This is a genomic window from Actinophytocola sediminis (assembly GCF_054779715.1).
The window spans coordinates 1-54948 of sequence record NZ_BAAGXS010000069.1 but is presented as its reverse complement, the minus strand read 5'-3'; the positions used below and the strand labels follow the sequence as shown (position 1 = coordinate 54948).

Annotated in this window: 57 protein-coding genes and 2 pseudogenes (1 of these 59 only partly in view); 33 read left to right on the top strand and 26 right to left on the bottom strand. The window is 69.8% G+C overall.

Translation table 11 applies throughout. The features are described from left to right. Positions 1-915, top strand: the 3' portion of a protein-coding gene (locus ACYVIP_RS32525) for a LacI family DNA-binding transcriptional regulator (RefSeq protein ID WP_460403350.1). It extends 105 nt beyond the left edge of the window; only the last 915 of its 1020 coding nucleotides appear in the window; its start codon lies beyond the left edge, outside the window; the stop codon is at positions 913-915. A 3-nt stretch (positions 916-918) separates the two neighbouring features. Here ACYVIP_RS32525 and ACYVIP_RS32520 read toward each other — a convergent pair whose 3' ends face one another. Then, positions 919-1779, bottom strand: a complete 861-nt coding sequence (locus ACYVIP_RS32520) for an N-acetylmuramoyl-L-alanine amidase (RefSeq protein ID WP_460403348.1) — start codon at positions 1777-1779, stop codon at positions 919-921. Positions 1780-2125: 346 nt separating this feature from the next. On the opposite strand from ACYVIP_RS32520, the gene ACYVIP_RS32515 reads away from it, so the two are divergent. The 5 genes from ACYVIP_RS32515 (at position 2126) to ACYVIP_RS32495 (ending at position 5466) form a co-directional block, all read left to right on the top strand. After that, positions 2126-3343: a Fic family protein gene (locus tag ACYVIP_RS32515; RefSeq protein ID WP_460403346.1), complete on the top strand. Its 1218-nt coding sequence runs from the start codon at positions 2126-2128 to the stop codon at positions 3341-3343. A gap of 150 nt (positions 3344-3493) precedes the next feature. Next, positions 3494-3898, top strand: a complete 405-nt coding sequence (locus ACYVIP_RS32510) for a hypothetical protein (protein ID WP_460403344.1) — start codon at positions 3494-3496, stop codon at positions 3896-3898. A 303-nt stretch (positions 3899-4201) separates the two neighbouring features. Next, positions 4202-4546, top strand: coding sequence for a type II toxin-antitoxin system RelE/ParE family toxin (locus tag ACYVIP_RS32505; RefSeq protein WP_460403342.1), 345 nt, complete (start codon positions 4202-4204; stop codon positions 4544-4546). Between the two features lie 69 nt (positions 4547-4615). Further along, positions 4616-5029 carry a helix-turn-helix domain-containing protein gene (locus ACYVIP_RS32500; protein ID WP_460403340.1) on the top strand — a complete coding sequence of 138 codons (414 nt, stop codon included), beginning with the start codon at positions 4616-4618 and terminating at the stop codon, positions 5027-5029. Further along, positions 5026-5466, top strand: coding sequence for a DUF6941 family protein (locus ACYVIP_RS32495; protein ID WP_460403338.1), 441 nt, complete (start codon positions 5026-5028; stop codon positions 5464-5466). The genes ACYVIP_RS32500 and ACYVIP_RS32495 overlap by 4 nt, the downstream gene beginning before the upstream one ends. Before the next feature lie 27 nt (positions 5467-5493). Here the strand turns inward: ACYVIP_RS32495 and ACYVIP_RS32490 are convergent, their stop codons facing one another. Genes ACYVIP_RS32490 through ACYVIP_RS32480 form a run of 3 tightly spaced genes read right to left on the bottom strand, consistent with a single transcriptional unit; the run spans position 5494 to position 8626 of the window. Further along, positions 5494-6753 (bottom strand): aldehyde dehydrogenase family protein, encoded by a 1260-nt coding sequence (locus ACYVIP_RS32490; RefSeq protein WP_460403336.1) that lies wholly within the window; start codon positions 6751-6753, stop codon positions 5494-5496. A gap of 15 nt (positions 6754-6768) precedes the next feature. Beyond that, positions 6769-7410 (bottom strand): M50 family metallopeptidase, encoded by a 642-nt coding sequence (locus ACYVIP_RS32485; protein WP_460403378.1) that lies wholly within the window; start codon positions 7408-7410, stop codon positions 6769-6771. Between the two features lie 49 nt (positions 7411-7459). Continuing rightward, positions 7460-8626, bottom strand: coding sequence for an FAD-dependent monooxygenase (locus tag ACYVIP_RS32480; RefSeq protein WP_460403334.1), 1167 nt, complete (start codon positions 8624-8626; stop codon positions 7460-7462). A gap of 51 nt (positions 8627-8677) precedes the next feature. Here ACYVIP_RS32480 and ACYVIP_RS32475 point away from each other — a divergent pair, with 51 nt between their 5' ends. Both ACYVIP_RS32475 and ACYVIP_RS32470 read left to right on the top strand, forming a co-directional pair. Then, positions 8678-9253, top strand: coding sequence for a TetR/AcrR family transcriptional regulator (locus ACYVIP_RS32475; RefSeq protein ID WP_460403332.1), 576 nt, complete (start codon positions 8678-8680; stop codon positions 9251-9253). Positions 9254-9263: 10 nt separating this feature from the next. Further along, positions 9264-10100 (top strand): enoyl-CoA hydratase-related protein, encoded by an 837-nt coding sequence (locus tag ACYVIP_RS32470; protein ID WP_460403330.1) that lies wholly within the window; start codon positions 9264-9266, stop codon positions 10098-10100. A gap of 10 nt (positions 10101-10110) precedes the next feature. Here ACYVIP_RS32470 and ACYVIP_RS32465 read toward each other — a convergent pair whose 3' ends face one another. The 4 genes from ACYVIP_RS32465 to ACYVIP_RS32450 form a co-directional block, all read right to left on the bottom strand. Continuing rightward, positions 10111-11922: an AMP-dependent synthetase/ligase gene (locus ACYVIP_RS32465; protein WP_460403328.1), complete on the bottom strand. Its 1812-nt coding sequence runs from the start codon at positions 11920-11922 to the stop codon at positions 10111-10113. Positions 11923-12044: 122 nt separating this feature from the next. Then, the gene (locus tag ACYVIP_RS32460) at positions 12045-12557 is read right to left on the bottom strand and encodes a flavin reductase family protein (RefSeq protein WP_460403326.1); all 513 of its coding nucleotides are present in this window, start codon (positions 12555-12557) and stop codon (positions 12045-12047) included. Beyond that, on the bottom strand, positions 12554-13327 hold the full coding sequence (locus tag ACYVIP_RS32455; RefSeq protein ID WP_460403324.1) for an AMP-binding protein: 774 nt from the start codon (positions 13325-13327) through the stop codon (positions 12554-12556). The genes ACYVIP_RS32460 and ACYVIP_RS32455 overlap by 4 nt, the downstream gene beginning before the upstream one ends. A gap of 1 nt (position 13328) precedes the next feature. Continuing rightward, the gene (locus ACYVIP_RS32450; RefSeq protein ID WP_460403322.1) at positions 13329-13832 is read right to left on the bottom strand and encodes an aromatase/cyclase; all 504 of its coding nucleotides are present in this window, start codon (positions 13830-13832) and stop codon (positions 13329-13331) included. Positions 13833-14004: 172 nt separating this feature from the next. On the opposite strand from ACYVIP_RS32450, the gene ACYVIP_RS32445 reads away from it, so the two are divergent. Beyond that, entirely contained in the window at positions 14005-14175 is a 171-nt protein-coding gene (locus ACYVIP_RS32445) for a hypothetical protein (protein ID WP_460403320.1), read from the top strand. Here the strand turns inward: ACYVIP_RS32445 and ACYVIP_RS32440 are convergent. The 5 genes from ACYVIP_RS32440 to ACYVIP_RS32420 form a co-directional block, all read right to left on the bottom strand. Beyond that, positions 14168-15217, bottom strand: coding sequence for a 2-oxoacid:ferredoxin oxidoreductase subunit beta (locus ACYVIP_RS32440; protein WP_460403318.1), 1050 nt, complete (start codon positions 15215-15217; stop codon positions 14168-14170). The two genes, ACYVIP_RS32445 and ACYVIP_RS32440, sit on opposite strands and share 8 nt — an antisense overlap. Then, positions 15214-17124 carry a 2-oxoacid:acceptor oxidoreductase subunit alpha gene (locus ACYVIP_RS32435; protein WP_460403316.1) on the bottom strand — a complete coding sequence of 637 codons (1911 nt, stop codon included), beginning with the start codon at positions 17122-17124 and terminating at the stop codon, positions 15214-15216. The genes ACYVIP_RS32440 and ACYVIP_RS32435 overlap by 4 nt, the downstream gene beginning before the upstream one ends. A 56-nt stretch (positions 17125-17180) precedes the next feature. Next, positions 17181-19412, bottom strand: a complete 2232-nt coding sequence (locus ACYVIP_RS32430; RefSeq protein ID WP_460403314.1) for a heterodisulfide reductase-related iron-sulfur binding cluster — start codon at positions 19410-19412, stop codon at positions 17181-17183. Between the two features lie 108 nt (positions 19413-19520). After that, positions 19521-20414 carry a bile acid:sodium symporter family protein gene (locus ACYVIP_RS32425; RefSeq protein WP_460403312.1) on the bottom strand — a complete coding sequence of 298 codons (894 nt, stop codon included), beginning with the start codon at positions 20412-20414 and terminating at the stop codon, positions 19521-19523. A gap of 132 nt (positions 20415-20546) precedes the next feature. After that, positions 20547-21332 carry a TetR/AcrR family transcriptional regulator gene (locus tag ACYVIP_RS32420; protein WP_460403310.1) on the bottom strand — a complete coding sequence of 262 codons (786 nt, stop codon included), beginning with the start codon at positions 21330-21332 and terminating at the stop codon, positions 20547-20549. Positions 21333-21412: 80 nt separating this feature from the next. Here ACYVIP_RS32420 and ACYVIP_RS32415 point away from each other — a divergent pair, with 80 nt between their 5' ends. The 5 genes from ACYVIP_RS32415 to ACYVIP_RS32395 all read left to right on the top strand — a co-directional run bounded on the left by ACYVIP_RS32415 (position 21413) and on the right by ACYVIP_RS32395 (position 27026). Then, positions 21413-22372 (top strand): ATP-binding cassette domain-containing protein, encoded by a 960-nt coding sequence (locus ACYVIP_RS32415; protein ID WP_460403308.1) that lies wholly within the window; start codon positions 21413-21415, stop codon positions 22370-22372. Next, on the top strand, positions 22369-23184 hold the full coding sequence (locus tag ACYVIP_RS32410; protein ID WP_460403306.1) for an ABC transporter permease: 816 nt from the start codon (positions 22369-22371) through the stop codon (positions 23182-23184). Before ACYVIP_RS32415 ends, ACYVIP_RS32410 begins: the two co-directional genes overlap by 4 nt. Positions 23185-23274: 90 nt before the next feature. After that, the gene (locus tag ACYVIP_RS32405; protein ID WP_460403376.1) at positions 23275-25728 is read left to right on the top strand and encodes a DEAD/DEAH box helicase; all 2454 of its coding nucleotides are present in this window, start codon (positions 23275-23277) and stop codon (positions 25726-25728) included. Next, positions 25725-26519, top strand: coding sequence for an SWIM zinc finger family protein (locus ACYVIP_RS32400; protein WP_460403304.1), 795 nt, complete (start codon positions 25725-25727; stop codon positions 26517-26519). The genes ACYVIP_RS32405 and ACYVIP_RS32400 overlap by 4 nt, the downstream gene beginning before the upstream one ends. 297 nt (positions 26520-26816) lie before the next feature. After that, positions 26817-27026 carry a hypothetical protein gene (locus ACYVIP_RS32395; protein ID WP_460403302.1) on the top strand — a complete coding sequence of 70 codons (210 nt, stop codon included), beginning with the start codon at positions 26817-26819 and terminating at the stop codon, positions 27024-27026. On the opposite strand, the gene ACYVIP_RS32390 is transcribed toward ACYVIP_RS32395, so the two are convergent. The 3 genes and pseudogenes from ACYVIP_RS32390 to ACYVIP_RS32380 form a co-directional block, all read right to left on the bottom strand. Then, positions 27023-27835 (bottom strand): MBL fold metallo-hydrolase, encoded by an 813-nt coding sequence (locus ACYVIP_RS32390; RefSeq protein ID WP_460403300.1) that lies wholly within the window; start codon positions 27833-27835, stop codon positions 27023-27025. The genes ACYVIP_RS32395 and ACYVIP_RS32390 overlap by 4 nt on opposite strands. Beyond that, positions 27792-28049: pseudogene (locus tag ACYVIP_RS32385) on the bottom strand (MBL fold metallo-hydrolase); the annotation flags it as partial. The pseudogene ACYVIP_RS32385 and the gene ACYVIP_RS32390, both read right to left, overlap by 44 nt. 83 nt (positions 28050-28132) lie before the next feature. After that, on the bottom strand, positions 28133-29080 hold the full coding sequence (locus ACYVIP_RS32380; RefSeq protein ID WP_460403298.1) for a methionyl-tRNA formyltransferase: 948 nt from the start codon (positions 29078-29080) through the stop codon (positions 28133-28135). A 114-nt stretch (positions 29081-29194) separates the two neighbouring features. Here ACYVIP_RS32380 and ACYVIP_RS32375 point away from each other — a divergent pair, with 114 nt between their 5' ends. The 8 genes from ACYVIP_RS32375 to ACYVIP_RS32340 all read left to right on the top strand — a co-directional run bounded on the left by ACYVIP_RS32375 (position 29195) and on the right by ACYVIP_RS32340 (position 35824). After that, on the top strand, positions 29195-30514 hold the full coding sequence (locus ACYVIP_RS32375) for a lysine N(6)-hydroxylase/L-ornithine N(5)-oxygenase family protein (RefSeq protein WP_460403296.1): 1320 nt from the start codon (positions 29195-29197) through the stop codon (positions 30512-30514). Next, a complete protein-coding gene (locus tag ACYVIP_RS32370; RefSeq protein WP_460403294.1) occupies positions 30511-31311 on the top strand; it encodes a siderophore-interacting protein in 801 nt (266 codons plus the stop codon). The genes ACYVIP_RS32375 and ACYVIP_RS32370 overlap by 4 nt, the downstream gene beginning before the upstream one ends. A 10-nt stretch (positions 31312-31321) precedes the next feature. Continuing rightward, positions 31322-32131: an enoyl-CoA hydratase/isomerase family protein gene (locus ACYVIP_RS32365; RefSeq protein ID WP_460403292.1), complete on the top strand. Its 810-nt coding sequence runs from the start codon at positions 31322-31324 to the stop codon at positions 32129-32131. 154 nt (positions 32132-32285) lie between these two features. After that, complete coding sequence (locus tag ACYVIP_RS32360; protein ID WP_460403374.1) at positions 32286-33167, top strand: ABC transporter ATP-binding protein; 882 nt, start codon at positions 32286-32288, stop codon at positions 33165-33167. After that, positions 33164-34015: an ABC transporter permease gene (locus ACYVIP_RS32355; protein ID WP_460403290.1), complete on the top strand. Its 852-nt coding sequence runs from the start codon at positions 33164-33166 to the stop codon at positions 34013-34015. The genes ACYVIP_RS32360 and ACYVIP_RS32355 overlap by 4 nt, the downstream gene beginning before the upstream one ends. Further along, entirely contained in the window at positions 34012-34254 is a 243-nt protein-coding gene (locus tag ACYVIP_RS32350) for a helix-turn-helix transcriptional regulator (RefSeq protein ID WP_460403288.1), read from the top strand. Before ACYVIP_RS32355 ends, ACYVIP_RS32350 begins: the two co-directional genes overlap by 4 nt. A gap of 59 nt (positions 34255-34313) precedes the next feature. After that, complete coding sequence (locus ACYVIP_RS32345) at positions 34314-34841, top strand: methylated-DNA--[protein]-cysteine S-methyltransferase (protein WP_460403286.1); 528 nt, start codon at positions 34314-34316, stop codon at positions 34839-34841. A gap of 134 nt (positions 34842-34975) precedes the next feature. After that, positions 34976-35824 carry a PaaX family transcriptional regulator gene (locus ACYVIP_RS32340; RefSeq protein ID WP_460403284.1) on the top strand — a complete coding sequence of 283 codons (849 nt, stop codon included), beginning with the start codon at positions 34976-34978 and terminating at the stop codon, positions 35822-35824. Between the two features lie 143 nt (positions 35825-35967). Here the strand turns inward: ACYVIP_RS32340 and ACYVIP_RS32335 are convergent, their stop codons facing one another. Further along, positions 35968-36210 (bottom strand): hypothetical protein, encoded by a 243-nt coding sequence (locus ACYVIP_RS32335; RefSeq protein ID WP_460403282.1) that lies wholly within the window; start codon positions 36208-36210, stop codon positions 35968-35970. Between the two features lie 291 nt (positions 36211-36501). Between ACYVIP_RS32335 and ACYVIP_RS32330 the strand changes: the two genes are divergently transcribed. Next, a complete protein-coding gene (locus tag ACYVIP_RS32330; protein WP_460403280.1) occupies positions 36502-37410 on the top strand; it encodes a GNAT family N-acetyltransferase in 909 nt (302 codons plus the stop codon). After that, positions 37407-38123 (top strand): SAM-dependent methyltransferase, encoded by a 717-nt coding sequence (locus ACYVIP_RS32325; RefSeq protein ID WP_460403278.1) that lies wholly within the window; start codon positions 37407-37409, stop codon positions 38121-38123. Before ACYVIP_RS32330 ends, ACYVIP_RS32325 begins: the two co-directional genes overlap by 4 nt. A 2-nt stretch (positions 38124-38125) precedes the next feature. Here ACYVIP_RS32325 and ACYVIP_RS32320 read toward each other — a convergent pair whose 3' ends face one another. Continuing rightward, the gene (locus ACYVIP_RS32320; protein WP_460403276.1) at positions 38126-38644 is read right to left on the bottom strand and encodes a GNAT family N-acetyltransferase; all 519 of its coding nucleotides are present in this window, start codon (positions 38642-38644) and stop codon (positions 38126-38128) included. A 39-nt stretch (positions 38645-38683) separates the two neighbouring features. Here ACYVIP_RS32320 and ACYVIP_RS32315 point away from each other — a divergent pair, with 39 nt between their 5' ends. Beyond that, positions 38684-39256, top strand: a complete 573-nt coding sequence (locus tag ACYVIP_RS32315; protein WP_460403274.1) for a helix-turn-helix domain-containing protein — start codon at positions 38684-38686, stop codon at positions 39254-39256. Positions 39257-39261: 5 nt separating this feature from the next. Here ACYVIP_RS32315 and ACYVIP_RS32310 read toward each other — a convergent pair whose 3' ends face one another. From ACYVIP_RS32310 to boxC, 4 genes are read right to left on the bottom strand one after another with little or no spacing between them, the layout of a single operon-like run. Next, positions 39262-40119 (bottom strand): amidohydrolase family protein, encoded by an 858-nt coding sequence (locus ACYVIP_RS32310; RefSeq protein WP_460403273.1) that lies wholly within the window; start codon positions 40117-40119, stop codon positions 39262-39264. Further along, complete coding sequence (locus ACYVIP_RS32305; protein ID WP_460403271.1) at positions 40119-41705, bottom strand: benzoate-CoA ligase family protein; 1587 nt, start codon at positions 41703-41705, stop codon at positions 40119-40121. Before ACYVIP_RS32305 ends, ACYVIP_RS32310 begins: the two co-directional genes overlap by 1 nt. A 32-nt stretch (positions 41706-41737) precedes the next feature. After that, a complete protein-coding gene (gene boxB / locus ACYVIP_RS32300; protein ID WP_460403269.1) occupies positions 41738-43162 on the bottom strand; it encodes a benzoyl-CoA 2,3-epoxidase subunit BoxB in 1425 nt (474 codons plus the stop codon). A 1-nt stretch (position 43163) separates the two neighbouring features. Continuing rightward, positions 43164-44780, bottom strand: coding sequence for a 2,3-epoxybenzoyl-CoA dihydrolase (gene boxC, locus ACYVIP_RS32295; protein WP_460403267.1), 1617 nt, complete (start codon positions 44778-44780; stop codon positions 43164-43166). A 140-nt stretch (positions 44781-44920) separates the two neighbouring features. On the opposite strand from boxC, the gene ACYVIP_RS32290 reads away from it, so the two are divergent. After that, positions 44921-45370 (top strand): FxsA family protein, encoded by a 450-nt coding sequence (locus ACYVIP_RS32290; RefSeq protein WP_460403265.1) that lies wholly within the window; start codon positions 44921-44923, stop codon positions 45368-45370. A gap of 154 nt (positions 45371-45524) precedes the next feature. On the opposite strand, the gene ACYVIP_RS32285 is transcribed toward ACYVIP_RS32290, so the two are convergent. Both ACYVIP_RS32285 and ACYVIP_RS32280 read right to left on the bottom strand, forming a co-directional pair. Beyond that, positions 45525-45806, bottom strand: coding sequence for a mycothiol-dependent nitroreductase Rv2466c family protein (locus ACYVIP_RS32285; RefSeq protein ID WP_460403263.1), 282 nt, complete (start codon positions 45804-45806; stop codon positions 45525-45527). Positions 45807-45885: 79 nt separating this feature from the next. Continuing rightward, positions 45886-45966, bottom strand: a pseudogene (locus tag ACYVIP_RS32280) (disulfide bond formation protein DsbA); the annotation flags it as partial. Positions 45967-46031: 65 nt separating this feature from the next. On the opposite strand from ACYVIP_RS32280, the gene ACYVIP_RS32275 reads away from it, so the two are divergent. The 3 genes from ACYVIP_RS32275 (at position 46032) to ACYVIP_RS32265 (ending at position 49043) form a co-directional block, all read left to right on the top strand. Beyond that, positions 46032-46853 carry a metalloregulator ArsR/SmtB family transcription factor gene (locus ACYVIP_RS32275; RefSeq protein ID WP_460403261.1) on the top strand — a complete coding sequence of 274 codons (822 nt, stop codon included), beginning with the start codon at positions 46032-46034 and terminating at the stop codon, positions 46851-46853. After that, the gene (locus tag ACYVIP_RS32270) at positions 46850-47440 is read left to right on the top strand and encodes a dihydrofolate reductase family protein (protein WP_460403259.1); all 591 of its coding nucleotides are present in this window, start codon (positions 46850-46852) and stop codon (positions 47438-47440) included. Before ACYVIP_RS32275 ends, ACYVIP_RS32270 begins: the two co-directional genes overlap by 4 nt. Before the next feature lie 76 nt (positions 47441-47516). Further along, on the top strand, positions 47517-49043 hold the full coding sequence (locus tag ACYVIP_RS32265; protein WP_460403257.1) for an Nramp family divalent metal transporter: 1527 nt from the start codon (positions 47517-47519) through the stop codon (positions 49041-49043). Here ACYVIP_RS32265 and ACYVIP_RS32260 read toward each other — a convergent pair. Then, entirely contained in the window at positions 49040-50446 is a 1407-nt protein-coding gene (locus ACYVIP_RS32260; RefSeq protein ID WP_460403255.1) for a M20/M25/M40 family metallo-hydrolase, read from the bottom strand. The two genes, ACYVIP_RS32265 and ACYVIP_RS32260, sit on opposite strands and share 4 nt — an antisense overlap. 39 nt (positions 50447-50485) lie before the next feature. Further along, entirely contained in the window at positions 50486-51424 is a 939-nt protein-coding gene (locus ACYVIP_RS32255) for a sugar phosphate isomerase/epimerase family protein (protein ID WP_460403253.1), read from the bottom strand. A 145-nt stretch (positions 51425-51569) separates the two neighbouring features. Here ACYVIP_RS32255 and ACYVIP_RS32250 point away from each other — a divergent pair, with 145 nt between their 5' ends. Genes ACYVIP_RS32250 through ACYVIP_RS32235 form a run of 4 tightly spaced genes read left to right on the top strand, consistent with a single transcriptional unit; the run spans position 51570 to position 54571 of the window. Further along, a complete protein-coding gene (locus tag ACYVIP_RS32250; protein ID WP_460403251.1) occupies positions 51570-51938 on the top strand; it encodes a GntR family transcriptional regulator in 369 nt (122 codons plus the stop codon). 2 nt (positions 51939-51940) lie between these two features. Next, positions 51941-52843 carry an ATP-binding cassette domain-containing protein gene (locus ACYVIP_RS32245; RefSeq protein WP_460403372.1) on the top strand — a complete coding sequence of 301 codons (903 nt, stop codon included), beginning with the start codon at positions 51941-51943 and terminating at the stop codon, positions 52841-52843. Then, complete coding sequence (locus ACYVIP_RS32240) at positions 52840-53559, top strand: hypothetical protein (RefSeq protein ID WP_460403249.1); 720 nt, start codon at positions 52840-52842, stop codon at positions 53557-53559. Before ACYVIP_RS32245 ends, ACYVIP_RS32240 begins: the two co-directional genes overlap by 4 nt. 10 nt (positions 53560-53569) lie before the next feature. Further along, positions 53570-54571, top strand: coding sequence for a M14 family zinc carboxypeptidase (locus tag ACYVIP_RS32235; protein ID WP_460403247.1), 1002 nt, complete (start codon positions 53570-53572; stop codon positions 54569-54571). Positions 54572-54948 lie beyond the last annotated feature (377 nt).

The window sequence follows — 54948 nt, the reverse complement described above, 5'->3', positions numbered from 1 at the left end:
CGGGTGCTGCGCGCGGTCCAGGAACTGCAGTACGTGCCGAACGCGCACGCCCAGCTGCTCGCCCGGTCCCACCGGACGACGGTGGGCGTGATCGTGCACGACGTGTCCGATCCCTATTTCGCCGAGATCACCCGAGGACTGCAGCGGGTGGCCAGCGAACACGACCGGCTGGTGATCATCTGCAACTCCTACCGCGACCCCGAGCGGGAGCTGGAGTACGTCGAGCTGCTGCGCGCCCACCAGGTCGAGGCGATCATCCTCGCGGGTTCCGGGTACCACGATCCGGCGTTCACCAAGTCACTCAACGCCAAGCTGAGCGCCTACATGGCCACCGGCGGGCGAGTCTCGGTGGTCGGCCGGCACAAGCTGGCCGGGGACGCGGTGATGCCGGCCAACGAGCAGGGCGCCTACCTGATCGGCCGGGAGATCTTCGAGGCGGGCCACAGGCACATCGGCGTGGTGGCCGCGCCCAAACAGCTGACCACCACGACCGACCGGCTGGCCGGCCTGCGCCGGGCGGCGCGTGAGTACCGCCGCACGCTGCCCGCGCGGCGGATCGAGTACGCCGAGTTCGACCGCGACGGCGGCGCGGCGGCGACCGCCGCGCTGCTGGACGCCGAGCCGAAGCTGACCGCGATCGTCGCGCTGAACGACTCGATGGCGATCGGCGCGCTGTCGGTGTTGCGCGCGCGGGGCGTCGCGGTGCCCGAGGAGGTGTCGGTGGTCGGTTTCGACGACATGCCGATCGCCCAGGACGTGACCCCGGCGCTGACCACGGTCCGGTTGCCGCTGGTGGAGATCGGCGCGCGCGCCATCGGCCTGGCGCTGGAGGCCCAGCACCCGAACCCGAGGGTGGAGGAGGCGGGCGCGACGGTGGTCCACCGCGAGTCCCTCGCCCCACCCCGGGCAGGCTGAGGCTCAGCCGGCCTCGGCCGGTGCCCAGAAGTTGGCCCACTCGTCGCCTTCTTCGCTGACGGTCTCGTCCGGCAGGTCACGCGCCGAGGCCTTGTCCGGAATGGCGTCCAGGACGGCCTGGGGCACCTGGTGGATCTTGCCGCCGGCGGCGAGGAACGCCTGGAAGCCCGGCTCGCGCGGGTTGGGGACCCGGGTGCGCACCGCGATGGAGTTGAACTCGTGGGCGTACTCGACCTTGAACACGACGTCGCCGTAGGTGTTACCGGACCCGGGGATCGGCGTGCGGCTGTCGCCCTTCAGGAACCTGACCATGTCCTCGTCCTCGTCCTCTCCTGGCGCGTCGCCGACCGGAGGCCCGGCGGCGAGCTGGTTCATCTGGCCGATGACGGCCATCGCGTGCCGGCCGGGGCAGGCGGTCTGCGCGCCCGGCGCCTGCTGGTGCCCACCGTTGAGCCGGGCCGCCCGCCACCAGCCGACGGCGTGGCCGTGCTGGAGCAACGCGGCCACCGCGGTGATCTGCTGGCCGGTGACCGGCTGGGTGTCGTAGTTGCCGATGAGCACGATCGCGCGCGCGATCGAGTTGCGGTTGGCGGTGTGCGCGCCCTGCCGGTCGACGCCGTGGCCCTCGTAGACCCGGCCAGATGGCATGACCGCGAACGTGTAGCTGATGCCCCCGCCGAACCGCTGCTGCCCGATGTCCTCCAGGGTGCGCATCGCGGCCGCCTCGAGGGCGAGATCGGCGGCTGGTGCGCCGGTCACCGAGTGGTGCAGCCACACCTCCTGTGCCGGCAGCGGTGCCGGCCCGAACCCGCGCTGGTAGCGCGCTCCCCAACGCGCTCTGCTGATGATGCTCAGGGTCGCCATGACGAGTTAACCCCCTTCGCGTGAAAGCGCTACGTAGTTCTTCCACTACACACGTAGCACACGAACGGGCAGTTCAGTCGATTTTTTTCGCCACATTCGTGATGTTCGGCGTTGACGGCTGGTAGTTGTCCCAGCTGAGTCGGCAATCGCGATATCTGTATATGAAACATGCGCAGAAACCATGATCCGGCTACGTACAGCAACCGATCGCCTGCGCCGCCCAGCGACCTGGTCATGAAGGCATCAACAACCAGCGGAACACCAGTTCCCCCCGGTCAACACACCAGCAAGCCACCCCGGATGTGGGACACTTGCCTGGACAAAATACGACCAACAATCCAGGTTGATGATCATGAACGCTCGCCGGTACGAAACCTCCCACCCGTGGCTCACCTTTCGGTACGACCCCCGGTTCGACCCGACACACACGCTGCTCGGCGAAGCGTTCTCCAAATGTCAGCACCTCGCCGGCACCCCACTCCAACCTGGCCTCGCCAAGCACCTGGCGAGCGTCTACCTGGTCAAGGGCGCGGTCGCCACCACCGCCATCGAGGGCAACACCCTTACCGAGGAGGAGGTGCACGAACTTCGTGATCAACGCAAGCAGCTCCCCCCTTCGCAGAGGTACCTTCAGCAGGAGATCGACAACGTCATCGCCGCACTGAACCGGATCGACCAGTCCGCCAGACGCGGCGACTCCCTGCGCCTGACCCCTGAGTGGATCAAGGAACAGAACCGCCGGATCCTCGACAGCCTCGAGGTCGCCGAGCATGTCGCCCCTGGCGAGTACACTGACACACCGCTCGCGGTGGGCAGCGTCTACCGGGGCGCGCCACCGGCCGACATTCCATACCTGATGGAAAAACTGTGCGAATGGCTCAACAAGTGGATCGAGCCGATTCGCGATCCGAACACACCGGACGACCAGCGGTTCTTTCAGTCGTTCTTCGCCGCGGTCCTCGGCCATCTCTATCTGGCCTGGATTCATCCGTTCGGCGACGGGAACGGCCGAACAGCCCGCCTGCTCGAATGCGCGCTCCTGGCACACTCCGGAGTTGTGCCATGGGTGGCCAGCAACCTCCTCTCGGATCACTACAACCGGACCCGCAGCCGGTACTACCAACGCCTCGACGAGGCGTCGAAAACGCGGGACGTGCGCAAGTTCGTGGCCTACTCCGCCCAGGGATTCGTCGACATGCTCCGCGAGCAGATTCTTGAAGTCCAGTCCATGCAACGGAGTACCGCCTGGATCAACTTCGTGCACGAGCGCTTCCACACCGAATCCGCCGGAAAAACGCAGCAACGACGTCGCCTGCTCGCGCTGACGCTTGAACCCGGCAGGCCGACCACGCGGCGGGAGATCCGTCGCCTCAGTGTAGATCTGGCCGAGCTGTACGCCACAAAGGAGGAGAAGACCGTCACCCGGGATCTCAACCGGCTCGCCCAGATGGGACTGATCAGACGAGTCAACAACGGATATCTCCCCAACATCGAAATCATGGACGCATTTCTTCCCGCCGCCCGCGCCAACCTTCCCGACATGAGCGACCCCACCGATCAGTGACCGACCGCTAACCAAGCGAAATGACCAGCGCGGACACCCCCGTCACGATTCACAAGATCAACACGACATTCGTACATGAAACGATCACAACGACTACATCCCCACTTTCCGCAACAACCGACCGACCAGTTTCCCCAACCGGCGCCGCCCGTGCCGCCGCCGGAATCCCGGCAGAAGAAGCGCCGGTGGCCCTGGGTCATCGTCGGCCTGTTCGCCGTCATCGTCGTGCTGGCAGTCGCCCGCAACCCGTCGACCGAGGACACGACCGAGAGCGCGCCCGCGAACGAGACGGAGACGCCCGCCGGACCGGCGACCACCGTCACGAGTGGCACGTACGAGGTGGGCGCCGACATCCAGCCAGGTCAGTACAAAACCCCAGGTCCGCCCGAAGGTGACGTCATCGGCACCTGTTACTGGGCCCGGCTCACGGACGACAGCGGCGCACTGAAGTCGATCATCGCCAACGCCAACCTCGAAGGCCCGGGGTCGGTGACGATCAACCCCGGCGAGTTCTTCGAAGCGTCCGGGGAGTGCATCTGGACGCGGGTCCGATAAGCGCGCAGGTCAGCGCGCCCCAAATCGAGCCGGCCGGACAGGTCCCGGCGTTCGAGGATCAGGACGACCAGAGCTCCGGGGGCGTTCGTCGATCCTCCCGGCCTGAGAACCCGCAGCGATCACCGCCGCCATCGCCGATCCCGGATTACTCGGACACGGCCTGGCACCCCATAGCCCAGACCGGTTACCCAGAGGGTACGGTCAGACACGTTCTGATGTTCGACAGCTTGGTCACGGGTCCATCTTGATGCTCAACATACGTCTCGCGCATGCCGACGTGTTGGGCGTGCGCAAGGAGGCCGGGTGACCCGGACTTGGCAGTATTACAGCCCGCCCGGTGGCGGCGAGCCTGTGGCCAAGGAGATCAAGAAGGCTGGGCTCACGCTTGGCGAACTCGGTCAGCTGGACGAGGTCATGGCGCGCGTCGCCGAGGGCCGAACGCTCCCGAAGGACACGAAGCCCATTCGGGACGGAGTCCACCAGTTCAAGCTGAACCTGCGACAGCGCAGCTACCGACTGCTGTATGCCGAGGTCGATGACGGCCTCGTGCTGCTGGCGCTGCACTTCTTCAGCAAGAAGAAGCAGAAAGATCAAGATGCGGTCGACCTGGCGGTTGACCGCCTGCGCACGTGGCGGGCGTCGCAGTAGCACGCCTGTGACTGGTGAAATTATCGCCTGCGGGCGATACTGGAGATGACTGGCGAAGGGGAGTATGTGATGGCAACCGGTCTTCTCTCTCTGCTGGGGATCGACGAGAACGATCCCCGGATCGCGGCTGGCAGGAAGGTAGCCGCACAACTCGCCGACACCGTGGAGAAACTGGTCCGTGCGCGACGGGATCGCGGACTCACGCAGGCTGCGGTCGCCGAACAGATGGAGACCACCCAGTCGGCCGTGTCCAACTTCGAACGGATCGGCGGCGATCCGAAGCTCTCGACCATCCTGCGTTACGCCAACGCCATAGGCGCACAGGTGCACATCGGCGTCAGCTTTGACGGCCACGCTCCAGTCACCACCAGCCAGTCAACTCGGGTGACGGCACGCAGCGCCGAAGCTGGGATGCCCAGCGTCGCGCACCCGTCCGGTGTCTATGTCGCCGCTGACCAACCGATCATGGTCGCAGCTCGGTGAAGGTGACAGTCCTGCTCGCCGACTCCGCACAGAGCGACAGTGCGACCGGCAAGCTGCACGCTCTGGGGATGGGGTGGACCACTACGTCCGCGGTGACGGGGCCGATGGCCGTGATCACGATGGTCACCTTCGAGCGTCAGGAGGAGGCTGCAGGAACGCATTCCATCGGCCTGACGCTGGTCGATGAGGAGTACGAACCTGTCGCGATCAATCCGGCCGGCGAACATCTCACAGTCAAGGCCGATGTAGCTGTTGGCGCCAAGGGCGACACCGTGGAAGGGGCACCGGCGGTCGCATCGTTAGCGATCAACGTGGGTCCAGGTCTTCAACTCGAACCTAGCAAGCTCTACCGATGGCAGGCCAGCGTCAATGACGGCTCCGCAGAGGAATGGTCGGCAACCTTCGTGACCAGACCCGTACAAGCGCCCAAGGAATGACGCGCACCGGACGCAGCAATCCGCAGTTCAGCCCAGCGCCGGTAGCACAGCGTACTGGCGAAGGCACAGGTCGGGATAGGTCACCGGGCCGCGAGGGCCGGGCACCTTGTCGATGTTGATGCCGGTCTCCGGCACGCCGAGCATCTTGAAGCCGTCCAGCAGCCGGGTCGGCACATTCCAGAAGACCCCGGTCCCCGCGTAGGCGGCGATGAACTCCTCTGCCCTGGCCTCGTCGGCGGTCACGACGCAGGCCGCGAGGCCGGAGGTCTCCTCGTTGGCCACCCGCGCGGCATCGGCCACGCCGTCCACCGGCAGCACCGTCACGGTCGCCTCCCGGTCGGCGTCCAGCGCCCACTCGTAGCCGACCGGATGGGTGTGCGGCGGCAGCGACAGCTCGATGTCCATTTCGGACAGTACGGTCCGGACACCCGACAGCACCTCGTCGTAGCGATCCCGGTGCAGCAGCAACAGGTTGAGCCGGTTGCAGACCCCCAGCCGGTCCAGGCTCCGCCTGATCAGGTCCAGCGCCAGCCCGAGATCCGCGGCCGCGTCGACGTACAGCACGCCACCGCCGTCGGCGTGCGCCAGCGTGCGCACCCCGTGCTTGGCCGCCAACAGGCCCAGCTCCCGGGTGCTGTCCCCACTGCCCCGCAGGATCACCAGCGGCACCGACTCCGGCAGGCTGACCAGCGCGCCCGCCGCGGCCCGGTCGGCGCTGGGCACCAGCTGGATCGCGTCCGGGTCGATGTCCACATCGGACAGTGCGGGCGCGATGACCTCGCGGACCAACGTCATCGCCGAGCCCAGCGCCGCCGAGCCGGTGCGCAGCACGCCGGCGTTGCGGGACTTGACCAGCTGGGACGCCACGTCGACGGTCACGTTCGGCCGCGCCTCGTAGTTGGCGCCGATCACCCCGACCGGCCGCCTGCGCTCGATCAGCCGCAGTCCCCCGGCCAGCTCACCGATCTGCACCGACCGGGTCGGGTGCGGCGCGCCGGCCAGCAGGTGCAGCGCCTCGGCCATCGCCGTCAGCCGGTCGTCGGTGATCCGCAGCCGGTCGAGCAGACCCTTGCTCATTCCGCCGGCCACGGCCGCGTCGACATCGGCCTGGTTGGCCTCCAGCACCGTCGACCGCGCGGCGCTCAGCCGGCCGGCCATCGCCGCCAGCGCGCCGTCGATCGCCTGGTCAGTGGCGTTCGCGAGCGCCGGGGCGGCCTTCTTGGCCGCGGTGGCGCAGGCCGCGACCGTCGCGGTGACAGCAGTGGGTTCGACATCCAGGACCGACATGCCCACCAGTCTGCCTCACCCCAGCAGCCACCCGGTCGCGACCACCAGACACCCCACGTCGACGAGCAGGAAGATCCCCACCCAGAACAGCCCCGGCGCGCCGGTGAGCCGGGCGAGCTGGTCGGCGTCGGAGTCCCGTGCCCGTCCCCGGCGGCGCTTGGCCTGCAGTTCGACGACCGACCGCAGGCCACCGAGCAGCAACAGCCAGGTGATCACGTGCGCGAACGCGGACTGCACCTCGTCCTGCGCCAACCACGCCACACCGACCAGCACCGCGCCGCTGGCCAGCACCGAGAACACGCCGTACACGTTGCGCACCATGACCAACACGCCGAGCAACAGCAGCACACAGGCGACCAGCAGGCCGGTCACCCGCTCGGCGCCGAGCAGCGCGGCGAACCCCAGCCCGAGCAGCGACGGGGCGACGTAGCCGGCGAAGCCGGTGAGCACCATGCCCGGCCCGTACGGCTTCCCCTTGCTGACCGTGAGCCCCGAGGTGTCCGAGTGCAGCCGGATGCCGGCCAGCCTGCGCCCGGCCAGCACCGCGACAAGCGCGTGCCCGGCCTCGTGCACGATCGTGATCACGTGCCGCGCCGGCCGCCACAGCACCGACAGCGCGACGACCACCAGCGCGACCCCCGCCGTGACGAGCACCATCGTGTTCGGCGAGGCGAGCTGGCTGCCGAAGATGTCGTCCAACACTCGCCTAGCTGATCACACGATCGGTCTGGTCCGTGTCAGTCGGTGGCGCCCAGTCGAACATCCCGGTCATCGCGCGCACGAACACCGAGGTCGGCAGCAGGCGCAGTGCCAGGTCGCGGGCGGTGCGCCCGGCGCGGGCGGACATGATCGCCGTCTTCCCGGCCATCCTGGCCCGCTTGGCCAACCGCTGGGTGCGCGGGCGGCGCAGCTCGTCGTAGCGGCGCAGGGCGGCGTCGATGTCCCGGGACCCGTTGGCCAGCACGGCGAGCGTGGCCGCGTCCTCCAGCGCCTGGCAGCCTCCCTGCGCGATGTTCGGCGTCATCGCGTGCGCGGCGTCGCCGAGCAGCACGACCCGGCCGTTGACATAGCTCGACAGCGGGGGCAGGTAGTGGATGTCGTTGCGCAGCACCTGTTCGGGCCGCGCGGACGCGAGCAGCTCGGCGATCGGGTCGTGCCAGTCACCGAACCGGCGGCGCAACTCGGCCAGCTCGTCGTCGGGGGCGCGGCCGCCGGCCGGCACCGCGGCCGAGGCGTAGCAGTACGCCCGGCCGCCCGGCATCGGGAACGCGCCGAACACCGCACCGGGGCCCCAGGTCTCGGCACCCTCCAGGCCCGGCGGCAGCGGCAGGACCATCCGCCAGGCGGTGGAGCCGGCGTAGCGCGGCGGGCGCGCGGCGGGGAAGGCCGCCCGCCGGACCGCACTGCGCACGCCGTCCGCGCCGACGACGAGGTCGACCGCGAGCTCGCCGCCCTCGTACTCGACGACGGTCCGCGCGCCGTCCTGGCGCAGGCCGCGCACCCGGGCGCCGGTCAGCCGGCACTCGGCCGGGACGCCGGCGAGCAGCGCCGCGAGCAGCTCGGCCCGGTGGCTGATCACGGCGGTCGACGAGAGGTCGGCGACATCCGCGCGGCCGCCGACCCGCACCAGCCACGAACCGCGCCAGTCGCGCAGCCCGCCGATGCCGCCGAGCCGCTCGGTGGTCAGCCCGGCAGCGGCGCCGACCGTCTCCAGGGCCCGGAAGGCGTTGGGCCACAACGAGATTCCCGCGCCGACCTCGGAGAACTCCGGGGCCTGCTCGAGCACCCGTACGGTCCAGCCGCCGCGCACCAGTCCAGCGGCCGCGGCGAGCCCGCCGATGCCCCCGCCGACCACCACCGCTGTTCGTTCCATGACAACCCCTCCTCTACAGCTGTAGTGACTCTACATCCGTAGAGTACCCGCGTGACAACCGACCGGCGGACACTCATCGCGGACGCGGCCATCGCCACCCTCGCGGCCGACGGCATGCGCGGGCTCACCCACCGCGCGGTGGACCGGACCGCCGGCCTGGCCGAGGGCTCCACCTCGTACTACTTCCGCACCCGGGAAGCGTTGATCTTCGCGGTGCTCGCGCGGCTGGCCGAGCAGGACGCCGAGGACATCGGCGAGCTGTCCGGCCTCGACGCCCCGCCGACACCCGACGGGCTGGCCAGGCTGATGGCCGGGCTGGTGCGCAGGTGGCTGACCAGCGGCCGGACCAGGACCCTTGCCCGCTACGAGCTGACGCTGGAGTCGACGCGGCGCCCGCGGCTGCGGGCACGGCTGGTCGAGCACGGTGTCGGCTTCGTGGCGATGGCCGAGAAGATGCTCGCCGCGGCCGGTGCCGACGAGCCCCGGCGGCGGGCCGACGAGCTGACCGCGTTCCTCGACGGGTTGCTGTACTACCAACTCGTCGGCGTCGGCGCGGACGCGTTCGACGACGACCGGTTGTTGGCCGTGTGCCAAGACGTCCTGGCCTTGGCGTTCCGGCGGGCCTAACGTGCTTCCTGTGGACCTTGAGGATGTATACGAGCACATCGCCTACGCGGTCGCCGACCAGGTCGCGACCATCACCCTCGACCGGCCGGCCGCGCGCAACGGCTACACCGTGCGGATGTCCGACGAACTGGCGGCCGCGTTCGCCGTGGCCGACGCGGACGAGACCGTCCGGGTGGTCGTGCTCACCGGTGTGGGCAAGGACTTCTGCGTCGGCGCGGACCTGTCGGCCGGCGGTCTGGACGTTGGTTCGGCCGACGACGATACCTGGGTGGAGCCCGCCGGGCGGTGCTCGATGCGGATCTTCGCGATGAACAAGCCGGTGATCGCGGCGCTGCGCGGCGCGGCGGTCGGCGCCGGGTCGACGATCATCCTGCCGGCCGACTTCCGCCTGGCGTCGACGGACTCCCGGTTCGGCTACGTGTTCTCCCGGCGGGGCCTGTATCCCGAGGGCGCGTCGACGTGGTTCCTGCCCCGGCTGGTCGGTCTGGGCCGGGCGATGGACTGGATGGTCAGCGGCCGGGTCTTCGACGTGCACGAGGCGCTGGCCGCGGGGCTGGTCACCGCCGTGCACGAGCCGGCGGAAGTCCTGGACAAGGCCTACGAGCTGGCCAGGTCACTCATCGAGACCACCGCGCCGGTCTCGGTGGCCGTGATCCGCCAACAGCTCTACCGCATGTCCCCGCTCGACTCCCCGCAACCGGCCGAGAACCTGGACTCCCGCCTGATCGCGAGCAGCATCACCAACCCCGACACCGCGGAAGGCATCCTCTCCTTCCTCCAACGCCGCCCGCCCACCTGGCACCAGTCCGTGCCCACCGACCTCCCGCCGTTCCTCCCCTGGTCCTGACGCCGAACGCTCAGATGTCCAGGACGTCGGCGGTCGGGGTGTCGGCGAACAGGGAGTCGATCTCGTCGCGGTACTTCGTCGCGATCGGCTTGCGGCGCAGCTTCATCGTCGGCGTCAGCTCGTCGCCGCCCGGGTCCCAGGCGGCCGGCAGGATCCGGACGCGCTTGAGCTGCTCCACCCGGGCGAGTTTCTCGTTGCCCGCCCGCACTCCCGCCACCACGGCCGCCCGAACCTCCTGGTGGGCAGCCAGATCGTCCAGTGAGGACGACGAGATCCCGTGCTGGGCGGCGAAACCGGCGGCCGCGTCCGGATCGAGCACCACCAGTCCCGCGATGTAGGGCCGGTCGTCGCCGATCGCCACCACCTGGCCGATCAGCGAGGTCGCCGCCTTGATCGCGTTCTCGATGTTGGACGGCGACATGTTCTTGCCGGCCGCGTTGATGATCAGTTCCTTCTTGCGGTCGACGATCCGCACGTAGCCCTCGGCGTCGATCTCCGCGATGTCGCCGGTGTGCAGCCAGCCGTCGGCGTTGATCGCCTCCGCGGTCCGGTCGGGATCGTCGCGGTAGCCACGCATGATCGTCGGACCCCTGGTCAGCAGCTCGCCGTCGTCGCCGAGCTTGGCCTCGACGCCGAGCAGCGGGCGGCCGACGGTGCCGAGCTTGGTGTGGCCGGGCGCGTTCGCCGTGGTCGCGCCACCGGTCTCGGACATGCCCCACACCTCGTAGATGCGGATTCCCAGGCCCCAGAAGAACTCCAGGATGTCCGGGGAGATCGCCGACGCGCCGGACGCGGGCGCGCGCGCCTGGTCGAGCCCGAGCCGGTGGCGCAGTTTGCCGAGCACCAGCTTGTCCGCGAGCCGGTGTTGGAAGGCGAGGATCGGCGGCAGTTGCCGGCCGTCGAGTTCGGCGCGGGCCGCTCTGGTCCCGATGTCGAGGGCCCACGCGGCTATCTTGCGTTTGGGGCCGCTCTGCTCGGCGGCCAGCCCGGTGTCGATGGCGGCCTTGAACTTCTGCCACACCCGGGGCACGGCGAAGAACGAGTGCGGCCGGCAGTCGGTCAGCGCTTCGGCGAGCTTGGTGAGGTCGGCGACGCAGGTGACCTGAATGCCGAACAGGATCGCGAAGTACTGCGAGGTGACCCGGTCGGCGATGTGCGCGGCCGGCAGGTAGGACAGCACCCGGTCGCCCGGCTCGACCGCGAAGAGCACCCGCACCGCGTCCGCCTCGGCAATCACGTTGGCGTGGGTGAGTTCCACGCCCTTTGGCGGGCCGGTGGTGCCGGAGGTGTAGATGATCGTGGCCAGGTCGCCGGGCTCGACGGCCTGCCAGGCGGCGTCGAAGTCGAAGTCCGGGTCGCCCCGGGACTCCAGGTCCGCCAACGACATCGCGCCGTCGGCCGCGCCGTCGACGCACACCACGTGGTCGATCTCGCCGCCCGCCTCGCGGACGCGGGGCAGGAACTTCTCGTCGCAGACCACGACCTTGTTGCCGGCGTTGCCGAACAGGTACCGGACCTGCTCTGGCACGGAGGTGTTGTAGATCGAGAACGGCACGGCGCCCAGGTGCAGCGCGGCCGCGTCGACGAGGTGGTATTCGGGCCGGTTGGTCAGCATCAGGCCGACGGTGTCGCCCCGGCCGACGCCGAGCGCCGCGAGCCCGGCCGCGATGGCGCGCACCCGCTGGTCCCACTGGCGCCAGGTGAACCTGGACTCATCGCCAGGGGTGCGGAGGATGACGCCGTCGGGGACTTTGCGCACAAAGTCCTGGAATGCCGCGCAGAGCGTGGCATACGCCGAGGTCGCCGGGGTCTCGTTGGTCATGTGCACGCTCCGCTGCGGCAGTTGTGGCACCCGTGGATGGGTGATCGTAAGGGCCACTCACCCGAGTCGTCCACGATGATCAGGGCATTTACGACAAACGGATGCGCAACGGGAATGTTGGGCTAGCTGGCGTGCGGCAGGGTGGTGGGGCGGACCAGCCGGCGGAAGCCCTGGCCGAGGTAGACGAGGGGGTCGTGTGGGCCGGTGCGGGCGCGGACGACCTCGCCGAGCAGGATCACGTGGTCGCCGGCCGGCAGGTGGTGCACCGGGCGGCATTCCAGGCGGACGGCGACGTCGTCGAGCAGGGGCACGCCCTCGTAGCCGGAGCCGACGACCATGTCCTCGAAGCCGTCGGTGACGCCGCCGTCGAACTGGGCGGCCAGGTCCTCCTGGCCGGTGCGCAGCACGTGCACCGCGTAGGCGTCGGCGGCGGTGAACACCGGCCGGCAGTGCGCGTCCCGGTCGATGCACACCGAGATCATCGGCGGCTTGGCCGACACCTGGCTGACCGCACTCGCGGTGAACCCCCACCACCACCCGTCGCGGTCGGCGGTGGTGATCACGGCCATCCCGGTCGGCCAGTTGGCCATCGCGTCGCTCACCGAGCACGGGTAGACGGTCGACGTGTTGATCATGAAGCCACCGACCGCTCGGCCGGGGTGTCCGTTCGCCACACGTGCGTCGCCCGGTGCCGGGCGGCCTCGCGCAGCGCGGCGGCCGGGTCCGGGTTGGCCCACAGCACCTGGGTCGCGCCCGCCGCGAGCCCGGCGCCGAGGTCGTCCAGCTGGAACGACGAGGTCGCGTTGAGCACCACCGACTCCGTGCTCAGCCCGTCGGCTCTAGCGTAGGCGGCGGACTTCAGCTGGTAGTGGCTGCGGTCGGGGGTGGCCGCGGCGTGTTCTGACCGGTCGGCCGGGTTCACCCGCAGACTTCCCCTGGTCGCGAGCTCGGCACAGGTCAGCTGCCCGACCTCGGCGGGCGCGTCGAGCAGCACCACCTGCTCCAGCCGGACGTCGGCCAGCACCCGCCGGACCCGCTCGTACATCACCCGGCCGAGCACGGCCGCCCGCGCGCCGCTGTCGGCGAGGATGCCGGCGAACGTCTCCGCCGGCATCCTCGGATTCACCGGCAACACGGTGTTCCCGCTGCGCACCACGGCGAAGCACGCGGTCGGGAAGTCCGTGCCGAGCGCGGCGGACACGACCACCGGCAGCTCGTCGCCGCCGATCAGCTGCCGCAGGCCGAAGGCCAGCCGGGAGATGTCCCGGTCCAGCTCGCCGAAGGTCACCGTCCGCGCGCCGGTCCGCAGCGCCGCCCGGTGCGGCCAGGCGATCGCGGCCAGCCGGGGCAGCACGTCGGCCGAGCCGACCGGTATCCGCGCGCCTGGTCGTAATGATCCGCTCATGTCAGCTCACCCCCTCCAGGCCCCGCACCGCGTCCGCGAACGGGGGCCACATCCCGAAGTCCTCGTCGGTCACCTCGTGCAGCGCGTCCAGCATGGCGCCGGCCGAGCGGCCGATGGCCTGCTCGAGTCGTTGCGCGGCAACGATGTCGTCGTCGACAACGCGGTAGTAGTGATCGAGTACGACCTCCGCGCCGCTGCCCTTGGGGAGCACCCGCCACAGCCCGCCGAGCGAGGCCAGCGGGGCGCTGGCGTGCTCCTGGCGGAATCGCACCCGCATCCGCTTGAGGTTGATCTCCCGCAGCGACACCCAACTGCCGCGATGGTCCCCGAAGGTGCCCCAGAAGCGCACGCGTTCGTTGGTCCCGTCGTAGCCGAGGTGCTCGACGGAGAGGATCTCGCCGAACAGCCTCGGGTAGTGGTCGACGTTCGCGATCAGGTGATAGATCCGCCTCGGCGACGCGGCCACCCTGACGGTGTGCCGAGCGGTCCAGATCCGTTGCTCCACAGTCGTCGCCCCCTTCGGGTAAGAGCGCCTACCTGTGAGTTTCCTCACCGGCACTGGAACCGTGGTCGAGTCACGCTGAACAGGAGGGCTTTCGGTGACGTTGATGTGCTAATGCACCGAAACACGTTCGGCGCTCAACCGTGGCTTGAGTCGGCATCCACATGCTGGGGGTATGCAGGGTGACTTCGCGGTACCACGGCAGCAGAGGCCGGCGATCGTCATCGCCGACTCGCGCTCGCGGACGGAGCGCGCGCCCCGGTTCCAGAACCTGGTCGTACACGCCTGGCGGGAGTGGTCGGACGCCCCGGCGAAGGAGCCGGCGTGGTACCGCGAAGCTAGTTGACCGTCCAGGTGTCGGCCCCGTCGAGCAGGTGCTGTAGGTCCGGCTGCCTGGCCTGCGTGGCGGCCGCGACCTGGTGGCGTGCCTGGTCGTCGTAGGTGGGTCGGTTGGTGTTGCGGTAGACCCCGGTCACGACGTGGGTGAGGTCCTGTGTGGACAGGCGGGTGAGGGCGAAGGCGTAGGACGGGTCGTCGATGGTGGCGTCGTGGACCACGATCTGGTCCTGGGTGACCTGGTCCACCGGTGCGATGTCCAGTCCATGCGCGGTGCGGATGACGGCGTTGGTGCCGAACACGATCGGTTTGCCGTGCTCCAACGGGATCAGGCGTTGTTCGGCTTGGCCGGGTTCTTTGAGGACGTCGAAGGCGCCGTCGTTGAAGATGGGGCAGTTTTGGTAGATCTCCACCAACGCTGATCCCCGGTGCTGCGCGGCGGCGGTGAGGATGTTGGTGAGTTGTGCCCGGTCGTTGTCCAGGGTGCGGGCGACGAAGGTGGCTTCGGCGCCGATCGCGAGGGACAGCGGGTTGAACGGGTGGTCCACCGACCCGGCTGGCGTGGATTTGGTGACCTTGCCGGGTTCGCTGGTGGGTGAGTACTGGCCTTTGGTCAACCCGTAGATCCGGTTGTTGAACAGCAAGATCTTCAAATTCACGTTCCGCCGCAAGGCGTGGATGAGGTGGTTCCCGCCGATGGACAGGGCGTCCCCGTCCCCGGTGACCACCCACACCGACAGATCCGGCCGGGTCACCGCCAACCCGGTCGCGATGGCGGGGGCGCGGCCGTGGATGGAGTGCATGCCGTAGGTGTTCATGTAGTACGGGAATCGGGAGGAGCAGCCGATCCCGGAGATGAACACGATGTTCTCCCGACGCAACCCCAACGAGGGAAGGAAGGACTGCATCGCGTTGAGCACGACGTAGTCACCACAGCCCGGACACCACCGGACCTCCTGGTCGGACTTGAACTCCTTGGCCTTCTGCGGCGCACTCGCCGCCGGAACACCGTCCAGACCACCCAACGACGGCAACCCAAGGTCGATCGTCATGCCGCCTCCGAAAACCACGTGTGCTGGCCGCCCTCGATGTCCGCGAGCTGCCGCGCCACCACCTCGACCAACTCATCCTCCATGAACGGCAACCCGGAGACCTTGGTGTGGGACACCGCGTCCACCAGGAACCGGGAACGCACCAGCATCGCCAACTGCCCCAGGTTCAACTCCGGCACGAGCACCCGCGCGTACCGCCCGAGCACAGCGCCCAGGTTGGCCGGGAACGGGTTCAGGTACCGCAGGTGCGCCTGCGCCACCCGCTGCCCACGCCGCCGCAGCGACCGGCACGCCGCGCCGATCGGCCCGTAGGTCGAGCCCCAGCCGAGCACCAACACCTCCGCCTGCCCCGACGGGTCGTCGACCTCGAGGTCCGGCACCAGCACACCGTCTATTTTGGACTGCCGGATCCGGGTCATCCGCTCGTGGTTGTCCGGGTCGTAGGAGATGTTGCCCTTGCCGTCGGCCTTCTCCAGCCCACCGATCCGGTGCTGCAGACCGGCCGTGCCCGGCACCGCCCAGTCCCTGGCCAACGTCGCGGAGTCCCGCAGGTAGGGCCAGTGCTCCCCGCTGCCGTCCGGCGCGTTGGGCTCGGTGGCGAAGCTGACCCGCAGATCCGCCAGCTCGTCCACGTTGGGGATCAGCCACGGCTCCGACCCGTTGGCGATCGCCCCGTCGGACAACACCAGCACCGGCGTGCGGTAGGCCAACGCGATCCGCGCCGCCTCCAGCGCGATGGTGAAACAGTCCCCCGGCGACCGCGGCGCGAGCACCGGCACCGGCGACTCGCCGTTGCGGCCGAACAACGCCTGCAACAGGTCCGCCTGCTCGGTCTTGGTCGGCAGGCCGGTCGACGGCCCACCCCGCTGCACGTCGATCACCAGCAACGGCAGCTCCGACATCACCGCCAACCCGATGGTCTCCGACTTCAGCGCGAGACCGGGACCGGAGGTCGTCGTCACCCCCAGCGCACCGCCATAGGCCGCGCCGAGCGCCGCGCCGACCCCGGCGATCTCGTCCTCGGCCTGCATCGTGGTGATGTTGAAGTTCTTGTGTTTGGACAGCTCGTGCAGGATGTCCGACGCCGGGGTGATCGGGTAGCTGCCGAGGAACACCGGCAGCCGCGCCCGCTGACCGGCCGCCACGATCCCGTACGCCAGCGCGGTGTTCCCGGTGATCTGCCGGTAGCGGCCGGGCGGGAAGTCCGCCGCGGGCGCCACCTCGTAGGTGGTGGCGAACGCCTCGGTGGTCTCCCCGTAGTTCCAGCCCGCGCGGAAGGCCAACACGTTCGCCTCGGCGATGTCCGGCTTACGCGCGAACTTCTCCCGCAGGAACCGCTCCGTGCCCTCGGTCGGCCGGTGGTACATCCAGCACAGCAACCCGAGCGCGAACATGTTCTTGCACCGCTCGGCGTCCTTCTTGGAAAGCCCGGTGTCCGCGAGCGCGCCCTGGGTCAACGTCGCCATGGCCACCGCGTGCACGACGTACCGGTCCAGCGAGCCGTCCTCGAGCGGGTTGGCGTCGTAGCCGACCTTGGACAGGTTGCGCTTGGAGAACTCGTCGGTGTTCACGATCAACGTGCCGCCGGCCGGCAGGTCACCGATGTTGGCCATCAGCGCGGCCGGGTTCATCGCCACCAGCACGTCCGGCCGGTCACCCGGCGTCAGGATGTCGTAGTCGGCGAAATGCAGCTGGAACGACGACACCCCCGGCAGGGTCCCCGCTGGCGCCCGGATCTCGGCCGGGAAGTTGGGCAGCGTCGCCAGGTCGTTGCCGAACGCCGCCGCCTCGGAGGTGAACCGGTCACCGGTCAGCTGCATACCGTCACCGGAGTCACCGGCGAACCTGATCACCACCCGGTCCAGCTTGACCGGTGGCACGGGCGTTGGTTCAGCTCCGGAGGTCACCGAACCAGTGTTTCCGGCGGCGGCCGAAGAACGCACGAGACCGGCTGGAGCGCCGATCAGCCGTTCTTGACCGGCAACCCCCGCTTGACCGACTCCAGCAGCATCTGCGACACGTCCCGGACCTGGACATCGGTGCCCTTGTCCTCGCTCTGCCGCTGCACCAGGCCGTCAGTGATCATCACCCGGCAGAACGGGCACCCGGTGACGACCTCCTTGGCCTTGGTCTCCAGCGCCTCGTCCACCCGCTCCAGGTTGATCCGCTTGCCGATGTTCTCTTCCATCCACATCCGCGCGCCACCGGCGCCACAGCACAGCGACCGGTCGGCGTGCCGTGGCATCTCGGTGAGCGTCGCGCCGGCCGCGCCGACCAGCTCCCTCGGCGGCTCGTAGACCTTGTTGTGCCGGCCCAGGTAGCAGGGGTCGTGATAGGTGACCGGGGCGCCGCCGTCGTTGTCGGCCGCCTTGACCGGGGTCAGCCGGCCCTCGCGCACCAGCCGGTTGAGCACCTGGGTGTGGTGGAGCACCTCGTAGTGCCCGTTCGTGCCGCTGAAGGACGGGATCATGCCTTCCAGCTGCGGGTACTCCCTGGCGAGGGTGTTCATGCAGTGCGGGCAGGTGGTGACGATCTTGCGCTTGACCGGGTCCCGGCCCTCGAACACCGTGTTGAGCATCTCCGCGGTCTGCTGGGCCATCATCTGGAACAGGAACTCGTTGCCCGACCGGCGCGCCGGGTCACCCGTGCAGGACTCCTCCTTGCCGAGCACGACGTACTTGACCCCGGCGATGTGCAGCAGCTCGGCGGTGGCCCGCACGGTCTTCTTGGCGTTGTCGTCGAACGCGCCCGCGCAGCCGATCCAGTAGAGGTACTCGACGTCCTCGGCCAGCTCGCCGTCGAACACCGGCACCTCGAAGTCGAGGTCCTTGGCCCAGTCCATCCGCTCGGAGTTGTTCTGGCCCCACGGGTTGCCCTTGTTCTCCAGGTTGCGGAACAGCGTGCCGAGCTCGGAGGGGAACTCCGACTCGATCATCACCTGGTAGCGGCGCATGTCCACGATGTGGTCGACATGCTCGATGTCCACCGGGCACTGCTCGACGCAGGCGCCGCAGGTGGTGCACGCCCACAGCACCTCGGGGTCGATCACGCCGCCGACCTCGGCCGGGCCGACCAGCGGGCGGGTCGCCTGCAGCGGGCTGTCGTCGGGCACCCGGCCGTGCCCGGACTCGGGCACCGAGTGCCCGTTGCCGCCGGCCAGCGCCAGCACGTCGACGTCGCTGTGGTCCGGGACGTCCTGGCCACCGATCAGGTACGGCGCCTTCGCGAAAAGGTGGTCGCGCAGGTCCATGATCACGAGCTTGGGCGAGAGCGGCTTGCCGGTGTTCCACGCCGGGCACTGGCTCTGACAACGCCCGCACTCGGTGCAGGTGGCGAAGTCGAGCATGCCCTTCCAGGTGAAGTCCTCGACCTTGCCCCGGCCGAAGACGTCGTCGTCGTCGGGCTCCTCGAAGTCGATCGGCGCGCCGTGGGACTCCATCGGCAGCAGCGGGCCCAGGCCGTCGGGCAGCCGCTTGGTGGAGACGTTGATCGGCGCGATGAACACGTGCAGGTGCTTGGAGTGCAGGATGATGATCGTGAACGAGAGCATCACGCCGATGTGCGCGAGCAGCGCGATCGACTCGATCCACTCGTTGGGTGTGTGCCCGAGCGGGGCGAGCAGCTCACCGACCCCGATGGAGACCCACGCGCCGGAGTCGTAGGGCAGGTTGCCCAGCGCCGAGGCGGCCCCGCGGAAGACGAACATCGTCAGGATGACGTTGAAGATCATGAACAGGATCAGCCAGGCGCCACCGGTGTGCGAGCCGTAGAACCGGGAGTCACGCTGCTTGCGCTCCGGGTTCTGGCGCATCCGGATGACCGCGAACGAGGCCAGCGAGACCAGCACCATGACCGCGATGAAGTCCTGCACGAAGCCGAGGATCGACCAGCGGCCGATGATCGGGATGTGGAAGTCGTGGTCGAACAACGCGCCGTAGGCCTCGAGGTAGACCGAGATGAGGATGACGAAGCCCCAGAACGTGAACGCGTGCGCCGCGCCGGGGATCGACCACTTCAGCAGCTTGCGCTGGCCGAAGACCTCCCTGACCTGGGCCCACAGCCGGCTGCCCAGCCGGTCGAACCGGTCGACCGGCTGGCCGGCGCGGATCAGGTCGAACAGGAACTTGGCCCGGCGCCCGGCCAGGCCGAGCACGGCGAACGTGATCACCAGCCCCAGGATCAATCGAACGACCACGAACGCCCTCCGCATCCCGACGACCTTGACGGCCGTCAGCTTTGCTTATTACTGGGCAGTATTTCCGATGTCGGCGCACGCCGCGCAACGGGGTTGTGACGCACCCCGCTAGTTGGCTTGACCGGTCAGGACCTTTTCGCTCGTCCGCTTGCTCATGAAGTAGGCGATCAGCCCGGCCGGCAGGAAGCTCAGCAGCGCGTAGACCGCGGGCGCGATGGCCATCTCCGGGTTGTTCAGCAGGGTCGGGCTCAGTGCGATGGCGATCGCGATCGTGCTGTTGTGCAGGCCGATCTCGAACGAGGCGGCCACCGCCTGGTCACGGGGGATCTGGAAGGCGCGGGGCACGTAGTAGCCGACCGCGAGGCTCAGCAGCAGAAGCAGCAGCGCGACCGGGCCGACGCTGGTCATGTAGTCGACGAAGTTGTTCCGCTCCTGGTAGATGGCACCACCGATGAGCAGGGCCAACACCACGATCGAGGCGATCTTCACCGGCCGGTGCAGCTTCTCGGTGAACTCGGGGGCGCGCCTGCGGATGACCATGCCGACGGCAACCGGGACCAGCACGAGCGCGAAGACCTGGAGCATCTTGTCCGGTTGCAGGCCGATCGAGTCGTCACCCGACATGAACCCGTCCAGCGACAGGTTGACCACGATCGGGAGCGTGACCACGGCCAGTACCGAGTTGATCGCGGTGAGGGTGATGTTGAGTGCGACGTCTCCGTTGGCCAGGTGGCTGAAGAGGTTGGCCGTGGTGCCGCCGGGTGAGGCGACCAGCAGCATCATGCCGACCGCCAGCGCCGGCGGCAGGTCGAAGAGCAGCACCAGGCCGAGGCAGATCCCGGGCAGCAGGACGATCTGGCAGGTGAGCGCGACCGCCGCGGCGCGCGGGTAGCGGACCACCCGTTTGAAATCGGCGACGGTCAGCGAGAGGCCGAGGCCGAGCATGATCACCGCAAGGACGATCGGCAGAAGGACCGTAGTGGTCGCGGACGAGGACGTCATTCGCGGGAGAGTCGCAACAAACCCTGGGTATGGCAATAGCCCAGTTGCCGGCTCGAGTCACCCACTTGCGCCCCACGACCACCACTGCCCTGAATGAGGCATTGACGACGCTCAACGTCCCGAATGAGGCATTCAGGGCGGTGGGGGCCGGTCGATGAGGGTCTGGATGCCGTCCAGGAGGCGGGTGAGGCCGAAGCGGAAGGTGTGGTCGGGGTCGTAGGCGGCCTGGTAGGTCTGGCCGGCGACCTCGCCGACGCGGGCGGCGACGGGGTACTTGACCGGGTCGAAGACCTTCGCCAGCAGGGGGGCGTAGGTGCGCCACCACTCCAGGTCGGAGACGCCGGTGGCGTGCTCGGTGCTGGCGGCCTCGATGGCGGTGTTGGCCGCGCCCTGCACGTAGACCGAGACCAGGGTGACCACCGAGTCCATCTCCAGGTCGGACAGGCCGATCCCGTCCACGGCGCGCAGGTCACGGTCGTAGGCGGCGATGCCGTTGGGGCCGAGCGGCGGGCGGGAGTTGGCCATCACGGTCAGCAGCCACGGGTGACGGCGGTACATCGCCAGGTTGCCGAACGCGATCAGCTCCAGCCGCTCCCGCCAGGTCGGCGCCGCCGGCGGGGCCGGCTCCCCCAGCACGGTGTCGAACATGACGTCGATCAGCTCGGCCTTGCCGGGGACATAGGTGTAGAGCGACATCGTGCCGACGCCGAGGCGGTCGGCCACCCGGCGCATGGACACCGCCCCGAGGCCATCGGCGTCGGCCAGCTCAATGGCCACGGCCACGATCCGGTCCACGGTCAGGGCGGGTTTGGGGCCCCGGCCGCGCACCGGGGCCGACCCGTCGCGCCAGAGCAGCTCCATGCTGCGGACCGGGTCGCCTCGACCGCCGTAGTGCCGGTCCTCGGATTGCTTCGCCATGATGTGTAACATCCTAGTTTCTCCGTACGATGTACGATAGCGTTCTACTCCGTACACCGTACGATCTTGGAGGACCAGGAGTGACCGATCCGACGATCGTGACCGAGGGCTTACGCAAACGCTTCGGTGACCGGACCGCGCTCGACGGGATCGACCTGACCGTCGCCGCCGGCACGGTCCTCGGCCTGCTCGGGCCCAACGGCGCCGGCAAGACCACCGCGGTACGCATCCTGACCACCCTGCTGCGCCCGGACGGCGGCCGCGCCACGGTCGCCGGGTTCGACGTGGCCGGCCAGCCCGACCGGGTCCGCGCCAGCATCGGGCTGGTCGGCCAGCACGCCGCGGTCGACGAGGCGCTCTCCGCGCGGCAGAACCTGGAGCTGTTCGGCCGGCTCTACCACCTGCCGGCCGCCTCGGCCCGCGCCCGCGCCGGCGAGCTGCTCGACCAGTTCGACCTGGCCGACACCGGGACCAAGCCGGTCAAACGGTTCTCCGGCGGCATGCGCCGGCGCCTGGACCTCGCGGCCAGCCTGATCCTGGCCCCCAAGGTGCTGTTCCTCGACGAACCGACCACCGGGCTGGACCCGCGCGGGCGCACCGAGGTCTGGACCGCCGTCCGCACGCTGGTCCGCGCCGGCACGACGGTCCTGCTGACCACCCAGTACCTCGACGAGGCCGACCAGCTGGCCAGCCGGATCGCGGTGATCGACACCGGCCGGGTAATCGCCGAAGGCCCGCCAGAGGAGCTCAAGACCCGGCTCGGCGGCGACCGGCTGGACGTGATCGTGCACGAGACCGCCGAGCTGGCCAGGACCGCGACAATCGTCGGATCGGTCACCAGCGGCACCCCGCGCACCGACGCCGACGCCCGGCTGGTCAGCGCGCCGGTGCGCGACCGGCTCGGCGCGCTCACCGACACCATCCGCGCGCTGGCCGACGCGGGGGTGGCGGTGGAGGACATCGCCATGCGCCGGCCGACCCTCGACGAGGTCTTCCTGCACCTGACCGGCAAGCGAACCGACACGGAGGTGCCGGCATGACGACGTTGACTCCCGCGCCGGGCGGCCGGCTGCGCTGGGCGGTGGCCGACGGCTGGACGATCACCCGCCGCGACCTCATGCACTGGGTGCGCGAGCCGACGCCGGTGATCATCGGGCTGCTGTTCCCGGTGATGTTGGTGCTGATCTTCGGCTACCTGTTCGGCGGCGCGATGGACATGCCGGGCGGCGCGGACTACACCGACTTCCTGCTGCCCGGCATGTTCACCATGACGATGGTGTTCGGCATGGAGGCGACCATGCTCGCGGTCAACGCCGACGCCGCCCGCGGGGTCACCGACCGCTTCCGGTCGATGCCGATGGCGCCGTCGGCCGTGGTCGTCGGCCGGTGTGGCGCGGACATGCTCAACTCCCTCGCCGGTCTGGTGGTGATCGTCACCTGTGGCGTGGTCATGGGTTGGCGGGCGCACGGCAGTCCCGCGGCTACCCTCGGAGCCATCGGGTTGCTGCTCCTGCTGCGGTTCTCGATGCTCTGGATCGGTATCTACCTCGGGCTGCTGATCAGGAACCAGGAGGCACTCGGCGCGTTCCAGATCATCATCTGGCCCTTGAGCTTCCTGGCCAACACCTTCGTCGCCCCGGGGACGATGCCGGGCTGGCTCGGCACGATCGCGGAGTGGAATCCGTTGTCCTCGACAGCGGCCGCCGCACGGGAACTGTTCGGCAACCCGGGGTGGACCGGCGGTTCCTGGGTGGCGGAGAACGCGGTGCTGATGGCGGTGGTCTGGCCGTTGGTGTTGGTCGCGGTGTTCTTCCCGCTGTCGGTACGCAGGTTCAGCCGGCTCAGCCGCTGAGGAAAGGAGGCTCGTTTGCTCGAAACCGCAGATCTCTCCGGGTGGTCGGTCGTGCTCGCGACGGCCGACCCGCCCCGGCACGGGCGGCTGGTGTTCACCTCGGGTGCGCACACGCGCACGCTGTCGGTCGCCGAGGCGTTGCCCGTACTGCTCGACGCGGGTGCGGCCCAGCCGTTCTGGTCGGCCGCCGCGCACGCCGCGCTGCGGCTGGTCGCGCACGGCAGGCTGCTGCCGGCGGTCACCGCCGGCGGCTTCGACGCCTGGGTCGTCAGTCCACTCGAACCGTCCGATGTGGAGTTCGCGGACGGACCCGATCCCCGGCCGTTCTTCGACGCGGTGGCCGACACGCTGACCAGGGCCGAGGACGGCCCGGCGTTCGTCGGCCCGGCCGCGACCGCCGTGCCGCACCTGCGCGAGTGGGCGGCCGCGCTGCCCACCGCGGCCGCCATCCGGCTGTCGCTGCGGCTCGAGGTGGCCGACGGGGACTTCGGCGCCGGGCCGTTCACCACCGTGGTGCAGGTGCACCGCACCGGCTCGGTCGCCGACCTCGCCCAGGTGTGGGGCGGGGACTCCGAGGCGATGCTCACGTTGCGCCGCGCCGCACAGGTGTGGCCGCCACTGCACCGGCTGCTCGACCTCGCCGTGCCCGACCGGCTCGTGCTCGACGACGCCGAGGTGCTCGATCTGCTCGGCGACGGCGGCACCCGCCTGGCCGCGGCCGGGATCGAGGTGCACTGGCCGCGAGAGCTGGCCCGCGACCTCACCGCGCAGGCCGCCGTGCACTCCACTGTGGACTCCACTATGGACACTGGACTGCCGTCGTTCTTCGGCGTCGGCCAGCTGTTCGAGTTCAACTGGCAGCTGGCCACCGGTGGCGAGGTGCTCACCGCCGAGGAGCTGGACCAGCTCGCGGCCGCCCAGCGCCCGGTGGTGCGGCTGCGGGACCGGTGGACGCTGGTCGAGCCCGACCTGGTGGCCAAGGCCCGCGAGCGCGACCTCAAGCCGCTCACCGCGATCGACGCGCTCGGCGCCGCGCTCACCGGCACCGCGCAGGTCGACGGCACGTGGGTGCCGGTCGCGCCGTCGAGCCCACTGGAACGGCTGCGCGCCCAGCTCGACGAGCCACCGGTCGACCCGCCGCCGGCACTGCGCGCGACCCTGCGCGACTACCAGCTGCGCGGCCTGCGCTGGCTGGCCAGGATGACCTCGCTCGGGCTCGGCGGTTGTCTTGCCGACGACATGGGCCTTGGCAAGACGATCACGTTGATCGCGCTGCACTTACACCGCGGCGCCGGACCGACGCTGGTGGTCTGCCCGGCATCGCTGCTCGGCAACTGGGAGCGCGAGATCGCCCGGTTCGCGCCGGGCACCCCGGTGTCGCGCTTCCACGGCTCCGGCCGCGCCATCGCCGACGAGGGGTTCGTGCTGACCACCTACGGCACCATGCGCCTGGACGCCGAGCGGCTCGCCGACACCGACTGGGACCTGGTCGTGGCCGACGAGGCCCAGCACGTGAAGAACCCGCGCTCGGAGACCGCACGGGCACTGCGGCGCATCCCGGCCACCGCCAGGGTGGCGCTCACCGGCACCCCGGTGGAGAACAACCTCGGCGAGCTGTGGGCGATCCTCGACTGGACCACCCCCGGTCTGCTCGGCTCGTACGCCACGTTCCGCTCCCGCTGGGCCAAACCCATCGAGCAGGGCGACCGAACCGTTGCCGCCGAACAACTCTCCCGGCTGGTGCGGCCGTTCCTGTTACGCCGCCGCAAGTCCGACCCCGGCATCGCACCGGAGCTGCCGCCCAAGACCGAGACCGACCGGCCGGTGGCGCTGACCGCCGAGCAGGCCGGGCTCTACCAGGCGGCGGTGCGCGAGACGATGGCCGAGATCGCCACCGCGAGCGGGATGCGCCGGCGTGGGCTGGTGCTCAAGCTGCTGACCTCGCTCAAGCAGATCTGCAACCACCCGGCGCAGTACCTCGGCCAGACCGACCCGCTGGCCGGCCGGTCGGGCAAGCTGGAGCTGCTGGACGAACTGGTGGACACGATCCGCGCCGAGGACGGCGCGCTGCTGGTGTTCACCCAGTACGTCGCCATGGCCAGGCTGCTGGAGAGCCATCTGACCGGGCGCGGCGTGCCGACGCGGCTGTTGCACGGCGGCACCCCGGTCCACCGCCGCGACGAGCTGGTCAGCCAGTTCCAGGAAAGCGCGCGACCGCCGGTGTTCCTGCTGTCCCTCAAGGCCGCCGGCACCGGGCTGAACCTGACCCGCGCCGACCACGTGGTGCACTACGACCGCTGGTGGAACCCCGCCGTCGAGGCACAGGCGACCGACCGCGCGCACCGGATCGGCCAGCAGCGCCCGGTCCAGGTGCACCGGCTGATCGCCGAGGGCACCGTGGAGGACCGGATCGCCGCGATGCTGGAGTCCAAGAAGGACATCGCGGCGGCGGTGCTCGGTCCACAGGAGACGGACGTGTCCGAGCTGACCGAGCTGACCGATGCCGAGTTGACCGAACTGGTTGCCCTGCGAGGTGCGCGATGACCGAGGCCGTCGGCTTTCCCGCCTTCCCGGCGACCCAACGCCGGCCGGGCCGGTTCGCCCGCACCTGGTGGGGGCAGGAGTGGCTGCGGGCGATGGCGGAGACCGCGATGGACACCGCCCCGCTCAAACGGGGGCGTAGACTGGCACACGCCGGTCGAGTAGGTCCGATCACGGTAAGTCCAGGCCAACTCACCGCACAGGTCACCGACGTGGACGCCGTGTATCACACGGTGGTGTTCGTCGACCGTCTCAGTGACCAACAGTGGCAGCGGTTCCTCGACGAGGTGACCGCGAAGGCCGGACATCTCGCGGCATTGCTCGACCGGGACATGCCGCACGAGTTGGTCGAGGCCGCCGCGGACGCCGATGTCCCGCTACTGCCCGGTCTTGGCGAGCTTCGGGGCGAATGTGACTGCCCGGACTGGGAGATGTGCCAGCACGCGGCCGCGGTGTGTTTCCAGACCTCGTGGTTGCTCGACGCGGACCCGTTCGTGTTGTTGCTGTTGCGCGGCCGGGCCCAACAGGCGCTGACCGACGAGCTCCGCGAACGGACCACGAACCGGTCGGTACCGCCACCGAGCGCGCACGATCGGCCACCACACGTGTTCCCGTTGGTCCTTCCGGACGCACCCGGTGTCGACCCATCGGCGCTCACGGCGGCCGGCACCCGCGCGATGGCACGCGCGCGAGAACTACTGCGGCGCGACGAAACGGGCGCGGAGAGTGAGGTCACCACCAGGTTGAGCGCACTACTGAACACCGAGGATCGGCCACCACACGTGACCGGATGAACCCAGTCCGTACCCGAATGAAATACCGGGAACACTGGGAAAAAGCGTGAATCGCCTTTGCAAAACCGGCATCCACCTGGTAATGCGACCAAATCAAGTAGATCACTGAGAGCGGCCAAACCACCCCCGGGGTGGTGTGCCCTACTCACGGGGTGTCAGGATTCCGGCGTCGGGAGTCCCCCGGTTCATCGGCCGGAGGGGCCACGGAGGGGCCGTTGGTGCCCACCGGAACGCGAACGGCGAGGACGCCGCGACAGGCGCTCGCCGAACACGGTGGGCCGATCAGAAAGGTGCCGCATGACCTGGGCAAGACACGCCAGCCCGACGATCGAGCAAGGCCGCTTCGCCGAGGCACGGGCGAGCGAGAGAATGCACTACGCGGTGCAGAACCGCAAGGCGGCGCGCACCGTCGCCTACCACTCAAGCGACGCACAGGACTGCGCGAACCTGCTGGCGATGCTCGGGCTCGACACGCCCGACGGCGGCCAGCAGTCTACTGAGGACTAGTCCACTCGCACAGCTGAATACTCAACCACTCCGTCCACTGTGGACGAGCGGAGCCGGCCACGCACCACCAGCACGTCGAGGTGGGCGGCCGTTTCCCCGGCCGCGAGCGTTTGGTTGAACAGATCGAGATCGACGAAGCGGCGCTGCCGGCGGGTCCACCCCAGCCGCAGCGCCGCTTCGTACGCGGTGCCCGCGCCGTCGCGCACGGCCTGCTCGGTGGCGTCGAGCCGCTCGTCATGGTGGGCGAGCAACTCGCTCACCCGCGCGTGCACGCTCGGCGCGACCGGACCGTGGGCCGGCAGCAGCTGAAGGTCCGGATAGGACCGCAGGAGCTTGAGGCTGTCGAGGTAGTCCCCCAGCGGTAACCGCGCCGGCTCCGGCTCAAACCCGATCGACGGGGTGATGTGCGGCAGCACGTGGTCGCCGGCGAACAGCACGCCTGCCCGCTCGTCGACGAACACCACGTGCCCCTGGGTGTGTCCCGGGGTGGGCACGGCGAGCAGGGTGCGGTCGCCGACGTCGAGCAAGGTGGCGCCATCGAGCCACTCGTCCGGCTCCTCGTAGACCGAGTCCTCCCGCGACTCCCCCCCGAGCGCCGAACTCCTCGGCCCAGCGCGCGACCAGCGACTGCGCGCCCCAGCGCACCATCGACCGCGCCTGCCCGTCCATCCGGCCGGACCTGATCCGGTTGAGCGACGGCTGCTCGCCGATGCCAAGCGCCACCTTCGAGCCGAACATCCGGCGCAGCGTGATCGCGAGGGTGTAGTGGTCCCGGTGTACGTGGGTGACCAGGAACCGCCTGATGTCACCGAAGTCGCGGCCGATGGTGGCCAGCGCGCCGGCCAGCGCGTCCTTGGCGATGTCCAGCGCCCAGCCGGAGTCGACCAGCACCAACCCGTCGTCGGCCTCGATGGCGTAGACGTTGACCGCGCGCAGCCCGTCGGTCGGCAGCGGGAGCGGGATCCGCCAGACGCCCCGGCCGACCGCGAAGGCACCCGGCTCGGTCCAGGCGTGGTTCGACATGCGGACACCCCCGTTGTCGTTAGTTCGCTGAACTTAGCAAACCGACCAGGGCTCCAGTGTGGACGCCGGGGGTTGCCGGGGGCTCAGGCCGGCTGGGCGGTCAGGTAGCCGCCCATCCGGCGGAAGTACTCCGTCGCGGGCAGTTCCGTGCCGTCGTCCAGCCGCACCCGGCGGACCAGCAGCGCGTGGTTGCGGCCGAACCTGGCGTCCGCGCCGGCCACGATCGCCACCCCGTCGCCCTCCCTGATGAAGATCCGGCCGGGGGTGCCGCCGTAGCGCTTGGCCGACACCGCCGACTCGATCACCCGCAGCCTGGCCTGGCCGTGGTAACAGAAGGCGTTCGGGTACGGGTCGGACTGGGCGCGCACCAACCGCTCCAGCTCGGCCGCAGACCACGAGAAGTCCAGCCGACTGTCCTCAATGGACCGTTTGTGGAAGAAGCTCGCCCTCGACGCGTCCTGGGTGACGAAGTCGCGCCTGCCGGCGGCGATCATGGCCAGCGCGTCGACCACGATGGGCCCGATCAGGTCGACGGTGCGGTGGAACAGATCGGTCGCGGTGTCGGTCGGCCCGACCGGAACCGCGCGCTGCAGCACGATGTCGCCCGCGTCCAGGGTCTCGTTCATCAGGTGCGCGGTGACGCCGACCTCGGCCTCGCCGTTGATCAGCGCCCAGATCACCGGCGCGAAGCCCGCGTAGGCCGGCAGCAGCGAGTCGTGCACGTTGAGCGTGCCGAACCGGGGCAGGTCGAAGATGTGCGGCGGAATCCAGGTGCGCCAGTTGTTCGCCACGATGATGTCCGGCTCGGCGTCCTTCACCGCGCGGACCACGTCCTCGTCCGGCCGGTTGCGCATGATCACCGGGATTCCGGTGGCCTGCGCCAGTTCCGCCACCGAGTCGTTCCAGATCGACTCGTACGCGTGGTCGGACGCGGGGTGGGTCACCGCGAGGGCGACCTCGTGCTCGGCGGCGATCACCGCTTCGAGCGTGCGGTATCCCCAGGTCTGGTAACCGAACAGGACCACGCGCATGACAACCCTTCCGCCGTGAACTGTGAGCCGTGACTCAGGTGAAGCGAGCCTACCCTTACCGTAATCAATTAGGTTAGGCTTACCTCCGCAACCAGGTCGAGGGAAGGATGGTTGATGCCAGAGCAACCCAGCGACACGGGTCCGGTCCTCGACGTGGTCGGGATCGGCTTCGGGCCGTCGAACCTCGCACTGGCGATCGCCATCGCGGAGCACAACCAACAGGCGACAGACCAGGTCAGCGCGCTGTTCCTGGAGCGCCAGCAACAGTTCGGCTGGCACCGGGGCATGCTCATCGAGGACGCCACCATGCAGGTCTCGTTCCTCAAGGACCTGGTCACCATGCGCAACCCGACCAGTGAGTTCAGCTTTCTGTCCTATTTGCACGGTGCGGACCGGCTGGTCGACTTCATCAACCAGAAGTCCCTTTTCCCGCTGCGGATCGAGTTCCACGACTATCTGCAGTGGGCGGCCCGCCGGGTCGCGGACTCGGTGCACTACAACCGTGAGGTCATCGCGGTCGAGCCGGTGACCGACGCCGGCACGGTCGTCGCCATGGACGTGATCACCCGCCACGGCGCGGACACCACGACCTACCGCGCGCGCAACCTGGTGTTCGGCGTCGGGCTGGAACCGCGCCTGCCAACCGGGGCCCGGCTGTCCGACCGGGTGTGGCACAACCGCGACCTGCTCCACCGGGTCGAGCGGCTCGGCGAGAACCCGCGGCGGGTCGCGGTGGTCGGCGCGGGCCAGAGCGCCGCCGAGGTGACCAAGTTCCTGCACGACCGCTTCCCGCACGCCGAGGTGTGCGGGATCTTCGCCCGCTACGGCTACAGCCCGTCGGACGACTCGCCGTTCGCCAACCGGGTGTTCGACCCGGAGGCGGTGGACCATTTCTTCGGCGCGCCGGCGGAGGTCAAGGAGATGATCCTCGGCTACCACGGCAACACGAACTACTCGGTCGTGGACACCGACCTGATCGAGGAGCTGTACCGGCGGACCTACCGGGAGAAGGTGCTCGGCCGGCGCAGGCTGCGGCTGCTCAACGTGTCCCGCGTCGCGCGCACGGTGGAGAGCGCCGACGGCGTGCGGGTGACCGTCGAGTCGCTCGCCACCCAGGAGCAGACCGTGCTCGACTGCGATGTCCTGGTCTACGCCACCGGCTACCGTCCCGCCGACCCGTTACGCCTGCTCGGCAACCTCGCCCTGCTCTGCCGGCGCGACGAGGACGGCCAACCGGCGGTGGCCCGCGACTACCGGGTGGACACCGACGACGAGCTGCGCGCCGGGGTGTACCTGCAGGGCAGCACCGAGCACACGCACGGCATCTCCTCCTCCCTGCTGTCCACGACCGCGGTGCGCGTCGGGCAGATCCTGCGGTCGATCACCGCCAGCCGCGCCGCACCGCTGGCCGTCGTCGGCTGGAGCGCCCCATGAGCCAGGCCTACTCGTTGTTTCGCGCCGAGGTGGTCGGCGTCCGGCGGCTGACCCCGCACCAGGTGCGGGTCACCTTCACCGGGCCGGATCTCGCCCGCGCCGTCAGCGCCGGGCTCGACCAGCGGATCAAGCTGTTCTTCCCGCTGGCCGGCGAGACCGAGCCGACCGTGCCGGAAGGGCCGGACTGGTACCCCGAGTACCGCGCGCTGCCCGAGGACCGGCGGCCGTTCATGCGCACCTACACGATCAGGTACTTCCGGCAGGAGACGCTGGAGCTGGACGTGGACATGGTGTTGCACGGCGACACCGGCCCCGGCTCTGCCTGGGCGGGCGCGGCCAGGCCGGGCGACCGGGTGGCGATCCTCGCCCCGGACGCGGACCACGAGCCGATCCTCGGCTACGAGTTCGCCCCGCCCGCCGACAGCGACTGGCTGCTGCTGGCCGGCGACGACACCGCGCTGCCGGCGATCGCCGCGATCATCGAGGCCCAGCCGGCCGGCCGGCTGGTGCACGCGTTCATCGAGGTCGACTCGACCGCCGAGATGATGCCGATCGCCTCGGCCGCCGACGTGCGGGTCACCTGGCTGTCGCGTGGCGGGCGGGCGGCGACCAGCGGTGGGCTGCTGTGCGACGCGATCCGGCGGACCGAGCTGCCCGCCGGCAAGCCGTACCTGTGGCTGGCCGGCGAGTCGAGCGCGATCAAGGACCTGCGCCGGCACTTCGTCAACGAGCGGGAGATCGACAAGGAGCTGATCTACTTCGCCGGGTACTGGCTGCTCGGGAGTGCCCTGGAGTAAGCATGGGGTCGTGATTGACTACTCCACTCAGTACCCCAGCCTGCGCTTCGCCGATCTCGGTGACGGGATCCTCGAGGTGGCCATGTCCGCGCCCGGCAGGCTCAACGCCGTCGGGCACCAGGGTCACCGGGACCTGGCCGCCGTCTGGCAGAGCATCGACCAGGACCCCGACGTGCGGGTGGCGATCATCCGCGGCACCGACGGCGTGTTCTCCGCCGGCGGCGACCTCGACCTGGTCACCGACATGTCCCAGGACTTCGCCGTCCGGATCCGGGTGCTGCGCGAGGCGCGCGACCTGGTCTACAACGTGATCAACTGCGCGAAGCCGGTGGTGTCCGCGATCGAGGGACCGGCGGTCGGCGCCGGGCTGGTCGCCGGGCTGCTCGCGGACGTGTCGATCGCCGCGCGCGACGCCAGGATCATCGACGGGCACACCAAGCTCGGGGTGGCCGCCGGCGACCACGCGGCGATCATCTGGCCGCTGCTGTGCGGCATGGCCAAGGCCAAGTACCACCTGCTGACCTGCGAGCCGCTCTCCGGTGAGGAGGCGGAGCGGATCGGCCTGGTGTCGTTGTGCGTCGAGCAGGCCGAGCTGCACGAGACCGCGCTGAAGGTGGCCCGCCGGCTCGCGGCCGGCTCGCAGTCGGCGGTGCGGTTCACCAAGTACGCGCTGAACAACTGGCTGCGGCAGGCGGGACCGATCTTCGACGCCTCGCTCGGGCTGGAGTTCCTCGGCTTCGACGGGCCGGACGTGCGCGAGGGGGTCGCGGCCATTCGCGAGAAGCGCCGGCCCACGTTCTCCGGGCCGACATCGGAGTAGCACCGCCGCTCCACAATGTAGTACTCCTGCTATCGTCTAACCGAGACGTTCGACAGGAGGAGGGTGAGGTGTGGCCGTAATGAAGGAAGCGCCGGCACCGGAGGAGTTAGGCCGGCCGGAGAACGACGTCGTACTGGACATCCGCGACCTGCGGATGCGGTACGGGACGACGGACGTGCTCAACGGGGTGAGTTTCACGGCCCGACCAGGGGAGGTCGTCGCGCTGCTCGGGCCAAACGGCGCCGGCAAGACGACGACGATCGAGATCCTGGAGGGGTTCCGGATGAGGTCGGCCGGGGAGATCTCGGTCCTCGGCGTCGACCCGGCACACGGCAACGAGGACTGGCGGGCGCGGCTGGGCGTGGTGCTGCAGTCGTGGCGCGACCACGGGCAGTGGCGGGTCCGCGAGCTGCTCGGCCACCTCGGCGACTACTACCTGCCGTTCTCGACCGCGCGGATCGTCCGGCCGTGGCCGGTCGACGAGCTGATCGAGATCGTCGGCCTGACCGAGCACGCCGCCAAGAAGATCAGCAGGCTCTCCGGCGGCCAGCGACGCCGGCTGGACGTGGCGATCGGCATCGTCGGCCGGCCGGAGCTGCTGTTCCTCGACGAGCCGACCGCCGGGTTCGACCCGGAGGCCAGGCGCGAGTTCCACGACCTGGTACACCGGCTGGCCGACGACCGGACGACGATCCTGCTGACCACCCACGACCTGGACGAGGCGGAGAAGCTGGCCGACCGGATCCTCATCCTGGCCGGCGGCCGGATCATCGCCAACGGCTCGGCCGACGAGCTGGCCAGGTCGATGTCCACCGAGGCCGAGGTCCGCTGGACGGTCGACGGGCAGCGGTTCGTGCACTCCACCACGGACGCGACCGCCTACGTCCGGGAGCTGTTCGGCACGCACGACGAGAAGATCGCCGACCTGGAGGTGCGCCGGGCGAGCCTGGAGGACGTGTACATGGAGTTGGTGCGCCAGTTCGAGGCAGGCGAGCACGACGCGGCGGTCCGGGAGTTCACGGAGGTGGCCAGGTGAACACCACGAGTCATGCGCTGCGAGTCGGGCTGCGGCGAGGCGTGATCGAGGTCCGGCACACGTTCACCAACGCCCAGGACCTGTGGAACTACTTCTTCCCGTCGCTGATCTTCCTGGTGGTCATGTTCTTCATGCGCGGCGCGTCCGTGCCGGGGACGGACTTCTCGCTGGGGACCAGGACGCTGCCCAGCGTGCTGGGGATGAGTGTGGTGTTCGGCGGCATGGTGACGTTGATGATGTCGCTGGCGCTGGAGCGGGAGGACGGCACGCTGCTGCGCGCCAAGGCGGTGCCCAACGGGATGCTCGGGTACCTGGCCGGGAAGGTCGTGCTGGTCGCCGGGATGACGGTGGCGAGCATGACGATCGTGCTGGTCCCGAGCATGTTCATGCTCGAGGGGCTGGCGCTCACCAGCGTCACCGCGTGGCTCACGCTGGCCTGGGTGATGGTGCTCGGGCTGGTCGCGACGCTGCCGCTCGGCGCGGTCTTCGGGTCACTGTTCACCAACCCGCGCAACGCGGGTGTGATCATGTTGCCGGTGATGGGGCTGATCGCGATCTCGGGGATCTTCTACCCGATCTCGTCGTTCCCGGAGTGGCTGCAGGGGATCGCGCAGGTGTTCCCGGTGTACTGGCTGGGGCTGGGCATGCGCTCGGCGATGCTGCCCGGCGAGTTGGCCGCGGTCGAGTTCGGCGGATCGTGGCGGCATCTGGAGATGGTCGGGGTGCTCGGGGCGTGGGCGGTGATCGGGTTCGTGGTGGCGCCGTGGGTGCTGCGACGGATGGCCCGCCGGGAGTCCGGTTCGAGCGTCGCCCAACGACGGGAGCGTGCGTTGCAGAGGACCACATGAGCGAGACGATCCACAACCGGATCGCGATGTTGCGAGTGGAGCGCGGGGTGTCGCGGCGGGAGCTTGCCGACGCGGTCGGCGTGCACTACCAGACGATCGGCTATCTGGAACGAGGCGAGTACAGCCCGAGCCTTTACCTCGCCCTACGGATCGCGGAATACTTCGGGGTGACGGTCGAGGTGGTCTTCTCCACCTCCCCGTTCCCCCGCCTGGGAGAGACACCGTCCCAGTCGGCCTGACGAGCAAGCGGCTCCCAAAGGGACCGGAACGCAACTTTTCAGCTCGGGGAGGCAGACCAGTGATCGCGTCGGGCATGGTGGCTTTCGGCAGCATGCCGACGGAGTTCGGTGATGTGCTCGTGGCGGTGACCGAGGAGGGGTTGGTCGCCACCGCGTTCACCGACTCGCCACATGTGCGGGCTGCGGTGGCCAAGCGGCTCGGGCTCACCGAGGCGGCCGACGACTCGGCGGCCGGGGTCGCGCTTGGACAGTTACGGGAGTACCTCGCCGGGCGGCGGCGGGAGTTCGAGCTGACCATCGACTGGCGGTTGATGTCGGCGGCGCAGCGGCGGGTGTTGGGCACGCTCTACGAGACGGTGCGCTATGGGTCGGTGGTGACCTACGGTGAGCTCGCGGCCAGGTGCGGGACGGGGATCCCGGCGCGCGGAATCGGATCGATCATGGGGAGCAACCCGATTCCGATCGTCGTGCCGTGCCATCGCGTGGTGGCTGGTGACGGGCTTGGCGGCTTCAGTGGCGGTAGCGGAGTGGAGTCGAAACGCCGACTTCTCACCCTTGAGGGTTACCTTCCGCCGGGACTCTGGTAATAACCGAACCTTTTCGGCCGGTCGCCCGTTGATACCCGTACGCTGGTCACTGCCTGTGACTGGCCTGGGGATGTGATAATACAAATCCGTGACGGTGTCACAGATGCGTGTCGCAATTGAAATGGGGGCTTTTCATGGGCGCTGACGGGCAGCGTGGCCCGGTGGTCAGTAGGCGGCGGGAGGTCAGCGGGGGCAGTGCGCGTTCGCTGTTGACGACGGTGCTCGGCGAGTTCGTGCTGCCGGCCGAGGAGCCGGTCTGGACTTCCACTCTTGTTGACGTGTTGGCGTTGTTCGAGGTCGAGGAGAAGGCGGCCCGGCAGGCGCTGGCCAGGACCGCGGCCGAGGGGTGGCTGAGTTCCGACCGGATCGGCAGGCGCGTGCGCTGGCGGCTGTCGACGCCCGGCCGGCGGTTGCTGGCCGAGGGCGCGGCGCGGATCTACGGCTTCGGCAGCGGCGACCGGGACTGGGACGGCCGCTGGCTGGTGCTGCTGGTGTCGGTCCCGGAGGCGATGCGCGACCTGCGGCACAAGCTGCGTACCCGGTTGACCTGGGCGGGGTTCGGCTCACCGACGGCCGGAGTGTGGATCACCCCGCACCCGGACGCCGAGGCCGACGCGAAGCTCATCCTGGACGAGCTGGACCTGTCCGCGCAGGCGATGTCGTTCCTGGCGAACTACGGCGCGCTCGGCCAGGAGCGGGACATGGTCGCCAACGCGTGGAACCTGACGGAGGTGGCGGCGCGGTACGAGACGTTCATCCGCGAGTTCACCGCGCTGACGCCAACGACACCGGACGGCATCCTGCGCGCGCGAACCCTGCTGGTGCACGAATGGCGCCGGTTCCCGTTCCTGGACCCGCAACTGCCGAGCGAGCTGCTACCCGCCAAGTGGAGCGGCACCACGGCGACGACCCTGTTCAACGCCAGACACCAACTCTGGCGCAAACCGGCCCAGGAACGCTGGACCGAACTGGCCGGCGAGTAAGCCCCCGCCCGCTGGCCAACGCCCTCGTGCGCGTCCGGAGAGCGGTTGTTGTTTGTATCCCGACAACCTCTGGGTTGCCGGCGACCGGTGGGGCGGCCACGTCGTTTCGGTGAACGGCGTGGCCGGCCCGGCCGGGCCTGGAGTCAGGCTGCGTTCGGGTGTTGGGTGTCCGGTGTTGGCTCCTCCTTCGACGGCTCGTTCTGTTGTTGGTCACGTTCGGACTGTCGCTCCGCGACATACGCCAACGTGGCCGCGTGGCGGGCTTTCAGGCCACGCCGGCGGCGCTCGGCGAACGCCGCCCGGTCGGCCGCCGGTGCGGCCCGGCGCCTGCGGTGGTCGGCCAGCCGGCGCAGCACCTCCGGCGGCAACGACGGCGGTTCGGTCATGGCTCGCCACCGGGCGGGCCACCATCGGGCGAAACCGGCCATAACCACGACCCGTCCGTAGGCCGCCGGGTGGTGCTGGGTTGGGTGTTGATGTCCATGGTGACGACGGTGCCACGCGGGTCCGACAAAAAATCTGGACGTGCGTCCGCCCGGCATGGTTGAGTAGCCGCCACGCCTGGAGACGACGAGAGGAGGTGAGGGCATGTTCACCGATCCGACCATGCGCTCCCATCCCACCGTCTCGGCGTTCCGGTGGGTCTGAGGGAGCGCCTCATCCCCAAGGGAACCCTCATGACCGACCTGGTCGTACGCCCGCTCGCCCCCGGCGAGCACCTCGATTTCCACCAGCTCACCGACCCCGCGCTCATCGACGCCCAGACCGAGGGCCGGGACTACAACGAACTCGCCGCCCTCGGCCAGTACCGGCCGGAGTGGACCTGGGTCGCCCAACGCGACGGCCGGACGCTCGCCCGCGCCGCCTGGTGGGGCGCGCCGAGCGACACCACCCCCAAGGCCCTCGACTGGCTGGACTTCACCCCCGACGGGCAGGACGCGGCCGTCGAGATCCTCCGCGCGGCGAACCTCGACGCCGAGTACGCCCTGATCCTGCCGCCGAGGTGGCGCGCGGACCCCGCCGTCAAGGCCGCGGGCGACGCCCGCATCGCGGTCGCCGAGCGCGCCGGCATGCGGCGGTTCGTCGAACGGCTGCGCTACCGCTGGACCCCGGCCGACGGCATCCCGGCCGCCCCCGGCCGGCTGCGGTTCGAACCAGAACCGGACGACGACCGGATCCGCGCCGCCCTGGCCCAGATCATCGTCGGCTCGCTCGACGCCCACCAGCGCGCCGACGTCGCCAGCGGTGGACTGGACGCCGCCGTCCGCGAGGACATGGAGTTCCTACACTGGATGCCATCACCCCGGGAGTGGTGGCGGCTGGCCTACACCCCCGACGGTGACCTGGTCGGGTTGACCGTGCCCGGTCGCAACTACGGTGGACCGGTCATCGGCATCATCGGTGTGGTGCCCGGGCAGCGCGGTCACGGGTACGCCTTCGACCTGTTGGTCGAGGCGACCCGCATACTCCAGACCGAGAACGCCGGGCAGATCACCGCGGAGACCGACACGACGAACACCCCGATGGCCGCGACGTTCGCCCGCGCCGGCTACCCGATCAGCCAGGAAAGGGTCTATCTGAAGTGACGGACACGCTCGCCGCCGCGCGGTACGCGCGCCTGCGATGGAACACCCCACTGGCCGAGGATCACGCCGATCTCCTGCTGGAGCGGCTGGCCCTCACCGCGGACACCACCCTCGTCGACCTCGGCTGCGGCTGGGGCGAGCTACTCCTCCGGGCGGTCGCGCGGACCTACAACCGAGCCACCGGGGTCGACTCCGACCCGACCGCGCTGGACCGCGGGCGGCGAGCGGCCGTTGAGCGTGGTCTGGTCGACCGCGTCCAGTTCGTCGAGGAGAAGGCCGAGTCCTGGAAGCACACCGCCGACCGGGCGATCTGCATCGGCGCGTCGCACGCGCTCGGCGGCACCAAGGCAATGCTGACCGCGCTGGCCGACGTCGTGCCGTCCGGCCGGGTGCTGATCGGCGACGGGTGCTGGCCGGCACCACCGACGCCGGCCGCCGTGGACCTGTTCGGCAACGAGTTCCTCTCGCTGCCCGACCTGGTCGCGGCGGCCAACGGCGCCGGCTGGCGGGTCATGCACCTCAGCACGGCCGACCAGCGCGAATGGGACGACTTCGAGTCCCGTCACCGCGCCGGACAGCAGGAGTGGCTGCTGGCCAACCGGGACGACCCGCGCGCGGCCGAGGTACAGGAGTGGATCGACAGCCGCGAGCGGGTGTACCTCTCCTCCTACCGGGGCGTGCTCGGCTTCGCCTACCTGGTGCTCGGCCGCTGACCTCAGCAGGGCTCGGCCGGCGGGTCGGCACCGATGGCCAGGGGGCGCTGGCTCCACGCGACGTCGTGCCACGCCCCGTACTTCCAGCCGATCCGCCGGAAGGTGCCGATCGGCTCGAAGCCGAGCGCCAGGTGCAGGCCGACGCTGGCCTCGTTGGGCAGGGTCACGCCGGCCAGCGCGGTGCGGTACCCGCGCGCGGCCAGCCTGGCGAACAGCGCCTCGTACAGCGCACGGCCCGCGCCGGTGCGCCGCCGGCCCCACTCCAGGTACACGCTCACCTCGCACGCCCACCGGTAGGCCGGCCGCTCCTTGTACTCGCCGCCGTAGGCGTAGCCGACGACCCGGCCGAGGTCCTCGAGCACCAGCCAGGAGTGGGCCCGCGAGGCGGCGGCGATCCGGCCGGCCATCGCCTCGGGGCTCGGTGGCGCGGACTCGAACGTGATCGTCGTGAAGGTCACGTACGGGCGGTAGACCGCCGCGCAGGCCACCCCGTCGAGCTCGGTCGCGTCCCGAATCACCATGCAGACGATAGTAACTACTGTTGACACTATAGTGACACCGTGACCGATGACGCGTTCGCCACATCCCTCGCCGCCACTGTCCGGGCCGCCCGCCTGGCCCGAAACCTGCCGGTGAACGCGCTCGCCGACCGCGCAGGCGTCTCCCGCGCGATGATCGGCAAGATCGAACGCGGCACGGCCCAGCCGACCGCCGCGCTGCTCGGCAAGCTCAGCGGCGCGCTCGGCCTGACCCTGTCCGAACTGATCGCGCGGATCGAACGCGACGGCCAGGACGACCGGCGGCTCGCGCGCGCGGCCGAGCAGCCGACGTGGACCGATCCCGAGACCGGCTACCTGCGCCGCGCGCTGTCCCCCGCCGCCGGCGGGCCGCTGGAACTGGTCGAGGTCGAGCTGCCGCCGGGCGCGAGCGCGAGCTTCCCCGCCGACACCTACACCTTCGTGCACCACCAGCTCTGGGTGATCGCCGGCCACCTGCGCTTCCACGAGGGCGACACCGTGCACGACCTGCACCCCGGCGACTGCCTACAACTCGGCCAGCCGGCCCCGTGCACCTACCAGAACCCGACCGGACAGCCATGCCGCTACCTGGTCGCGCTCGCCAGGCGGCACTGACCCGGTCAGATTCCCAAGCCGGGGAACAGTTTCGCGGCGTTGCCGCCGAGCACGCCGCGCAGCACGTCGGCCGGCAGGCCGAGATCGCTGACCGCGCGGGCGTTGCGCGCGATCCCGGGAATCCCCGGCCAGTCGGTGCCGAAGACCATCCTGGTGGCCAACCGTTCCAGGCCGAACCGCGCGTAGTACTCCGGCAGCCTGGCCGGCGGCAGGCCGGCCAGGTCGAGCCACACGTTCGGCTTGGCCAGTGCGAGGAACGCCGCCGTGTCGTACCACCAGCCCCGGCCGCCGTGCGCGAACACGATGTTCAGCGTCGGGAAGTCCTCGACGACATCGGTCATCAGCGCGGGATCGCCATACCTGGCACGGGCACCGGGGAACGACGACGATCCGGTGTGGATGATCACCGGCACGTCGCGGTCGGCGCAGACCTGGTACGCGGCGTACAGCTCCTTGTCGTCGGGCGCGAAGCCGCCGTGCACCGGATGCAGCTTCAACGCCACCGCGCCGAGCGCCAGCTGACGCTCCACTTCGGACGCCACGGGATGGTGCAGGTGCGGGTTCACGTTGGCCACCAGGCGAAACCGCACCGGGTTCGCGGCCACCAGCGGCAGGTTGTCCTCGATGGGCTGCACGCCGGTCGCCCTCGGGCTGTACTCACAGAACAGCAGCGCCCGGTCGACGCCCTCCCGCTCCATCAACGCGTCCAACGCCGCGGGCACCGGGTTTCCGGCATCGTCGTAGGCGAACCGCCAGTCGTAGCGGCCGCCGAACCGTGCCGCCCACTCCCGCCAGGCCGGCTTCAGCGTGGCCAAACGCGGCACGTGCACGTGCGCGTCCACCAGTGGCATGCCGTCGAACATCAGGCCGGCACCTGATCGGTCGGCGACGCCAGCGTCGTCAGCTCACCGGCTACCCGCGCGCGCAACAGGTTGCGGCGGATCTTGCCGGTCGCGGTCCTGGGCAGCTCGGTCAGGCCGACCACCGCCCGCGGTCGCTTGTAGGCGGCCAACCCCTCGCGACACCACTGGACCAGCGCGGCGTGGTCGAGGTCGCGGCCGGGCACCGGGACCACACAGGCGATCGGCTTGTCGAGGCCGTCGGCGTCCTGCCCGGCCACCACCGCCGCCTCGGCCACGTCCGGGTGTTGCAGCAGCCGCTCCTCCACCTCGGCCGGCGACACCCAGATCCCACCGGCCTTCAGCATGTCGTCGGAGCGGCCAAGACAGGTGTAGGTGCCGTCCTCGTTGCGTACGTAGGTGTCCCCGGTGCGCAACCACTCGCCCTGGAACACCTGCCGGCTGGTCTCGGTGCGACACCAGTAGCCGGTGGCCACCGACGGCCCGCCGAGGAACAGGTCGCCCGGCTGGCCCGCCGCCTCGATCGGCGTGCCGCGCTCGTCGCGCAGCTCGACCCGGTAGCCGGCGACCGGGGTCCCGGACGAGCCGGCGCGCACCTGGCCCGGCCGGTTGGACAGGAAGATGTGCAGCGCCTCGGTCGAGCCGAGACCGTCGAGCACCTCCACACCGAACCGTTCCCGGAACCGGGAGTACAGCACCGGCGGCAACGGCTCGCCCGCCGAGACCCCCTGGCGCACCGAGGAGAAACAGTCGTCAGGAAGGTCGGAGTTCAGCAGCGCGGAGTAGAACGTCGGCACGCCGAAGAACAGCGTCGGCCGGGCGGCCGCGGCCAGCGCGCCGATCGTCGCCGGGGTCGGACGCGCCCGCTCCAGCACGGTCGTCGCCCCCGCCGCGAGCGGGAAGAAGGCCGAGTTTCCCAGCCCGTAGGCGAAGAACAGCTTCGCCACCGACAGGCACCGGTCGGCCTGCCCGACACCGAGCACGCCCCGGCCGTACAACTCGGCGACGTCGCGCACGCTGCCGTGCCGGTGCATCGCGCCCTTGGGCTTGCCGGTGGTGCCCGAGGTGTACAGCCACAACGCGGGCGAGTCCGCCCAGGTGCCGTACGGCGCGGCCAACTCACCCTCGGCGAGCAGCTCGCTCCAGGAGTGCACGGCCGGGCCGGGCACCTCCGCCGGGCCGTCGACCACCAGATGCTCCACTTCGGACGCCGCGGCGACCGCGGGCGTGACGACGTCGAGGAACTCCACCGACGCGCACAGCACGCGGGCCCTGGCGTCGACCAGCATCATGGCCAGCTCCGCGCCGGTGACCATGGTGGACACCGGCACCGGCACCGCGCCGAGGTACATGGCGCCGAGGATGCCGCTGAGCAGCTCCACACCGTCGGCCATGCAGAGCAGCACGCGCTCCTCCGGCCGCACCCCGATCGCGCGCAACCCGGCGGCGACCCGGCGGGTCTGTTCACCGAGTTGGTGGTAGGTCAGGGTGTGCTGCCCGCACACCACGGCGGGGCGGTCCCCGTTGCCGGCGCGTAAGTGCCGGTCCAGCAGGTAGTCGGTGGCGTTGAAGGTGGCTGGCGTTGTCATCTGGACCGCCTCTGGGTCAGGGAGGCTCTGTACTAGGGCAGATAAACGTACTCGTAGTCGAACGGCTTGCCGTTGATGCCGTTGCGGGGTGGCGCCACCCAGCTGGCGATCTTGCCGCGCTCGTAGACAGGGTGCATGAGCGAGCGGACGAACGCCAGGTCCTCCTCGGTCGGCAACCAGCGGTGGCTGGACACCCGCCAGGTCGCCTCGTCCACGATGGCGCCCTCCGGGGTGATGTGGTGGCCGGCGCCGACCCCGACCGACCGGTTGAACCCCGGGTGTGGCAACGCGAACCGGAAGTCGATCTCGGCGTCGGCCAGGATCCGGTTCCAGCGCTTGATCCCGGTCTCGCAGTCGGCGATGTACTCGTCGCGCAGGTCGAGGTTGAGCGCGAGCAGCGTGGACAGCTCCTCGGTACGCCAGGTGCCGTCGGCGCCCGGTCGCTCGATGAGCACGCCGTCCTCGGTGAGCAGGTGGTCGTCGCGGCGGCGGGTCTCCTGCCAGCGGCCCTTGAGCCCGGCGGTGTAGTAGTTGGCCGCGTTGGTGGAGGTCTCGCTGCCGAACAGGTCGAGTGAGACCGTGTAGTGGAAGTTGATGTAACGCTGGATCAGGTCCAGCGGGATGCCGCCGCAGCGCCCGATGTCGAGCGTGTCGTGCTCGCGGATCAGCTCGGCGGCGCGCGTCACCACCCGGTCGACCCCGGTGGTGCCGACGAACATGTGGTGCGCCTCTTCCTTCAGCATGAACTCACACGTGCGCGACAGCGGGTCGAACGCCGACTCCTTCAGGGTGCCGAGCTGATATTTGCCATCCCGGTCGGTGAAGTAGGTGAACATGTAGAACGCGAGCCAGTCGGCGGTCTGCTCGTTGAACGCGCCGAGGATGCGCGGCGAGTCCGGGCTGCCCGAGTTGCGTAACAACAGGCTCTCGGCCTCGTCCCGGCCCTCCCTGCCGAAGTAGGCGTGCAGCAGGTACACCATCGCCCACAGGTGCCGGCCCTCCTCCACGTTGACCTGGAACAGGTTGCGCAGATCGTAGAGGCTGGGTGCGGTGAGCCCCAACAGTTTCTGCTGCTCGACCGACGCCGGCTCGGTGTCCCCCTGGATGACGATCAGCCGTTGCAGTTCGGCGCGGTACTCGCCGGGCACCTGCTGCCAGACCGGTTCGCCGAGGTGCTCGCCGAAGGCGATCCTGCGGTCGGGGTCGCGCTCGGCGAGGAAGATCCCCCAGCGGTAGTCGGGCACGTTGACCTGGTCGAAGTGCGCCCAGCCCGCGCGGCCGACGCTGGTCGCGGTGCGCAGGTAGACGCTGTTGGTGCGCAGTGTCGGGCCCATCTCGCCCCACCAGTCGAGGAACTTGGGCTGCCAGCCCTCGAGTGCGCGCTGGAGTCTGCGGTCGGCGGAGAGCCCGACGTTGTTCGGGATCCGGTCGTCGTAGTTGATCGCCGATGACGTCATCTCACACCCGCTTCCGGTCGAAGACGGCCTTTCTGCCCGTGCCGTAGCGCCGCAGCGCGCCGTCCTCGCCGGACGCGTTGGGGCGGTTGAAGATCCAGTTCTGCCACGCGGAGAGCCTGCCGAAGATCTTGGTCTCCATGGTCTCCTGGCCGGCGAAGCGGTGGTTGGCCTCCATGCCGGTGCACGCGTCCGGGCTCAGCGCGGCGCGGCCCTCGATGACGATGCGCACCTCGTCCTCCCAGTCGAGGTCGTCGAGCGCGTCGGTGACCAGTCCGAGTTCCCGTGCCCTGGCCGGGGTCAGCGCGGTGTCCAGTTCCTTGGCCACCACGACGAGTTGGTCGGGGTCGCCCCAGAACCGGGAGGCCAGCCGGCTGAGGTCGTTGCCCATGGGGAACAGGCCGAGGTTGGACTCGGTGAGCGTGAGCGCCGCGCGCTGGTCGCTGTCGGGCTCGGCGACCGGTGGGCCGTCGAGGATGTACTGGCGGTCGGCGGCGAAGGCCAGTTCGGCGAGCAGGCCGGCGAAGCAGGAGCCGGGCTCGATCAGCGCGATGAGGCTGCGGCTGGTGACGTCGAGGCGTTTGAGGGTGCGCTTGTAGTAGTGGGTGATCTCGGTGGTCAGCCAGTCGGTCCTGGTGCGCAGCCGCCGGTCGTGCGCGAGCACGGCGGCCGGGTCGCCCTCAGTGCGCAGCAGCCAGGTGCCCAGCGTCGGCTCGTTGGTCCGCAGGCGCAGGATCAGGTCGTCGAGCTGGCGGGTCATCGCCAGCGGCCAGTGCTCGTCGGCCGGATCCCCGGCGTGCACGGTGATCGCCACCGTGCCGGCCGCGCGGTCGAACTCGGCGGTGACGTGGTCGTAGCGCAGGTGCTCGGCGGTCTCGGTGCGGCGCAGCGGCGGCAGGTCGACGCCGGTGGTGGCGTCCTTCGTCGTGTTGTCGGCGATGGCCAGCGCGCGGGCGCGGACCGCGTCGGCGAACCGGCGGGGCGGGGCCAGCTCGTCGACCAGCCGCCAGTCCAGCGCGGTGCGCCCGCGCACGCCGTCCGGCCGGGTGGCGAACACGTCGGCGAGGTCCTTGCGGACGCCGCGCTTGTCGACCAGCCGGGTCAGGCCGCCGGTGCCGGGGAGCACGCCGAGCAGCGCCACCTCGGGCAGCGAGACGGTGGCCGAGTTGTCGTCGACCAGGATGATGTGCGCGCAGGCCAGCGCCAGCTCGTAGCCGCCGCCGGCGCACGGTCCGTTGACCGCGGCCAGGTAGGTCTGGCCGGAGTTGGCGGTGGCGTCCTCCATCGCGTTGCGGGTCTCGTTGGTGAACTTGCAGAAGTTCACCTTCCACTCGGGTTCGGCCGCGGCGAGCATGCGGATGTTCGCGCCCGCGCTGAAGACCTTCTCCTTGCCGCTGGTCAGGATGACCGTGCGCACCTGGGGGTGCTCGAAGCGCAGCCGCTGGGTGGCGTCGTACAGCTCGATGTCGACACCGAGGTCGTAGGAGTTGAGCTTGAGCTCGTAGCCGGGGCGCAGGCCGGCCAGCTCGTCCACGTCGAGCACCAGCCAGGCCAGCTCGCCCTCGATCCGCAGCCGCCAGTGTCGGTAGGTCGCCGGGTGTGTGTCGAAGGACACCGCCATTGGACCTCCTCGTCGAGTCGAACCAAGTTTCGACACCTTGATTGCGCTCGTCAAGGTTATGTAGAAGATCAGGTTGGGAGCGTTTTGCCCGACCCGGGCGTTGTGGTAGTTGTCAGGTCTTCGATGAGGGAGGCACTACCGTGCCTGTGTTCGTACTGCTGTTGCTGGTGATGTTGGTCGAGATCGCGGTCGTGGTGGCGATCGGGCAGGTCATCGGCGTGCTGACCACCATCCTGCTGCTGGTGCTCGTGTCCGTGGTCGGGGTGGCGATGCTGCGCCGGCAGGGCACGCGGACGCTGAGCGCGTTCAGCGACGCGGTACGCAACCGGCGGGACCCGTCGCCGGAGATGATCGACGGCATGCTCGTCGGGGTGTCCGCGGCACTGGTGCTGTTCCCCGGGTTCGTCAGCGACGTACTGGCGTTGCTGCTGTTGTTCCCGCCGACCCGCGCGGTCGTGCGGCGCCGGGTGCTGGCCCGCGCGGCACAGCGCCAGCAGGCACATGCCCCGGTGTTCGTCGTCGACTCCGAGGTCGTGCGCCCGGACCCGAACCCGATCGTGATCGAGTCCCACCGCGAGGACCGCGACTGACGCCCTGAATGGGTCATTCGGGACGCTGAACGTCGCCAATGCCTCATTCAGGGCATTGCCCAGCGTCCCGTACGCTGCTGCCGCCGCCTGGTGACCGGTGACCGGTTCCAGGCTGTGACCCCGGCGCGGTGGGCCAACACCGCGTCGGGGATCTTCACCGCCGCGGCTGGGCGTGCGCGGTCGCCTTCAGCTCGTGGAAGCCCGGGGTGGCGGCGACCAGCAGGGTGCCGTCCCAGAGGTCGCCCGCCCGCTCCCCGGTCGGGACCTGGGAGATGACCGGGCCGAAGAACGCGACCCGGGTGCCGTCGTCGGTGGTCGTGGCGATGATCGGGGTGCCGACGTGCGGCCCCAGCTCGGCCATCGCCTCGGCGTGGGATGCGCGCACGGCGTCGTCGTAGGTCGTCGTGGTGCCGGCGGCCGCGCGCTCCCGGGGCAAACCGGCGCGTTCGAGGGCGTCGGCCAGGTCGCCGATCCACCGTCAGGCTCATCACCCGCCAGCGCACGGACACCGGCCGGACCGTGGCGACCTCAACCAGCCAACGGGAGGTGACCCAGGTGTACGGGCAGGACGGGTCGAGCCAGAAGTCCGCGATCATGCCCTCATTCTGGTCGATCCAAGATATTCCTTGACACGAATATTCTTATGTGTGAATATCTTGGCATGGACCAGATCGCGGCGGCACTCGGCGACGACGCCCGGTGGCGCATCGTCGAGCTGCTCGCCGAGCGGCCGAGGTCTGTCGGCGAGTTGGCCGAGCTGACCGGCCTGCGCCAGCCACAGACCACCAAACACCTGCAGACCCTCGCCCGCGCCGGCCTGGTCAGCGTCTTCCCGCTCGGGCAACGTCGCGTCTACGCCGCCGAGGCCGCGCCCCTGGCCGCGCTCGCCGGCCGGCTGCGGGAGCTGACCGAGACCATCGCGGCGACCGCGGGCGAGCGGGACGTCATCGCGCGCTACCGGTCGGCCATCGAGGCCGACACCGCGGTGGCCGACCGGGACCGGTGGGCGGACGGGCGCACCAGTTCCTTCGAGCGGGTGCTGGCCGCGGGGCGGGACGTCGTCTGGCGGCACTGGGTCGACCCGGACCTGTTGGCGTCCTGGTGGGTCACCCCGCCGATGACCGTCGCCGACTGCGTGCTCGAACCACGGGCCGGCGGGCGCGCCGTGCTGGAGTACCGCGATCCCGAAGGACGGCGGTACCGCTCCACCGGCACCGTGCACGCCGCGCGGGAACCCGAACACCTCGCGTTCGACCTGTCGGTGCTGGACGCGGCCGGGGCGGTCTCGTTCACCAGCCACCACGACCTGCACCTCACCGAGGCCGACGGCGGCACCCGCCTGCGGGTCGACCTCCGCGTCACCGACACGACCGTCGAGGCCGTGCCGCACATCGCCGGGATCGAAACCGGCTGGCAGCGGGTACTCGACAACCTGCGACACGCCATCACGGCGTACACCACCAGAGAGGACACCCCATCATGACCAACCGCAAGGTGATCGCCAACCTCAGCCTCACCATCGACGGCCGCTACCACGGCCCCGACGGGCCGGCCGACCTCAGCGCGATCGTCCCCTACGCGGTCACCGAGGTCGCCCGCGAGCACCTCAGCCGCATCTGGGAACACGCGACCACGGCGGTGATCGGCCGGAACAACGCCGAGGGCTTCCTGGGCTACTGGTCAACGGTCGCCGAGGACGAGCACGCCGATCCGCGCGACCGCGGCTACGCGAAGTGGTTGGTGGACGCGGAGAAGGTGGTGCTGTCGACCACGTTGACCGAGCCGCCGTGGGCCCGCACCCGGGTGGTGAACGCCCCCACCGTCGACGTGATCACCGAACTCCGGGCGACCGGCGAGGGCGACATCCTGATCAACAGCAGCCCGAGCATCGCCAAGCCGCTGCTGGCCGCCGACCTGGTCGACAGTCTATACCTGATGATCTGCCCCGAGATCTCCGGTGCGGGACAACGACTTCTCGACGACGGTCTGCCGAGTACGAAGTGGACACTCCGACGGCAGGACACCGGCGAGCTCGGCGAACTCGCGCTGATCTACGACCGCGCCCGCTGAGTCCACGTTGTTCGCACAGCGCACATGATTGACGGGAGTGGCCGGAGGCGGTATTCCAGAAACACAGGAGGTCGCCATGGCCAACGATGTCGATGGACCCACCGTTTCGGAAACTCCCACCGAATATCAACTGGGCGTCAGCCGCCCGCCCCTCGGGGTCGCGGATCTGCCAGAACCCGAGGAAGTCTTCAAGGTTCGGCGAATCGGCCCGCTACAGGTCATCCAGTTCGTCATCGGTCCGAGCCTGATCGCGCTCGGCATCTCGATCGGCAGCGGCGAGTGGCTGCTCGGTCCGAGTGCCGTCGGGGAGTTCGGGTTCGTCGGTGTCGGCTGGGTGATCACCATCTCCGCGCTCCTGCAGACGTTCTACAACGTCGAGTGCTCGCGTTACGTGATGGCGACCGGCGAGGTGCCGATCGTCGGGTTCGGCCGGGTGCCGCCCGGATGGAAGTTCTGGGTGCCGTTCTCGCTCTTCGCTTTCTACCTCGCCTTCATCTTCGGCGGGTGGGCCGCGGGCGCCGGGCAGGGACTGTTCGCGTTGATCACCGGGCGGCTGCACCGGGAGGACGAGATCGAGTGGGTGCGGCTGCTCGCGATCGGACTGCTGTTGGTCGTCTTCCTGATCACCGCGTTGGCGCGCAAGGTGTCCCGCGCGCTGGAGCTGGCCAACTGGGTGATGCTCACGGTGCTGCTCAGCGTGTTGCTCGTGGTGTGCGTCGCGCTCGTGCCGTGGTCGTTGTGGTGGGACGGCGTGCGTGGACTGATCACGCCGGCGGCGCCACCACCGGGCATCACCGCCTCCCAGCTCGGTGGGCTCGCCGGGTTCACCGCGCTGGCGTCCGGGCTGAACTGGTACGCGATGAACCACTACCGCGACAAGGGTTACGGCATGGGCTACCGGGTCGGCTTCATCTCCGGCATGCGCGGGGAGAAGACCGAGCTCCGGTCGGTCGGCGTGACCTTCCCGGACACCCCGGTGAACCAGCAGCGCTGGCGGCGGTGGTACAAGCTGCTGAAGATCGACCTGTGGCTGGTGTTCTTCGGCGGCGCGATGATCGGCATGCTGCTGCCGACGATCCTCATGTCCCACGTCGTGCAGACCAGCGGCGAGCAGCCGACGACCGCGAACGTGCCGACGTTCACCGCCGAGCAGCTCGGTGCCCAGTACGGCAGCGGCATGTTCTACCTGATGCTGGTCGTCGGCGTGCTGGTGCTGTTCTCCACCCAGCTCGGCATCTTCGAGGCGTTGGTGCGCAACTTCACCGACTCGATGCACGCGGTCAGCCCGAAACTGCGCCGCCGGTTGGAGGGCGACCCGCGCAAGTTCTACTACCCGTACATGCTCGTGTTGATCGTGGTGATCGGCGCGGCACTGCACCTCGCACTGCCGACCGAGCTGGTGCAGATCTCGGCGAACATGTCCAACTTCGGCGCGCTGATGTTCCCGTTCGTGTTGATCTACCTCAATTCCAGGTTGCCGCGGCCGGCTCGGCCGCGGCCATGGCACTACGTGATCCTCGTGCTCAACGTGCTGTTCTTCGGGTTCTTCTTCGTCAACTTCGCCTACGAGTTCATCGTCGGTGAGGCGTTGGTGCAGTTCTAGCGCAAGGGAGTCGGGTAGGCGACCGGGCCGCGACGACCGGCCCGGTCCACCGCCCGCACGCCGAAGAACACGTTGTCCTTGGACAGGTCGATGGTCGTCGTGGTCACGTCGCCGACCTCGAGCACGTCCGTCCACTCCGGCGCGCTGGTCTCCCGCCACACCACCTCGTAGCCGGCGAGGTCGGGCTCGGTTCCCCGCTGCCACACCAGAACCGTGTCGTTGGTGAGGTTGTCGGTGCGCACCCGCACGCCCTTGGGCGTGCCCGGCGCGGTCGCCAGGCTCCACAGTGCCGCGGCGTTCACCTTGGCCACCCTGGTCATGTAGGCGAAGTCGCAGAACTCGATCAGGTCGCCGTACTGCTTGCCGTCCTCGACCCGGACGTCCTGGTGCTGGTGGGCGTAGTCCTCGTTCGGCTCGGTGAACCTGGCCGCCGGGTAACCCTGTTCCAGGAAGCCGATGTGGTCGCCGCCGCGCAGGTAGCGGTCCCGCCGGTAGATCACCCGCACGGCCGTCCCGGTCGCCCGGTTGTCGGCCACCTCGCGCACGAACCTGGCCAGCTGCCGGGGCGGGGAGTCGTTCTCGCCGCCGACCGACCGGCGCACCGCCGCCTCCTCCGGTGTCTCCGCGGTCGGCACGCCCTCGGCGAACAGCCTTACAGTGAACGGGTCGCGGGTGCCGTCGTCGGCCCGGCTGCTGCCCACGATGTCGTTGGTGAACATGCCCTGCACGTCGACCCCGGCCTCGCGCAACCGCGCCGCCATGTACCGGGCGCCGTACAGTCCCTGCTCCTCGCCGGCGACCGCGGCGAACACGATGGTCGCCGCCGGGGCGCGGCGGGACAGCACCCTGGCCAGCTCCAGCACCACCGCGACCCCGGAGGCGTCGTCGTTGGCCCCCGGCGAGTCGGCGGTGAAGTTCAGTACGTCGCTGACCCGGGAGTCGTAGTGGCCGGACACCACGTACACCCGCTCCGGCGAGCTGGTGCCGCGCAGGGTCGCGATCACGTTGGTGATCGGTGTCGGCACCGGGATCCGGTCACCGTCGGGTTCCTGGACGTAGGTCTGCGACTCGGCGGTCAGCCGCCCGGCCGAGTCGGCCGCGTAGCGGTTGAACTCGGCCAGCAGCCAGTCCCGCGCCGCGCCGATCCCCCGGGCCGGATCGTCCTGAGAGGACAGTGTGTGTCTGGTGCCGAAGGACACCAGGGTACGCACGGACGCCTCGATCCGCCGGTGGTCGAGCTCGCGCAGGATGCTCTCCAGCTCCCGGCTCGGCCGCTGCGCGAGCGGCGGCCGGTCGGCGCCGGGCCCCTGGCCGGCGGCGGTTCCCGGCACCCCCGCCAGGGACACACCGCCGGCGGCCACGGACGCCGTGAGGAAGGTTCGACGTGATGGAGTCTGTGTCATCCTTCCTGCCTACACCCGCGTTCGCGCGTGGTACAGACCTCAGAACCTGACCGCGTCAAGGTATTCGAAGCTGTTGCGCGCGGTGTCCAGCGGTGCCGGCTGGTCGTCGCGCTCCACCAGCCAGTACTTCACCCCGGCGACCTTCGCCTTCTCGAAGATGCGCGGGAAGTCGACCACGCCGTGGCCGACGTCGGCCCAACCGCCGGTCCCGGTGTGGTCCTTGACGTGCAGCACCGGGAACCGGTTCGGGTGGTCCTCGAACAACCAGCGGCTGTCCGCGCCCGCGCGGTCGGCCCAGCCGATGTCCAGCTCGAAGTCCACCACCCGCGGATCGGACTCGTGCAGCAGGATCTCGTACAGCGAACGGCCGTCGATGACCCGGAACTCGTTGTCGTGGTTGTGGTGCAGCACGGTCATGCCGAGCTCGCTCGCGGCCCGGCCGGCCTCGGTGAGCTGCTGGGCGCCGAGGCGCATGCCGTCGATGGTGTACATGTCCGACGGGAACGAGGAGAGCACCAGCCAGCGCACGCCGATCGTCCTGGCCTCGGCGAGTTTGTTCGCCCAGTTGCCGACGATGTCGCCGTGGCCGACGTGCAGGATCACCGGCTTGAGCCTGGCCTCGGCGCACATGTCCCTGATCTCCGCCGCCGGCCGGGGGAACGCGCTCACCCCAACGCATTCGTAGCCGATCGCGCGCATGGCTTTGAGGGTGCCAAGTGGATCTGCGGCCAGCAGGTCGCGGACGGTGTAGAGGTGCATGCCGATACCGCGGTCGGGGATGCTGCCCCGGCGGCCGTTCGGCGCGGCGTCCGACTGGGTGTCCGGCGCGGTGTCCGGCCGACCGTTCGGCGCGGGCGGCGGGCTCGCGGCGGCCGGACCGGGCAGTGCCGCGCCTGCGCTCGTGGCCAGGGTCGCGCTGCCGAGCAGTTGTAGGATTCTCCGTCTTGTTTGGCCCATCAGGTGCACTCCATCGGTCATCTGCCGGGACCTTCACTGTCTCGGAAACTACCTGAGAAAGCGCTTTCCTGCTAGCCCTCGGGCCCGCGCCGGCGGCCGCTTGACGCGCCACCCAGTTCTATGGTTCATTACTGGAGTAACTAACCGACGAACCGATGGAAACGGCATGTTCGACGACCGCAGTCCGATCTACCGGCAGATCGCCGCCCGGATCGAGACCGACGTGCTCAGCGGCACGCTCGGCGCCGACGAGCAGGTCATGTCGACCACCCGGTACGCCGCCTTCCACCGGATCAACCCGGCGACCGTGGCCAAGGCGTTCCAACAGCTGGTCGACGACGGCGTGCTGTACAAACGCCGCGGCATCGGCATGTTCGTCAGCCAGGACGCGCCGGAGACGCTGCGCGAGCGGCGACGCAAGACCTTCTTCACCGATGTGGTCGACCCGATGGTCAGCCAGGCCAGGACGATCGGCATCCCGATCGCCGACCTCATCGACCGCATAACCGAACTGTCCACAGGGGAGGAACCGTGAGTATGGTCGTCGAAGTCGACCAGTTGTCCTTGCGGTACGACGATGTCACCGCAGTCGACCAGCTGAGCTGCACGCTCACCGGCGGCAAGATCTACGGCCTGCTCGGCCGGAACGGGTCGGGCAAGACCAGCCTGCTCTCGGTGATCGCCGGCTACCGCGAGCCGTCCGAGGGCACCGTCCGGATCGGCGGGCAACCGGTGTTCGAGAACGCGGAGGTCACCGGTCAGGTGTGCCTGGTGCGCGGCAGCGGTGACGCGGCGCCGACCGGCCACAAGGTCTCAGAAGTGCTCTCCTACGCCAGAGCGCTGCGGCCGAGCTGGGACAGCGAGTACGCCGCCGAGCTGGCCGAGCTGTTCTCCTTGCCACTCAAGAAGAACGTCAGCGCCCTGTCGCACGGCAAGCGCTCGGCGCTCGGCATCGTCATCGGTCTTGCCTCGCGCACGCCGCTGACCATGTTCGACGAGTCCTACCTCGGCCTGGACGCGCCGTCGCGGTACAAGTTCTACGACGCGCTGCTGGCCGAGGCCATGGCCCACCCGCGCACGATGATCCTGTCCACCCACCTGATCGAGGAGGTGAGCGCGCTGTTCGAGGAGGTGCTCATCATCGACGAGGGCAAGCTCGTGCTGCACGAGGAGGCGGAGTCGTTGCGGGCGGCCGGAAGCGCGGTCACCGGCGACGCCGACGCGGTCGACCGGTTCGTCGACGGGATGCGGGTGGTCGGCGAGAAACGCCTTGGCCGCACCAAGTCCGCGATGGTCTACGGCGAACTCGACGCCCAGACCAGGGCACAGGCCGACGCCGCCGGGCTCGACCTCGGCCCGCTCGCCCTACAGGACCTGTTCGTCCACCTGACCGAGCCGGCCGACGCGCGGGCGCACGAGCCGACGGGAGACCGGTCATGACCACCACGGTCGCGAAACGCTGGCCACTGCTGCGGGTGCTGCTCACCGGGCACCTGATGTTCACCGCGGTGCTGTGGGTGCTGTTCACGGTGGCTGTACTGGTGATCACCGGGGTCATCTTCATCGCCGGCGGGGTGCCGGACAGCGTCATGCACCAGGCGGCCGCCCAGGCGCCGCGCTGGCTGTTGTTCGGCCTGGGCATCGACGTGGTCAGCACCTACCTGCGGATGCAGCTGGCGCACGGGCGCACCCGGCGCGAGTTCACCGGCCAGGCACTGGCGTACGCGGTGATCATGGCCGGGGCCACCGCCGTGCTGCTCACCGTCAGCTACCTGATCGAGCACGGGGTCTACGCGATGTTCAACCTGTCGCAGCGAAACTGGGCGACCGACGTGCTCCCCAGCGCCGGGCTGTACCCGACGATCTTCGGCACCTACTGGCTGAGCCTTCTACTGTGGACGTTCGCCGGTCTGATCATCGGGCTGGGCTTCTTCCGGTCGACGGCGCTCGGTCTGCTCAGCATCCCGGCCGGCATCGTACTGGTGGCGCCCAGCATCACGCTCAACGCCGAGGCGGGCCTGCCGTTCATCGGCGACCGGCTCGTCGACCTCGGCCCGAACGTGGCGCTCGCGGTGAGCGCGGGCTTGCTCGTGGTCGGCGGCTGGTTGGTCTGGACCAGTGTGCGCAAGGTGCCGATGAAGGCCAGTGCCGAGTAGGTTGCCAGCTATGCGAATTCGCCAACGTCCCCTGCTCGCGGTGGTCGTCGCGACGGCACTGCTGACCACGCTCGTCGCGCCGGCACACGCCGCCCCGGTTGGCCGGACCGTCGATCCCCGCCCCACCAACGAGAAAGTCGCCGATGAGCTGGCAAGGCTCGCCGGCAGCGGCCGGATCGAGGTCCGCTCGATCGGCCAGACCAACGAGGGCCGTCCGGTGTTGGCGGCCAGGGTCGGCCACGGTCCGGTCCGGATCCAGTACGTCACCCAGCAGCACGGCAACGAGCCGCTGGGCACGCCGGCGGCGATCGAGTTCCTGCGCACCGTCGGCCTGGGCAACACGCCGTGGCACAAGTGGATTCGCGCCAGGGTGACCGTGGACCTCGTGGTCCGCGCGAACCCGGACGGGCATGTCCGCGACTGGCGCTACAACGTCGACCCCACCGCCGACCCGGAGTTCGGCGAGCGCGGCAAGGGCTATGACATCAACCGCTACCACAACCCCGATCTCGCCCCGGACGACAACCCGGCGACCGAGGCCGGGCACCTGCAGCGCGCCTACGCCGAGTTCCGCCCGCACATCGCGGTGGACTACCACATGCAGGGCCGCTACCTCGGCGACGACGGCCGGGAGATCACCGCGTCGCTGTTGTGGCCGACCAGTCCCGGCGTCGACCCGGCGAAGGTGGCCGCCGCCAAGCAGGTGACCGTCGTCGCGCAGCGCACGATCGACCTGGCCGGCGGCAACGCCAGCCAGTACCCGGGCGGGGACTACGAGGGCATCGCGCGCAACGCCTACGGGCTGCGCGGCAGCGCGAGCGTGCTGCTGGAGCTGTCCGCGATGGGCCCGGACTTCGAGCAACAACAGATCCGCTCGGCCTACGCGGCGATGCTGGCCATCGCACAGACCGCCGCCGACGGCTCCGTGCACCGCGTCGACCCCGCCCTGGCCGACGCCATCCCCCCGCGCGGCGCCCCCATCCGCGCCCTAACCCCGGACACCACCGACTAGCAGGGCCCTGAATGCCTCATTCGGGACGCTGAACGTCGCCAATGCCTCATTCAGGGCATCGCGTGCGGTGTCCGGTCGTGCCAGGCGGCCGGGCAACCGGGCGCTGTCGATGAGGCCGCCTTGCCTGCCCCATCGGACACCATCGTCCCGCGCCGGGTATTCCGGGCGGGGCGCGGTGCTCTACTGACCGTGAGATCGCTTCACCGTCAGTGGAGGTGGCTCGGTGGCCAGGAAAAGCAGGGGCGGGCGTCGCCGGACGGCACGGCCGACCGCGGGGGGCATGCTCGCGGTTGGCGCGGCGTTGGTGGCCGCGTCCACGGCGGCATCGCCGGTGTCATCGCCGGTGCCGGCGACGCCGCTCGACCAGCCGGCGCCGG

Excerpts from the sequence above, each read along its gene's own strand:
- ACYVIP_RS32520 (WP_460403348.1), bottom strand. The coding sequence starts at position 1,779 with ATGGCGACCCTGAGCATCATCAGCAGAGCGCGTTGGGGAGCGCGCTAC.
- ACYVIP_RS32515 (WP_460403346.1), top strand. The coding sequence starts at position 2,126 with ATGATCATGAACGCTCGCCGGTACGAAACCTCCCACCCGTGGCTCACC.
- ACYVIP_RS32440 (WP_460403318.1), bottom strand. The coding sequence starts at position 15,217 with ATGACGATCGACCTTGGGTTGCCGTCGTTGGGTGGTCTGGACGGTGTT.
- ACYVIP_RS32350 (WP_460403288.1), top strand. The coding sequence starts at position 34,012 with ATGAGCGAGACGATCCACAACCGGATCGCGATGTTGCGAGTGGAGCGC.
- ACYVIP_RS32485 (WP_460403378.1), bottom strand. The coding sequence starts at position 7,410 with ATGGTGCTCGTCACGGCGGGGGTCGCGCTGGTGGTCGTCGCGCTGTCG.
- ACYVIP_RS32480 (WP_460403334.1), bottom strand. The coding sequence starts at position 8,626 with ATGGAACGAACAGCGGTGGTGGTCGGCGGGGGCATCGGCGGGCTCGCC.
- ACYVIP_RS32255 (WP_460403253.1), bottom strand. The coding sequence starts at position 51,424 with ATGACCGATGGAGTGCACCTGATGGGCCAAACAAGACGGAGAATCCTA.
- ACYVIP_RS32340 (WP_460403284.1), top strand. The coding sequence starts at position 34,976 with ATGGGCGCTGACGGGCAGCGTGGCCCGGTGGTCAGTAGGCGGCGGGAG.
- ACYVIP_RS32240 (WP_460403249.1), top strand. The coding sequence starts at position 52,840 with ATGACCACCACGGTCGCGAAACGCTGGCCACTGCTGCGGGTGCTGCTC.
- ACYVIP_RS32460 (WP_460403326.1), bottom strand. The coding sequence starts at position 12,557 with ATGATCAACACGTCGACCGTCTACCCGTGCTCGGTGAGCGACGCGATG.
- ACYVIP_RS32395 (WP_460403302.1), top strand. The coding sequence starts at position 26,817 with ATGACCTGGGCAAGACACGCCAGCCCGACGATCGAGCAAGGCCGCTTC.
- ACYVIP_RS32275 (WP_460403261.1), top strand. The coding sequence starts at position 46,032 with ATGGACCAGATCGCGGCGGCACTCGGCGACGACGCCCGGTGGCGCATC.
- ACYVIP_RS32445 (WP_460403320.1), top strand. The coding sequence starts at position 14,005 with ATGCAGGGTGACTTCGCGGTACCACGGCAGCAGAGGCCGGCGATCGTC.
- ACYVIP_RS32330 (WP_460403280.1), top strand. The coding sequence starts at position 36,502 with ATGACCGACCTGGTCGTACGCCCGCTCGCCCCCGGCGAGCACCTCGAT.
- ACYVIP_RS32305 (WP_460403271.1), bottom strand. The coding sequence starts at position 41,705 with ATGACAACGCCAGCCACCTTCAACGCCACCGACTACCTGCTGGACCGG.
- ACYVIP_RS32375 (WP_460403296.1), top strand. The coding sequence starts at position 29,195 with ATGCCAGAGCAACCCAGCGACACGGGTCCGGTCCTCGACGTGGTCGGG.
- ACYVIP_RS32360 (WP_460403374.1), top strand. The coding sequence starts at position 32,286 with ATGCGGTACGGGACGACGGACGTGCTCAACGGGGTGAGTTTCACGGCC.
- ACYVIP_RS32455 (WP_460403324.1), bottom strand. The coding sequence starts at position 13,327 with ATGAGCGGATCATTACGACCAGGCGCGCGGATACCGGTCGGCTCGGCC.
- ACYVIP_RS32370 (WP_460403294.1), top strand. The coding sequence starts at position 30,511 with ATGAGCCAGGCCTACTCGTTGTTTCGCGCCGAGGTGGTCGGCGTCCGG.
- ACYVIP_RS32400 (WP_460403304.1), top strand. The coding sequence starts at position 25,725 with ATGACCGAGGCCGTCGGCTTTCCCGCCTTCCCGGCGACCCAACGCCGG.
- ACYVIP_RS32425 (WP_460403312.1), bottom strand. The coding sequence starts at position 20,414 with ATGACGTCCTCGTCCGCGACCACTACGGTCCTTCTGCCGATCGTCCTT.
- ACYVIP_RS32465 (WP_460403328.1), bottom strand. The coding sequence starts at position 11,922 with ATGACCAACGAGACCCCGGCGACCTCGGCGTATGCCACGCTCTGCGCG.
- ACYVIP_RS32310 (WP_460403273.1), bottom strand. The coding sequence starts at position 40,119 with ATGTTCGACGGCATGCCACTGGTGGACGCGCACGTGCACGTGCCGCGT.
- ACYVIP_RS32410 (WP_460403306.1), top strand. The coding sequence starts at position 22,369 with ATGACGACGTTGACTCCCGCGCCGGGCGGCCGGCTGCGCTGGGCGGTG.
- ACYVIP_RS32420 (WP_460403310.1), bottom strand. The coding sequence starts at position 21,332 with ATGGCGAAGCAATCCGAGGACCGGCACTACGGCGGTCGAGGCGACCCG.
- ACYVIP_RS32245 (WP_460403372.1), top strand. The coding sequence starts at position 51,941 with ATGGTCGTCGAAGTCGACCAGTTGTCCTTGCGGTACGACGATGTCACC.
- ACYVIP_RS32490 (WP_460403336.1), bottom strand. The coding sequence starts at position 6,753 with ATGTCGGTCCTGGATGTCGAACCCACTGCTGTCACCGCGACGGTCGCG.
- ACYVIP_RS32380 (WP_460403298.1), bottom strand. The coding sequence starts at position 29,080 with ATGCGCGTGGTCCTGTTCGGTTACCAGACCTGGGGATACCGCACGCTC.
- boxC (WP_460403267.1), bottom strand. The coding sequence starts at position 44,780 with ATGGCGGTGTCCTTCGACACACACCCGGCGACCTACCGACACTGGCGG.
- ACYVIP_RS32335 (WP_460403282.1), bottom strand. The coding sequence starts at position 36,210 with ATGACCGAACCGCCGTCGTTGCCGCCGGAGGTGCTGCGCCGGCTGGCC.
- ACYVIP_RS32260 (WP_460403255.1), bottom strand. The coding sequence starts at position 50,446 with ATGACACAGACTCCATCACGTCGAACCTTCCTCACGGCGTCCGTGGCC.
- ACYVIP_RS32270 (WP_460403259.1), top strand. The coding sequence starts at position 46,850 with ATGACCAACCGCAAGGTGATCGCCAACCTCAGCCTCACCATCGACGGC.
- ACYVIP_RS32250 (WP_460403251.1), top strand. The coding sequence starts at position 51,570 with ATGTTCGACGACCGCAGTCCGATCTACCGGCAGATCGCCGCCCGGATC.
- boxB (WP_460403269.1), bottom strand. The coding sequence starts at position 43,162 with ATGACGTCATCGGCGATCAACTACGACGACCGGATCCCGAACAACGTC.
- ACYVIP_RS32235 (WP_460403247.1), top strand. The coding sequence starts at position 53,570 with ATGCGAATTCGCCAACGTCCCCTGCTCGCGGTGGTCGTCGCGACGGCA.
- ACYVIP_RS32320 (WP_460403276.1), bottom strand. The coding sequence starts at position 38,644 with ATGGTGATTCGGGACGCGACCGAGCTCGACGGGGTGGCCTGCGCGGCG.
- ACYVIP_RS32265 (WP_460403257.1), top strand. The coding sequence starts at position 47,517 with ATGGCCAACGATGTCGATGGACCCACCGTTTCGGAAACTCCCACCGAA.
- ACYVIP_RS32500 (WP_460403340.1), top strand. The coding sequence starts at position 4,616 with ATGGCAACCGGTCTTCTCTCTCTGCTGGGGATCGACGAGAACGATCCC.